33 protein-coding genes, 2 tRNA genes and 1 pseudogene (1 of these 36 only partly in view) are annotated in these 53,879 nt (G+C 65.0%); 24 read left to right on the plus strand and 12 right to left on the minus strand.

Translation table 11 applies throughout. The annotated features are described in order from the left end of the window. Positions 1–39 carry the 5' end (the start) of a UvrD-helicase domain-containing protein gene (locus K8R92_12315; protein MCE9620676.1) on the minus strand. It extends 2,217 nt beyond the left edge of the window, so 39 of the gene's 2,256 nt are visible here — the first part of the coding sequence; its start codon is at positions 37–39; the stop codon falls past the left edge of the window. A gap of 653 nt (positions 40–692) precedes the next feature. Here K8R92_12315 and K8R92_12320 point away from each other — a divergent pair. From K8R92_12320 to K8R92_12335, 4 genes are all read left to right on the plus strand, one after another. Continuing rightward, the gene (locus tag K8R92_12320) at positions 693–4,409 is read left to right on the plus strand and encodes an adenosylcobalamin-dependent ribonucleoside-diphosphate reductase (protein ID MCE9620677.1); all 3,717 of its coding nucleotides are present in this window, start codon (positions 693–695) and stop codon (positions 4,407–4,409) included. A gap of 275 nt (positions 4,410–4,684) precedes the next feature. Continuing rightward, entirely contained in the window at positions 4,685–5,386 is a 702-nt protein-coding gene (locus K8R92_12325) for a hypothetical protein (protein MCE9620678.1), read from the plus strand. A 42-nt stretch (positions 5,387–5,428) separates the two neighbouring features. Next, the gene (locus tag K8R92_12330) at positions 5,429–6,556 is read left to right on the plus strand and encodes a cobalamin-dependent protein (protein MCE9620679.1); all 1,128 of its coding nucleotides are present in this window, start codon (positions 5,429–5,431) and stop codon (positions 6,554–6,556) included. 71 nt (positions 6,557–6,627) lie between these two features. Further along, the gene (locus K8R92_12335) at positions 6,628–8,175 is read left to right on the plus strand and encodes an MmgE/PrpD family protein (protein MCE9620680.1); all 1,548 of its coding nucleotides are present in this window, start codon (positions 6,628–6,630) and stop codon (positions 8,173–8,175) included. Between the two features lie 4 nt (positions 8,176–8,179). Here K8R92_12335 and K8R92_12340 read toward each other — a convergent pair whose 3' ends face one another. Together K8R92_12340 and fbp are read right to left on the minus strand one after the other, a co-directional pair. After that, entirely contained in the window at positions 8,180–11,761 is a 3,582-nt protein-coding gene (locus K8R92_12340) for a PDZ domain-containing protein (protein ID MCE9620681.1), read from the minus strand. 34 nt (positions 11,762–11,795) lie between these two features. After that, on the minus strand, positions 11,796–12,848 hold the full coding sequence (fbp, locus tag K8R92_12345) for a class 1 fructose-bisphosphatase (GenBank protein MCE9620682.1): 1,053 nt from the start codon (positions 12,846–12,848) through the stop codon (positions 11,796–11,798). Between the two features lie 116 nt (positions 12,849–12,964). On the opposite strand from fbp, the gene K8R92_12350 reads away from it, so the two are divergent. Together K8R92_12350 and K8R92_12355 are read left to right on the plus strand one after the other, a co-directional pair. Beyond that, positions 12,965–14,143 carry a thiolase family protein gene (locus K8R92_12350; protein ID MCE9620683.1) on the plus strand — a complete coding sequence of 393 codons (1,179 nt, stop codon included), beginning with the start codon at positions 12,965–12,967 and terminating at the stop codon, positions 14,141–14,143. Next, positions 14,140–14,829 carry a TMEM175 family protein gene (locus tag K8R92_12355; GenBank protein MCE9620684.1) on the plus strand — a complete coding sequence of 230 codons (690 nt, stop codon included), beginning with the start codon at positions 14,140–14,142 and terminating at the stop codon, positions 14,827–14,829. The genes K8R92_12350 and K8R92_12355 overlap by 4 nt, the downstream gene beginning before the upstream one ends. An 11-nt stretch (positions 14,830–14,840) precedes the next feature. Here K8R92_12355 and K8R92_12360 read toward each other — a convergent pair whose 3' ends face one another. Next, on the minus strand, positions 14,841–15,944 hold the full coding sequence (locus tag K8R92_12360) for a glycoside hydrolase family 99-like domain-containing protein (protein MCE9620685.1): 1,104 nt from the start codon (positions 15,942–15,944) through the stop codon (positions 14,841–14,843). A 245-nt stretch (positions 15,945–16,189) separates the two neighbouring features. Here K8R92_12360 and K8R92_12365 point away from each other — a divergent pair, with 245 nt between their 5' ends. Continuing rightward, complete coding sequence (locus K8R92_12365; protein MCE9620686.1) at positions 16,190–16,885, plus strand: TIGR00730 family Rossman fold protein; 696 nt, start codon at positions 16,190–16,192, stop codon at positions 16,883–16,885. A 68-nt stretch (positions 16,886–16,953) separates the two neighbouring features. Here K8R92_12365 and ahcY read toward each other — a convergent pair whose 3' ends face one another. Then, positions 16,954–18,420, minus strand: a complete 1,467-nt coding sequence (ahcY, locus tag K8R92_12370) for an adenosylhomocysteinase (GenBank protein ID MCE9620687.1) — start codon at positions 18,418–18,420, stop codon at positions 16,954–16,956. A gap of 262 nt (positions 18,421–18,682) precedes the next feature. On the opposite strand from ahcY, the gene ptsP reads away from it, so the two are divergent. From ptsP to K8R92_12395, 5 genes are all read left to right on the plus strand, one after another. Next, a complete protein-coding gene (ptsP, locus tag K8R92_12375) occupies positions 18,683–20,440 on the plus strand; it encodes a phosphoenolpyruvate--protein phosphotransferase (GenBank protein MCE9620688.1) in 1,758 nt (585 codons plus the stop codon). Positions 20,441–20,673: 233 nt separating this feature from the next. Next, positions 20,674–23,787: an Rne/Rng family ribonuclease gene (locus K8R92_12380; protein ID MCE9620689.1), complete on the plus strand. Its 3,114-nt coding sequence runs from the start codon at positions 20,674–20,676 to the stop codon at positions 23,785–23,787. Positions 23,788–23,793: 6 nt separating this feature from the next. Beyond that, the gene (gene dxr / locus K8R92_12385) at positions 23,794–25,023 is read left to right on the plus strand and encodes a 1-deoxy-D-xylulose-5-phosphate reductoisomerase (GenBank protein ID MCE9620690.1); all 1,230 of its coding nucleotides are present in this window, start codon (positions 23,794–23,796) and stop codon (positions 25,021–25,023) included. A 34-nt stretch (positions 25,024–25,057) separates the two neighbouring features. Further along, the gene (locus tag K8R92_12390; GenBank protein MCE9620691.1) at positions 25,058–27,181 is read left to right on the plus strand and encodes a site-2 protease family protein; all 2,124 of its coding nucleotides are present in this window, start codon (positions 25,058–25,060) and stop codon (positions 27,179–27,181) included. Between the two features lie 7 nt (positions 27,182–27,188). Beyond that, positions 27,189–27,908 (plus strand): SDR family oxidoreductase, encoded by a 720-nt coding sequence (locus K8R92_12395; GenBank protein MCE9620692.1) that lies wholly within the window; start codon positions 27,189–27,191, stop codon positions 27,906–27,908. A 1-nt stretch (position 27,909) separates the two neighbouring features. Here K8R92_12395 and smpB read toward each other — a convergent pair whose 3' ends face one another. Then, on the minus strand, positions 27,910–28,392 hold the full coding sequence (smpB, locus tag K8R92_12400) for an SsrA-binding protein SmpB (protein MCE9620693.1): 483 nt from the start codon (positions 28,390–28,392) through the stop codon (positions 27,910–27,912). Between the two features lie 206 nt (positions 28,393–28,598). Here smpB and K8R92_12405 point away from each other — a divergent pair, with 206 nt between their 5' ends. The 4 genes from K8R92_12405 to K8R92_12420 all read left to right on the plus strand — a co-directional run bounded on the left by K8R92_12405 (position 28,599) and on the right by K8R92_12420 (position 35,374). Then, complete coding sequence (locus tag K8R92_12405) at positions 28,599–31,436, plus strand: hypothetical protein (GenBank protein ID MCE9620694.1); 2,838 nt, start codon at positions 28,599–28,601, stop codon at positions 31,434–31,436. A 148-nt stretch (positions 31,437–31,584) separates the two neighbouring features. Continuing rightward, positions 31,585–34,413 (plus strand): hypothetical protein, encoded by a 2,829-nt coding sequence (locus K8R92_12410; protein MCE9620695.1) that lies wholly within the window; start codon positions 31,585–31,587, stop codon positions 34,411–34,413. A gap of 125 nt (positions 34,414–34,538) precedes the next feature. Further along, positions 34,539–34,622: transfer RNA gene (locus tag K8R92_12415), tRNA-Leu, on the plus strand. Positions 34,623–34,648: 26 nt separating this feature from the next. Beyond that, the gene (locus K8R92_12420; GenBank protein MCE9620696.1) at positions 34,649–35,374 is read left to right on the plus strand and encodes a radical SAM protein; all 726 of its coding nucleotides are present in this window, start codon (positions 34,649–34,651) and stop codon (positions 35,372–35,374) included. Here the strand turns inward: K8R92_12420 and K8R92_12425 are convergent. Genes K8R92_12425 through K8R92_12435 form a run of 3 tightly spaced genes read right to left on the minus strand, consistent with a single transcriptional unit; the run spans position 35,371 to position 37,363 of the window. Continuing rightward, positions 35,371–36,126, minus strand: coding sequence for a DUF429 domain-containing protein (locus K8R92_12425; protein ID MCE9620697.1), 756 nt, complete (start codon positions 36,124–36,126; stop codon positions 35,371–35,373). The genes K8R92_12420 and K8R92_12425 overlap by 4 nt on opposite strands. Positions 36,127–36,139: 13 nt before the next feature. After that, a complete protein-coding gene (locus K8R92_12430; protein ID MCE9620698.1) occupies positions 36,140–36,370 on the minus strand; it encodes a zinc ribbon domain-containing protein in 231 nt (76 codons plus the stop codon). 9 nt (positions 36,371–36,379) lie between these two features. Next, positions 36,380–37,363, minus strand: a complete 984-nt coding sequence (locus K8R92_12435; protein ID MCE9620699.1) for an rRNA pseudouridine synthase — start codon at positions 37,361–37,363, stop codon at positions 36,380–36,382. A gap of 42 nt (positions 37,364–37,405) precedes the next feature. Here K8R92_12435 and K8R92_12440 point away from each other — a divergent pair, with 42 nt between their 5' ends. Further along, positions 37,406–38,683: a YihY family inner membrane protein gene (locus K8R92_12440; GenBank protein MCE9620700.1), complete on the plus strand. Its 1,278-nt coding sequence runs from the start codon at positions 37,406–37,408 to the stop codon at positions 38,681–38,683. A gap of 20 nt (positions 38,684–38,703) precedes the next feature. Here K8R92_12440 and K8R92_12445 read toward each other — a convergent pair whose 3' ends face one another. Together K8R92_12445 and K8R92_12450 are read right to left on the minus strand one after the other, a co-directional pair. Next, a complete protein-coding gene (locus K8R92_12445) occupies positions 38,704–40,350 on the minus strand; it encodes a methyl-accepting chemotaxis protein (GenBank protein MCE9620701.1) in 1,647 nt (548 codons plus the stop codon). Positions 40,351–40,429: 79 nt separating this feature from the next. Beyond that, a complete protein-coding gene (locus K8R92_12450; GenBank protein ID MCE9620702.1) occupies positions 40,430–41,725 on the minus strand; it encodes a DUF1570 domain-containing protein in 1,296 nt (431 codons plus the stop codon). 270 nt (positions 41,726–41,995) lie between these two features. On the opposite strand from K8R92_12450, the gene K8R92_12455 reads away from it, so the two are divergent. Both K8R92_12455 and K8R92_12460 read left to right on the plus strand, forming a co-directional pair. After that, a complete protein-coding gene (locus tag K8R92_12455) occupies positions 41,996–42,565 on the plus strand; it encodes an NADH-quinone oxidoreductase subunit B (protein ID MCE9620703.1) in 570 nt (189 codons plus the stop codon). Positions 42,566–42,639: 74 nt separating this feature from the next. Beyond that, on the plus strand, positions 42,640–44,334 hold the full coding sequence (locus K8R92_12460) for a M20/M25/M40 family metallo-hydrolase (protein MCE9620704.1): 1,695 nt from the start codon (positions 42,640–42,642) through the stop codon (positions 44,332–44,334). Position 44,335: 1 nt separating this feature from the next. Here K8R92_12460 and K8R92_12465 read toward each other — a convergent pair whose 3' ends face one another. Beyond that, positions 44,336–45,565: a pyridoxal phosphate-dependent aminotransferase gene (locus K8R92_12465; GenBank protein MCE9620705.1), complete on the minus strand. Its 1,230-nt coding sequence runs from the start codon at positions 45,563–45,565 to the stop codon at positions 44,336–44,338. A gap of 49 nt (positions 45,566–45,614) precedes the next feature. Here K8R92_12465 and prfB point away from each other — a divergent pair. The 5 genes and pseudogenes from prfB (at position 45,615) to K8R92_12490 (ending at position 53,819) form a co-directional block, all read left to right on the plus strand. After that, positions 45,615–46,734, plus strand: a pseudogene (gene prfB / locus K8R92_12470) (peptide chain release factor 2). Positions 46,735–46,776: 42 nt separating this feature from the next. After that, positions 46,777–48,753, plus strand: a complete 1,977-nt coding sequence (locus tag K8R92_12475) for an amylo-alpha-1,6-glucosidase (GenBank protein MCE9620706.1) — start codon at positions 46,777–46,779, stop codon at positions 48,751–48,753. A 71-nt stretch (positions 48,754–48,824) separates the two neighbouring features. Next, positions 48,825–52,361 (plus strand): PDZ domain-containing protein, encoded by a 3,537-nt coding sequence (locus K8R92_12480; GenBank protein ID MCE9620707.1) that lies wholly within the window; start codon positions 48,825–48,827, stop codon positions 52,359–52,361. A 91-nt stretch (positions 52,362–52,452) separates the two neighbouring features. Further along, positions 52,453–52,524 (plus strand) — tRNA-Gly (locus K8R92_12485). Between the two features lie 155 nt (positions 52,525–52,679). Beyond that, positions 52,680–53,819 carry a hypothetical protein gene (locus K8R92_12490; protein ID MCE9620708.1) on the plus strand — a complete coding sequence of 380 codons (1,140 nt, stop codon included), beginning with the start codon at positions 52,680–52,682 and terminating at the stop codon, positions 53,817–53,819. Positions 53,820–53,879 lie beyond the last annotated feature (60 nt).

Here is a 53,879-nt window from a genome sequence, read left to right on the forward strand (position 1 = left end):
CGGCTGGGTCAGCCCTTCGAGCAGTGGGTTCGACGACACTTTGAGAGTCTAGTGAGTGAAAAAATGCGCGTTTTCCCGGCAAAATGAAGGTCGATTTCATCGCGAGCCCCTGGCGACAACGACCGACAAGATTTGCACATGAAAAATGATGCCAACCAAAATATTTAACCGATACGCAACTAACGTCGATTTCTAGGCTTGCACTTTTCCTTTGCAAAATCACAATATTATGTGATCCTCCCACTTGCGATCCCTAGGGATAGGGGTAGGATCCTCGAAAATCGTGGTTTTTGGGGTCAATTCCAGCACTGCGACCATAAATTTATGTTTGGCTTTTGTTCGGTGATAGAAATCAGCCTCCTTTTTCGAGAGGCGAGTGAGCGTGCGACGGACATCTTGGAATTTCGAGCTTGAGAAAGAGGTGGCAAAAATGGTTTTCCGCGACAGCACATTCGGGTTCCTCTTCAAGACTTTCGCCCGCATGAATCACTGGTCGTCCATTGCGACCCTCCCGGCACACCAAGCCAACTCCTCCGATTCCTTCGGAGCTTCCCCCAAACATTCGCCGCTTCACTTTCCGCGCGTTCCCTCGTCGCACGACGACCGGACCGCCGCGGCGAGCTGAGCCTGGCGCGTCCGACTTCCCCCGGCCAATTTATTTTCACCTCATTCCGCCTTAGAGAGATTGAACCATGAAGATCACCCCGCGCTTCACCCGTCCCGGACAAGACGTCTTCAGCACCGTCGAATGGAGCCTGCGCACCAGCCGCATCAGCAACAGCGATGGCTCGACCGTCTTCGAGATGAACAACGCCGAGATCCCGGCCGCGTGGAGCCAGCTCGCCACCGACATCGTGGTGAGCAAGTACTTCCGCAAGGCCGGCGTCGAGCAGATCGGCGCCGATGGCAAGCCCGCGATGGACGCCGCGGGCAAGCCCGTGCTCGGGCCGGAGCGCTCGGTGCGCCAGGTGGTGCATCGCCTCGCCGGATGCTGGCGCCACTGGGGCGAGAAGTTCGGATACTTCTCCACGCCGCAGGATGCGCAGGCCTTCTACAACGAAATCTCCTGGATGCTGCTCAACCAGGTTGCCGCCCCCAACAGCCCGCAATGGTTCAACACCGGATTGCAATGGGCCTACGGCATCACCGGCCCGGCCCAGGGGCACTGGATCGCCGACCACAACACCGGCGAAGTCTCGCTGGCTGCCGACGCCTACAGCCATCCGCAGCCGCACGCCTGCTTCATCCAGAGCGTGCGCGATGACCTGGTGGGCGATGGCGGCATCATGGACCTGTGGACCCGCGAGGCCCGCCTCTTCAAGTATGGCTCGGGCACCGGCACTAATTTCAGCCGCCTTCGCGGCGAGAACGAGTCGCTCTCGGGCGGCGGCAAGAGTTCGGGCCTGATGAGCTTCCTCAAGATCGGCGACCGCGCCGCCGGCGCTATCAAGAGCGGCGGCACCACGCGCCGCGCCGCCAAGATGGTCTGCCTGGACGTGGACCATCCCGACATCGAGGCCTTCGTGAACTGGAAGGTCCGCGAGGAGCTCAAGGTCGCCGCCCTCGTCGAAGGCGCCAAACGCTTCACCCCCGAGCAGAAGGAGGTCGCCAGCCGACTCAACCTGAAGCTGGACTTCGATTTCAATGGCGAGTGCTACCAGACCGTCAGCGGCCAGAATTCCAACAACTCGATCCGCCTTTCGGACGAGTTCATGAACGCGGTCGACGCCGACGCCTCGTGGAACCTGACCCAGCGCACCGACGGCAAGGTTGCCAAGACGCTTCCCGCCCGCGACCTCTGGCAGCAGATCTCTTTCGCCGCATGGCAATGCGCCGATCCCGGCCTGCAGTACGACAGCACGATCAACGCCTGGCACACCTGCCCCAAGGGCGGACGCATCAACGCCAGCAATCCCTGCAGCGAATACATGTTCCTGGACAACACCGCGTGCAACCTGGCCAGCATCAACCTGCTCAAGTTCTACGACCCCGAGACCCGCGCCTTCGACCTCGAGGGCTACGAGCACGCCATCACGCTCTGGACCGCGGTGCTGGAGATCAGCGTGCTGATGGCTTCCTTCCCCTCGAAGGAGATCGCCGAGCTCAGCTGGAAGTACCGCACGCTGGGCTTGGGCTACGCCAATCTCGGCGCGCTGCTGATGCAGGCGGGCATTCCCTACGACAGCGAAGAAGGCCGCGCCGTGTGCGGCGCCCTTTCCGCCATCCTCACCGGTCGCAGTTACGCCGCCAGTGCGCTGCTGGCCGCGGAGCATGGGGCCTTCGGCGGCTACAGCGAGAACCGCGACAGCATGCTGCGGGTCATCCGCAACCACCGCCGCGCCGCCTACGGCGTCGACCGCGCCTCCAATGAATGGGAGGATCTGGCGATTCGGCCGGTCTCAATCAATCATGATCTCTTCAAGACCGGGAAGATCTCGCTCTCCAACGCGGGCGACCTGCTTTCACGCTCGCTGGCCTGCTGGGACGATGCCCTGCTCTTCGGCACCAAGTTCGGTTTCCGCAATGCGCAGGTCACCGTGATCGCGCCGACCGGAACCATCGGCTTGCTGATGGACTGCGACACCACCGGCGTCGAACCCGACTTCGCCCTGACCAAGTTCAAGAAACTCGCCGGCGGCGGCTACTTCAAGATCGCCAACCAGAGTCTGCGCCCCGCGATCAAGGCGCTGGGCTACAGCGACGAGATCTCCGATCGGATCATGACCCACGTCATCGGCACGCTCAGCATTGACACGCCGATCCCCGACGTCGAGGGCCAGATGATCGGCGACGGTCCCTCCTTCCGCGAGTTCCTCAGCGAAAAGGGCTACACCGGTGACGACCTGGTCGCGCTGGAGAATCAGCTGCCGATGATGTTCGAGCTGGGCTTCGCCTTCTCCGCCTGGAGCATGCCGGCGCAGGTGCTGGAGAAGATCGGCGTCAGCCCGGCCGCGGCCAAGGCCGATCCGAAGTTCAACGGGCTGCGCAAGCTCGGCCTGCGCAAGAAGCAGATCGACACCCTCAACCGCCTGATCTGCGGAACGCAGACGGTCGAGGGCACGCCGCTGCTCAAGCCGGAGCACCTCGCGGTCTTCGACTGCGCCAACAAATGCGGCGCCACCGGCACGCGATTCATCCGCCCGGATGGCCACATCCACATGATGGCCGCGGCGCAGCCCTTCATCTCGGGGGCCATCTCCAAGACCATCAACCTGCCGGCCGAGGCCAGCGTGGGCGAGGTCGGCGCCTCCTACCGGCTGAGCTGGGAGCTCGGGCTCAAGGCCAACGCGCTCTATCGCGACGGCAGCAAGCTGAGCCAGCCGCTCAACACCAAGGTCGACGTGGAGCAGGAGGAGGAGGACCTTGACGGTCTCGAGACCACGACCACCTCGACCTCCGTCACCACCACCGTCTTCCACGAATCGCTTTCCACAGAGACGCAATCCATCGACCGCATGGTCGAGGTCGCCGAAACCGGATCGATGGTGGTGCCCGTGGCCCAGAGCGGCGGCGAGTTCGTGGAGCGCGTCGTGGAGCGGGTCGTGGAGCGCGTCATCGAGCGGCCGCTGCGCCGCCGCCTGCCCGAGACCCGCGGCAGCATCACCCACAAGTTCAACGTCGCCGGACATGAGGGCTACCTCATCGTCGGCCTCTATGAAGATGGTCGCCCCGGCGAACTCTTCATCACCATGGCGAAGGAAGGCTCGACCATCGGCGGCCTGATGGATTCGCTGGGCACCGCGATCAGCGTGGCCCTGCAGTACGGCGTGCCGGTTGAAAGCCTGGTCACAAAGTTCGCGCATCAGCGCTTCGAGCCCATGGGCATGACCACGAATTCCGAGATTCCCTTCGCCAAGAGCCTGGTGGACTACATCTTCCGATGGATGGGCATGCAGTTCATCCCGGGCTACCGCGAATCGAACGCGCCACGGCGGGGATCCGCCGCGGCTCCCTATGCGACGCCGGATGTTCCCGCGTCTGATTTTCACCACACTGTCAAGGAGGACACTGGATGGCAACAGCGCATGGATGGCGCCGCGAACCCGACAGCGGCCCGTTTTTCGAGCACGGACGGCGATGGTCGTGGACCGACCGGCACGGCCGATCCCATCTCCGCTTCTCTCGAATTGAAAGGCCAGGCGAAGACCGACGCGGGGCCGGGCCGTCTCTCCGTCGCCGAGCTTGGACGCTTGACGGGCGAATCTTTGGCTGGAGCGGCCGCGAGCGCGACGACGAAAGACGCTCTCGCGGCCGAGGCGTATTTTCAGGCCACGGCCTCCGTGCTTGATCAGTCCAACGCCCAGCTGATGGGCGACGCTCCCGCCTGCGATGTCTGCGGAGCGATCACGGTTCGAAACGGTACTTGCTATCGATGTCTCAACTGCGGCAACAGCATGGGCTGCAGCTGAGCCATCTTCACAAACAAACTCCCGGGTCGTTCATCCACTCCGATAACGACCCGGGCGTATGCACGCGATGGGGGCAGGTCCCCAAAGAGGCACTAGTCGGCATGTGGATGGACCTCCTTGCACTGGTCGGACGAGCACGGAGACCGCTCTCCCGACCCCTCGGCTGCGGCTGACACCGGAAGCCGTGAGATTTGGAATGGATTCCGAATCTGCCGAGGTGGCCTGCCTCCCGAAGGCTGCCCCCATCGCCCTTACGCTCGCTACAATTTCGTTTCATGCCCATTCGCACCACCATTCAACCCTTCGTCTTCTGGAGGAACGCGATCTTCGCGTTTTTGTGCCTGGTCTTCGGTGTTTGGGGCTATTACGACTGGGCGGTCAAGATCCCCAACCTCGAGGCGGACTGCATCGCCATCGACTCCGCCAAGGAGGAGATCAAAAAGTTCGAGACCATGGCCGCGACCGCGCCGCTGAACCAGAGCGACACCGCCCGCTATGTCGCCGCCAAGAAGACCGTCGAGGAGATCAATTCCCGCAACGCGGGCCCGCCCGTCAAACCCTCGCCGCTGGACCGCCCGATGCAGATGTGGCTCTACGTGGTCGGCTGCGGCATCCTGGGCACTCCCTTTTTCATCTGGCCGATCGTGAAGATCCTGCGGCGCCAATACCGCCTCGACGAGGATGGCACGCTGCACACCCCGGGCGGCACCTACACCAGGGACCAGATCGTGGAGATCGACATGCGCCGCTGGTGCGCCAAGGATGGCGATCGACGCAGCACCTGGACCGCCACCGCCGTGACCGACGAGGGCAAGCGGATCGTGCTCGACGACCACGACTTCAAGAACATGCACCTGATCATCGGCGGCATCGCCCACCGCCTGATGCCCGCCAAGTGGACGGTCGAGGCGAAGCCCGTCGCCGCGTCTCCGAACGACGCCGGCGCTCCCGCGAACTCCGAAGTCGCAGCCAACTGATCCCGCCATCTGCGGGTCTCCGAAGAAACGAGCTGCGTCCAAGTGAAAGCGACCACCGAACCCACGACCGCGATTGAGAAGAAGGATCGCTGCGGCGGTCTGCCGCACCGGCCGCGCGTGCTGCTGGGAAAGATGGGCCTGGACGGCCACGATCGCGGCGTGAAGCTCATCGCGCGGCTGCTGCGCGACAGCGGCGTGCACGTGATCTACAGCGGACTTTGGCAGACGCCGCGCAGCCTGGCCATCGGCGCCCGCGACGAGGACGCCGACTGCATCGCCTGCTCGATGATGAGCAACAGCCACCTGGTGCTGGTGCCGCGGCTCATCGAGGAGTGCCGCAAGGTCGGCCGGCCCGACATGATCGTCAACGTCGGCGGCATCATTCCGCAGGAGGATGTCCCGGTGCTGGTCGCCGGGGGCGTGAACAAGATTTTCCACACCGGCGCGGGGCTCGAGCCCATCGTGGAGAGCGTCCGCGCTTCGGTCCGCGATTACGCGCCGCTGCCCGCGGCGCCGACACCCAATCCAACCGCGCAGCTGGCACGGATGATCTCATTGGCCCACGCCAAGCAACTGGACGCGAAGGCGCCGCGGCGGCGCCCCAAGCGCGTGGTCGGCATCACCGGCGCGCCCGGCGCCGGCAAGAGCACGCTGGTGGCCTCGATGGCCCGCGAGATGGTGCTGCGATCCAAGAAGCTGGCGGTGATCGCCTTCGACCCGATGAGCCCGATCACCAGCGGGGCCCTGCTGGGCGACCGGCTGCGCGTCGACTTCAACGCCGTCGACGAGGGAGTCTTCTACCGCTCGCTGGCGATCATGGGCGAGGATTACGCGACGCTCGATGACATTCTGGGATTGCTCGGCGCCGCGGGCTACGACGACGTCCTGGTGGAAACCGTCGGCGCCGGCCAGAACGACGTCGCCATCCGCCTCCACGTCGACCGCTGCATCGTGGTCGTGGTTCCCGGCATGGGCGACTCCGTGCAGATGGACAAGGCCGGACTGCTCGAGATCGCCGACCTCTTCGTGGCCAACAAGGCCGACCACGCCGGCGAGGCCAAGCTGGTCCGCGAGCTGCTCGACGTGGCCGCGGGCCGACCGATCCTGGAGACCATCGCCACCCAGGGCAAGGGCGTGGTCGAGCTGCTCAACGCGATTTTCCCGGCGTAAACGCCGCCATCCCCCGGCGAAGGTTCGCGGCCCCCAAGGTGCTACATTCACCGCCCCCTTTGGAGATCTCCATGAGTGACGCATCGTCGCCGCGCGTTCTTTCCCGCAATTCCAACCAGGCCCTGGGCATCGGCCAGTACGCGATCGACTTCCTGCGCGAAGGCCGGCCCGATCCCTCCGTCCTCGAGCGGACCACGCTCTTTCACACCGACGCCGTGCTCTGCGGCGTCAGCGCGCTGGCGCTGGGCACCAACGCGCCGGTGCTGCTGCGCAAGGAGGCCCTGGACTACCGCACCAAGAAGGGCGTCCCGGTCTTCGGCAGCGACAAGCGGGTCTCCCCCGAGAAGGCCGTGGTGGCCAACTGCGCCGCGGTTCGCGAATGGGATTCCAACGGCACCAACTTCGGCTATCGCCCCGAACTCGGGCACACCGCCGGTGAGTTCGGCCACAACGACTTCTATCCCGTGGCCGTTGCCGCGGCACAGCTCGCCCGCGAAGGCGGCGACATCGCGCTGCGCGGCATGGTCTGCCTGGACGAGATCCGCGGGCGCCTGGCCGAGGTCTTCTCGCTCAAGAGCTACAAGATCGACCACGTGGTGCATGGGGCGATCGCCAGCGCCGCGGTCTACGGGGCGATCCTGGGCGCGACCGCCGAGGAGATCGAGGGCGCCATCGGCATGATGGTGGCCCACGCGATTCCCTGGCGCGCCATCCGCGCCGGCAAGCAGCTCAGCGACTCCAAGGGGGCCAGCGCCGCCATCAGCGCCGAGTTCGCCGTGCTCTGCATGCAGCGTTCGATGCGCGGCTTCCTGGGCCCGCGCGACATCTTCCGAAATCCCGAGAGCCTCTTTCGTCAGTTCGAGCCGACCCAGGGGGACAGCCCCTTCGACCTGCACCTTTCCATGGCCGGTTCGGATTTCGCCGTGATGGGTATGCACTTCAAGCTGGGCCTCTACGAGCACCAGAGCGCGGGCGCGCTCCAGGGCGTGATCGACCTGGTGCAGCGCCATCCGGAGCTGGCGGAGAAGCCGGATTCCATCCGCAGCATCACCATCACCGCCTACGAGCCCGCCTTCGGCATCATCGGCGACCCCGCCAAGCGCGACCCCAAGACGCGGCAGAGCGCCGACCACTCCATGCTCTACATCGTCAGCACGCTGCTGCGCAAGGCCATCGAGCGGGTCGCCTCCAAGGGCCGGGCCGGGCTCGGCACCAGCAGCGACGACGCGTGGAAGGCGCTGATGCTGGAGCCGGTGGACTACGGCTCGGAGGCGATCTTCAATGCCAACACGCGGGCGATGATGGCCAAGGTCCACTTCGAGCATGGCGGTCCGGAATTCGACCGCCGCTACCCCGAGGGCATTCCGACCCAGGTGAAGATCACCACCGACCAGGGCACGCACGACAGCGGGCTGGTCATGTTCCCCGCCGGACATGCGCGAAATCACACCGCGAACCTGCAGGACATCCTTGCCGCCAAATTCGCCCTGATGGCCGGGCTCGGCGTGAAGAAGGGCAAGCGGCTGGTGGGCACGCTCGCCGCGCTGGGTACGCTCGACCGCAAGGAGCTGGCCGAGCTCTACGACTTCGAGCTGCTGGACCGCGGTCCCTTCGAATAGCGGATCACTTCATGCCTGGGACATTCGTCGAGGACGCGGCGCCCCCTGCCGCGCCGGAATTCTCCGGTGCGCCGCCCTTGCGGATGCGCACCGGCATCTCGTGCTTGGGCGGCATCTGCTTCAGAAGCACCTCGACCGCCCGCTCAAGCTGGGTGTCGCGCCCCGCCTGCTGGTCCTGCGGCAGCCACACCATCTCGATGTCCGGCGTCACGCCCTCGTTCTCCACCTTGTAGCCGCGCTTGGGAGTCCAGAATCCGTAGCCAGGCTGCGACGAAATGCCGCCATCCATGAATCCCTTGTCCATGTCGATGCCGACCACGCCACCCCAGGTGCGCGTGCCGACCAGAGTGGTTCCGTTCACCAGGCGCATGGACTCGGGGAAGATGTCGCCGTCGCTTCCGGCTCCCTGGTCCATCAGCACCACGATCGGTCCGTCGATCACGCGAGTCGGATAGGGTTCGATGCGTCCCTCGCGCGGCACGGTGTAGGCCCAGGGCTTGCGCGACAATTTCTCCACCAGCGCCTGACTGATATAGCCGCCGCCATTGTCGCGAATGTCCACCAGCAGGCCCTGCTTGTCCGTCTGCGGATAGAAGTTGCGCATGAAGGAGATGAGCCCTTCGGAATCCATGTCAGGCAGATGGATGTAGCCCAGCTTGCCGCCGGAAAGCTCGGCCACTTTTTTGCGGTTGCCCTCCACCCAGCTGGCGTAGCGCAGCGCGTGGTCGCTGGAGGGAAGCGTGACCTCGACCAGCGTGCCCTCCGTGTCCTTCGGGGAATCCCCGATGTAGAGCCGCACGCTCTTGCCGCCCTTGTCCACCAGCAACTCCGCCGGATCCTGCTTGGGATCGAGCTTGACGCCGTCGATCGCCAGCAGGTACTGCCCGGCCTTCACGTTTCGGAAGGGCTTGGCCAGCGGGCTCTCGCCGCCGCCGATCGCCGACTCATCCGGGAAGATCCGCGCGATCTTCCATCCCTCGTCCGTCTGCTGCAGGTCCGCGCCAAGCGAGCCGACCGACACCGGCCGGGTCTGTGCGAAATCGGCGCCGCCCGAGATGTAGGCGTGGCTGTTGCGCAGCTCGGACATCATCTCGCCAATGACGTCGTTCAGTTCGCCGCGCGAGCCGATCCGCTCCACCAGCGGGCGGTAGCGCTCGCGGATGCCGGCCCAGTCCACGCCGTTCATGTCCTCGCGCCAGAAGAAGTCGCGCTGCAGCCGCCAGGCCTCCTCGAAGATCTGCTTCCACTCCGCCTTGGGGTCCACGCGCACCGCGAGGTCCTTGGTCTCGATGGGCTTGGGCTCGCCACCGGTGGTGTCGATGCTGGAAAGCGCCGAACCGTCCCACGAGACGACCTTGGCGCCGGTCGGATCCATGATCCACGCCTCGACCGCGTTGGCCAGCAGCGGCGTGGTCTTCTCCTCGACCAGGTCGAAGCGCTCGACCTTGGTTCCGCCCTGGCCCAGCGGCGGCGCGGGCCACTTCTCGTCGAGCACGCCCTCGAGCGGGCGCCGTCCCAGCAGCACGCCGCCGGCGATCGCTTCGAAGCCGTCGAAGCTGCCCGCCGGGATCGGCAGCAAGGCCACGCGCTCTGAGATTCCCGCGCTGTCGACCTCGGCGGGAATCTCCGCGTCGAGCTCCGCCAGCTCCGAGGCCTTCTTGCCCTTGTCGGCGGCGGATTCCTTGCCCTTCGCCTCGGCCGTCGCATGCGGGATGCCCGCGTTCGTCGCCTCGCCGGCTTGCGCCGCAGATCCATCCATCGGGACCGATGCGGCCTCCCCGGATTCGTCCGCCTCGTGCGCCTCCTTCAACTTTGCTCCCAGGTCGCGCCACGCGCCCAGGTCCATGCCCATCTGCGCCGCGTCCTGCCGCAGCGGCGGCGGAAACTTGGCGTAGAGCGGCACCACGCACACCTGCGTGGTCTGCAGGTTGGCGAAGTTCAGCTCCGCGTGGTCGGGCGTGGGGTTGATGTTGCGGTCGGAGAGGAAATAGAGGTAGAGGCCGGCGGGATCCCAGCGCGGGGCGTAGTCGTTGGTCATGCCCTCGCCGATCGACGTGTTCACGCCCGTCTCGAGATTGCGGATCACGACCTGCTGAAGTCCATTCGAGAGCGGGCGCGACCAGGCGAGCCACTTGGAATCGGGGCTGAAGCGATAGTCGGAGATCGCGCCGTTGACGGAGGCGTCGGCCTCGACGGAAGCCTTGGTTTCCAGATTCAGCACGCGCAGGAATCCGGTCTTGGTGCTCCAGGCGAGGTGCTTTTCGTCCAGGCTCGCCACCGGCGGATGGATCCACGACTCGCTGCTCTCGACCTTCGTCTCGTCCGGGGAGAAGAGGGATCCGGCGGCGGGGTCGGCGGGATTCTCGCGCGGATCAACGGCAATGTGCCGCGTCATGATGTCGGATTGGCCGTTGAGATCGCTCACGTAGGCGACCAGGTCCTCGCCCAGCCAGGTCACGTCGCGCTCGCGGCTGATGCTGCGGCCGGGAAACTGGATCGGCGTGGTGATCTCATGGCCGTTGAGCGGGTCGACCGGTATCACCGTCACCTCGCCGCGCGACTCGATCGCCAGTCGCTTGCCGCCCGGCGAGAGCGCAAAGCCCTCGGCGTGGGCCATCACGGATTCGAAGCGCGGCCGGCTCTGCAGGCGGTCGCCGATCAGGCGGATGTCCAGCGCCTGCATCTGCCCGCTCTTCGTGTCGAAGTTGATGATCTCGCCGCCGCGGGTGAAGACGATCCATCCCCCGTCGGCCGCGGGATCGGCGCTGGCCCAGCGCGGCTCAAGGTCGGAGGACGTGAAGAAGGTGTGCTGCGTCCGGTCGGCGCCCTTGGCGTCCACGCTCCAGAGGTTCATCACGCCGCCCGAGTCGGAGAGGAACCAGATGCGACCCTGCTTCCACATGGGGAACAATTCGTTCTCGGCCGTCTTGGTCAATTGGGCGAAGGACTTCCGGTCGGAGCCGGCGAGCCAGAGGTCCGGCGCGGTGCCGCCGCGATAGCCCTTCCAATGCCAGTTCTCGTTGGACCAGCGCGTGAAGACGATCTGCCCCGTCGCCGGATCGATCGCCGCCAGCGACGCCTCGCCGATGTTGATCGGTTGCGCAGGGCCGCCGGTCACGGGCACCTGCCAGAGTTCCACTCGCCCCATCGGGTTGGTCCGCGAGGAGCGGAAGACCACGAACTTGCCGTCCGGTGTGAAGGTGAGCGGCTGCTCGCTGGAGTCGTGGAAGGTCAGACGCTTGGGCGATCCGCCCGTGATCGGCATGATGTAGATCTCAGGATTGCCGTCGTAGTCGGCGGCGAAGGCGATGTTCCTGCCGTCCGGAGAAATCACCGGCCAGCTTTCCATGCCCGCGCCGCTGGTCAGGCGCGCCGCTTCGTAGGGCGCGCTGCCGTTGATCTTGGTCGTCCACAGATCGCCGTCGGCGACGAAGACCATGCGCTCGCCGCGCACCGCCGGGTGGGAGAAATAGCCGCGGCCCGGCGCGTCGGCAAGCATCGCAGGCGCCTTGGCATCCGCGGCCCGGGCCGATGCATTCACGGTGGCGGCAACAACCAGCATCAACGATAGCAATGAACGTGGCATGGACGATTCTTTCTTGGAATGATTCCGCGGTCGGTTAGCTCTTCGATCCCGAAACATAGCGCATGACATGGTCGACTTCCTCGGGCGAGCCCATCACCAGCGGCGTGCGCTCGTGCAGGTGCTTGGGCACCACGTCGAGCGTGCGCATGGAGCCCGTCGTGCTTTTGCCTCCGGCCTGCTCCATCAGGAAGCTCATCGGGTTGGCCTCGTAAAGCAAGCGCAATTTTCCCGAGGGGTGTTTCTTGGTCGGCGGATAGAGGAAGACGCCGCCGTTGATCAGCGTGCGATGCACGTCCGCCACCATGCTGCCGATGTAGCGGCTGGAATACTGATTGGCGTGGGTCCAGGCGAGGTAGTCGCGGTAGCCGCGCGGGAAACCCTCGGCGTAGGCCTCGTTGACGGAATAGACCTTGTTCGCCTGCGGAATCTGCAGGTCGCGCTTGACCAGCAGGAAGCTGCCCACGCTGGTGTCCAGCTCGAACATGTGGGTGCCGTGGCCGGTGGTCAGCATGAAGACGGTGCTCGAGCCGTAGAGCACGTAGCCCGCGGCGATCTGCTCGGCGCCGCGCTGGCAGACGGTCTCCATGGCGCCGGAGATCCCCGGATCATTTTTCAGCACGGTGAAAATGGTTCCCACGCCCACCGCGGTGTCGAGGTTGCTCGAACCGTCCAGCGGATCAAAGAGAACGCAATACTTGCCGCCCTCGCTGCCCTTGCGCAAAATGGTCGGCTCGTGGTCCTCCTCGCTGCCCAGCACGGCGATCGAGGGGCGCGAGCCAAGCACGCGCATGATGACTTCGTTGGAGATCATGTCCATGCGCAGCTGAACCTCGTCCTGCACATTGATCGTGCCTTCCTGGCCGATGACCCCCTGCAGGCGCACATGTCGAACCTTGAAGGCGATGATCTTGGCGGCCAGTGAAATCGCCGAGATGATCCAGCTGAATTCGCCGGTGGCGCTGGGATACTTCTGTTCTTCCTCGAGAATGAAACTCTGCAGGCTGACCAGATTGTCGGTGACGACATCGGGTCGCTTGGAATCAGCCGCCGTGGCGGCCGTGGTCTTGCTGGGCTTCGCGGAACTCATGAATCGTCTCCAGAATGAGGCCGGAAGCAGCCCCGAACTCAGGCTACCATCCTCCTCCCGAACATCGCGCCCGCGCATGCGGGCACGCACGCCGAGTCACCCGCAAGGAGAAACCCATGCCGCAACCCGTCATCCTCGCCGCACGTCGCACCCCCATCGGCCGCTTCGGCGGATCGCTCGCGAAAGTGCCGGCGCCGCAGCTCGGGGCCTTCGCCATCGAGGCGGTCCTGGCCGATGTGCCCGCGGCGAAGGCGGCGATCGAGGAGTGTGTGATGGGCAATGTGCTGCAGGCGGGCGTCGGGCAGAACCCAGCGCGGCAGGCGGGTCTGCTGGCGGGTTTGCCCCACACGCTCAACGCGGTCACCGTGAACAAGGTCTGCGGATCGGGCCTGCAGGCGGTGATGCAGATGGCCACCAGCATCAAGGCCGGCGACATCCAATGCGGCGTCGCGGGCGGCATGGAGAACATGGATCTCGCTCCGCATTTCGCGCACGTTCGCGCCGGAGTTCGCTTTGGCGACGCCAAGTTCATTGATCACATGTCAGCGGATGGTCTCACCTGCCCCTTTGAAAAATGGGGCATGGGATTCGCCGCCGACTACACGGCGCAGACCGGCGGCGTCACCCGCGAGGCGCAGGACAAGTTCAGCGTGCAGAGCCATCAGCGGGCGGCGCAGGCCACGAAGGATGGGCACTTCAAGGCGGAAATCGTGCCGCTCACCGCCGAGCGGATTTCGCAGAAGCAAGGCCTTGATGCGGACGAAGGATTCCGCGCCGATTCAAATCTGGAGGCGCTGGCCAAGTTGCGGCCTTCGTTCAACAAGGATGGAACCGTCACGGCCGGCAACTCCAGCCAGATTTCCGATGGCGCCGCGGCGCTGATCGTGGCGAGCGAGGAGTTCGCCAAGAAGATCGGCGCCAAACCGATGGCGAAGATCCTCGACTACAACACCGTCGGCGTGGCTCCGAAGGATATTTTCTTCGCCCCCAAGCTCGGCATTGAAACGCTGCTCAAGAAAAACAATCTCGCCGTCAAGGACATTGATCTCTTCGAGGTCAACGAAGCCTTCGCGGCGCAAATCCTCGCGGATGTCACGCCGCTGGGCATCCCGCACGAGAAGCTCAACATCTGCGGCGGCGGCGTGGCCATCGGCCATCCGATCGGTGCCAGCGGAGCCCGCGTGCTGGTGACGCTCATTCATCAGCTCAAGCGCACCGGCGGCAAGCGCGGCGTCTGCTCGCTCTGCCTGGGCGGCGGCAATGCCGTGTCCATGCTGATCGAACTCTGCCCATGATGGACGTCGAGCGCCTGCCCCGGCAGACGAACGGCTTCCGCCTGCGCGGCACCGAGGTGTCGCGGCTGGAGGCCTTCAGCGACGGACTCTTCGCGCTGGCCATGACGCTGCTGATCGTCAACCTGAGTCCGGCGCGAACCTTCGCGGAATTGCGCGAAAGCTTCTTCGCCCTGCCGGTCTTCGCCGTGTGCTTTGTCCTGATCGGCGCCATCTGGTGGGAGCATCACCGCTTCTTCCGCCGCACGGGATTGCAGGATTGGCAGATCATCGTGCTCAACGGCGTGCTGATGTTCCTGGTGATGTTCTACGTTTATCCGCTGAAATTCCTGTTTTCGCTCGCGCTCAACCGCGGACAGTTCGGCGTGGGCATGTCGGGCAACGACGGGCGCTGGCTCTTCACCATGTACGGGGCGGGCATGATTTCGATCTATGGCGTGCTCGGCTTCATGCATCGGCACGCCCTCGCGTGCCGCGACCAGCTCCAATTCGACGAGCGCGAGGCGTGGATGGAGCGCGAAGTGATGCAGAACTGCGCGATCTACGCATTCGTCGGAATAATTTCCATCAGTCTGGCCTGGATCCTTCCCGAAAACAAGCTGGGCTGGGCGGGCATGGCCTATGCGCTGCTGGGGCTGTTCTGCGCCGTGCACGGCTCGTGGATGGGAAACCGCCGTCCCCAAGTCTGAAGGCACGTCCCTCAGTTGGGATTCGGTTGTGCCGCCTTGAATTTCGCCGCCCACTCGGCCGTCATCTTGATGTACTTGTCGCCCAGTTCCTCGGAGGGCTCGATCTCGCTGCCTTCGTGCCACTCGTTGAAGCTGGTGACGAGCACCCAGTCCGGTTTTGCGGCGACCGCCTGGCGCCAGAGTTCCTCGTAAAGTTTTCCACCGTCGCGCTCGACCAAGAGACCCGGCGTGCGGACCTTGGTGTCGTCGTAGCCCGGGAAAACCGTGGCGCATGAGATCTTCCCGGAGGCGCGGGCCTTCTCGCCGCCTTCGCCGCAGTTCGCCCACCAGGGCATCGCGCGCTTCGCCCAGGTGTGAACCGACTCCTTTTTCTTGGCCGCCGCGGCCACGTCGCCGGCGGGACCATAGGCGCATGCACCGTCAAAAGTTGCCACGGCCTTGGCGCTGAAATCATCGCCGATCAGAAGTGGAAGAGGGCCGGCCGCGTGCGCGAGGATTTCCCGCACCTCCTTCCATTTCTCCACGCCGAGCTGCTGAATGGCGCGGCCATAGACGAAGATCACCGGACGTGCGACGCCATCCCTGATGACGCTGAGATAGGCGGCATGCGCACCGAAGCGCTTGGCGATGTCGGTGATTTCCGCCGCGACCGTCTCCGGCGTGCCGCCCTTGGGAATCTGCTCGTAGAAGATGCAGGCCCGTGTGCCCGCTTTCTTGCACGCGTCAAGACACGCTGGAACCGCCTGGTCCTCGAACGAGTCCTTGCCCCACCACGAGATGATGAATCCATCGATGCCGGCGCTCCTGGCCAAGTTGCAGTGACGTTCGATCACCGCGGGATCGTGCGAGTCATACGCGCCGCCCTTGGGATAATGGGTGCTCGAGGTGATCCTCATGCCAATGGCGTCGACGCCTGCCCAGTGGATGAACTTGCTCCCGTGAGCGCGACCACCCGGCCCTTCCGGCGTGCCATACCACGGGTAATAAAAGGCGAGGACCAGCGGCTTCTTCGCGATCACCGGGGCTGCCGGGGCGGGGATCCCCTGATTGGAGCTGCTCGCGCCGAGGATGCCATTCAGCGCGAGAAGTAGCACGGTGATGAGGCGGAATCGCATGAAATCATCGTAGTTCAACGGTGCTGCGCAGTGAGCGAGGTGCTATCACCAAGCGAGTTTAGCGCAGGGGCGAGTCCGCGAGCCCCGGAGCGTTGTCTGAGCGACTGATAGCACCTCGCTCACGGAGCCTCAGTTGCCGGAGCGACTGATGGCTCATCGCTCACGGAGCTCACCATCTCACTATTCTTGACCGCGTGCCCGAGCCCGAAGCCGTGAAGACGCCATCCGATCCTCCCGAGCAATTCATGCTCGGCGGACCGCGGCCGCGACTTGAGGAGTTCTTCCGCATCCTGCGCATCGCGACGGAATTCATCCGCGGATTCCGCAAGCTGCACTTCGTGGGACCCTGCGTGACGGTGTTCGGCAGCGCCCGCTTCGACGAGAAGAACGGCTGGTACCAACTTGCGCGACAGGTCGGTTCCGAACTGGGGCGGCGCGGGTTCACGGTGATGACCGGCGGCGGCCCGGGCATCATGGAGGCCGCCAACCGGGGAGCCCGTGACGTGAACGCCCCCTCCATCGGGTGCAACATCAAGCTGCCCCATGAGCAGATTCAAAATGCCTATTGCGACCGGACGATCTGGTTCCAGTACTTCTTCATTCGCAAGGTGATGCTGGTGAAATACTCCTACGGCTTCGTGGTCATGCCGGGCGGCTTCGGGACGCTCGACGAATTCTTCGAGGCCATCACGCTGGTGCAGACCAAGAAGATCGATGACTTTCCCGTCGTGCTCATGGGCCGCGCCTATTGGGACGAGCTGTTTGACTTCGTCAATACGCGACTTGTGCCGGCGGGCACCATTTCACCGACGGACACCCTGCTCTACAAGATCACCGACGATCCGGTCGAGGCGGCCGATTACATCAGCGAACCCGCGCGACTGCGGTTCGGCCTGAAGCACGGCGAAAAGCCCCGGCGCAAATGGTGGCTCTTCGAGTAGGACTTCGCGCAAGAAAACACCCGGACAAGATCCGGGTGTCTTCCACTTGCGTCATGAATGCGTAAGGATCAATACCGATAGTGATCCGGCTTGTACGGACCTGCCACCGGCACGCCGATGTAATCGGCCTGGTCCTTGCGCAGCTCGGTCAACCTCGCACCAAGCTTGCCAAGATGAAGTCGGGCCACCTTCTCGTCCAGGGTCTTGGAGAGCGTGTAGACCTTCTTCTCGTACTTCTTGTGGTTCTGGAAGAGCTCGACTTGGGCCATCACCTGGTTGGTGAAGCTGGTGCTCATCACGAAACTCGGGTGACCGGTTCCGCAGCCGAGGTTCAGCAGTCGACCTTCTGCAAGCATGATGATGGAGCGGCCGTTGGGCAGCTTCCACTCATCCACCTGCGGCTTGATGTTGACCTGCGTCGCGCCCTTGATCTTCTTCAGGCCCGCCATGTCGATTTCATTGTCGAAGTGGCCGATGTTGCCGACGATGGCCTTGTCCTTCATCTTGAGCATCTGCTCGCCCGTGATGATGTCCTTGTTGCCGGTGGCGGTGATGAAGAGATCGGCGGTCGCCAGCACATCCTCGAGCGTGACCACCTCATAGCCCTCCATGCAGGCCTGCAGCGCGCAGATCGGATCGATCTCGGTGACCTTCACGCGGCAGCCCTGGCCGCGAAGGCTCTGGCAGCAGCCCTTGCCCACGTCGCCGTAGCCGCACACCACCGCGGTCTTGCCGCTGAGCATTACGTCGGTTGCGCGCATGATGCCGTCCACGAGCGAGTGTCGGCAGCCGTAGAGGTTGTCGAACTTGCTCTTGGTGACCGCGTCGTTGACGTTGATCGCCGGGAACAACAGCTCGCCGCTCTTCTGCATTTCGTACAGGCGATGGACGCCCGTGGTGGTCTCCTCGCTCACGCCGAGAATGGCCTGGGCAAAGGGCTTCCAGTAGCCCGCGTTGGTCTTCTGCAGATCGGCAAGCAGTTGAAGCACAACCTTGAACTCCTCATTGTCGGTCGTGTCCGGCGACGGGACCTTGCCTGAGTTGTTGAACTCAAGTCCCTTGTGCACCAGCATCGTTGCATCGCCGCCGTCATCCAGAATCATGTTCGGACCCTTGCCGTTGCCCCAGTCCAGGGCGCGCCAGGTGCACCACCAGTATTCCGGAAGCGACTCGCCCTTCCATGCGAAGACCGGAATGCCCTTGGGATTCTCAACGGTCCCCTTCGGGCCGACCGCCACCGCCGCGGCGGCGTGATCCTGCGTTGAGAAAATGTTGCAGCTCGCCCAGCGCACTTCGGCGCCGAGGTCGACCAAGGTCTCGATGAGGACCGCGGTCTGAATGGTCATGTGCAGGCTGCCGGTGATGCGGGCGCCCTTGAGCGGAAACTTTCCCTTGTACTGCTCGCGCGTCGCCATCAGGCCGGGCATCTCGTGCTCGGCGAGCTCGATCTCCTTGCGGCCGAAGCGCACGGTGTCGGCGCTGAGATCCTTCACCTTGAAGGGCACGTTGCTGGTCAGCGGCAATCCGGTGTTCATGAAGGTGGTGGTGGTCGCGTTCTTGGCGGTCGAAGTCGTGGCGGTGGCGTTCACGGTCGGGCTCCCAATGGGGTGAAAGGTCGACGGAGAAGGCGGACTTCCGCATTCATCCGTTTATCCGGATACACGGACAGTCTAGCTGGAGTCCTTGGCGCTGTCCACCCTGGGAAGGGCGGGATTGCTACCTTTGCGGCGGCTCCGATCCGCTTGATCCGTCTGGCATTTCCCAGGCCATCACGCCGGTCGCATCGCCAGGAACGACATGGAACGAATCAAAGGCATCGCCGCCAGTCCCGGCATCGTGTGGGGCAAAGTCCTCCTCCTTGGCAAGGCGGAGACCCACGTTCCGCGGCGGACGATTTCCGAAAGTGAAGTCGCGGGCGAGCTCGAAAAACTGAACCAGACTCGCGAGGTCGCCGCCCGCGCCCTGATCCAGCTCCGACAGCATGCCGAGCGCGAGCTGGGCACCGAGGCCGCCAAGATCTTCGCCTTCCATGAGGGCATGCTGAATGATCGCTCGCTGATTGATCCCATCGAACAGTCCATTCGGTCCGGCCGGCAAAACGTCGAGGCGGCCGTCAACGATCAATTCCAAAAGCTCTCGCGGCAATTTCGCTCCATGGGAAACGAAATTTTCGCCGCCAAGGCGGATGACATCCTCGACCTGCAGCGCCGCGTGCTGGGCCTGCTCATGGGCGAGGAGGAGGACCGCCTCGAGCGCCTCAACGAGCCCACCATCGTCGTGGCGCACGAGCTCACCCCCAGCCAGGTCGCCGCCGTGCCGCGGAGCAAGGTCATCGCCTTCGTCACCGAGGCGGGCGGACTGACCGGCCACACCTCGATCGTCTTCCGCGCCATGGGCGTTCCCGCCATCGTCGGATGCCAGGACATTGCCAAAAAGCTGCAGGATGGCGATGAAATCATCGTCGACGGCGACGCCGGCGAGATCGTGCTCAAGCCGAACGCCGAGATCAAGCTGGCTTTCGAGAAGCGCGCCGCCGAGATCGCCAAGGTGCGCCTGCTCTTCGAGGAGAACGACGCCCTCGAGGCGGTCACCACCGACGGCACGCGCATCATGCTGCTGGGCAACATCGAGTTCCCCGCCGAAGTGGAGAGCGTGCTCAAGCACGGCGGCGATGGCGTGGGCCTCTACCGCACCGAGTTTCTTTTTCTCACCAGTGACAAGCCCCCCGATGAGGAGGAGCAGTTCCAGGCCTACAAGAACACCGTCGAGATGCTCAAGGGCCGCCCCTGCACGCTGCGCACGCTCGACCTGGGTGCCGACAAGATGACCCAGGGCATGCTGAGCGAGCCGGAGCGCAACCCCTTCCTCGGCCTGCGCAGCATCCGCTACAGCCTGCAGCACCAGCCGATGTTCAAGACGCAGCTTCGCGCCATCCTCCGCGCCAGCGCCTTCGGCCCGGTGCGGATCATGTTCCCGCTGGTCAGCACGCTGATGGAGCTGCGGCAGGCCAAGCTGATCGTGCGCGACGTCATGGAGGAGCTCGAGGAGGAGGGCATCGCCTTCGACCCGCAGCCCAAGATCGGGATCATGATCGAGGTGCCCAGCGCCGCCCTCATGGCCCGCACCTTCGCCACCGAGGCGGACTTCTTCTCGATCGGAACTAACGACCTGGTGCAATACACGTTGGCGGTCGACCGGGGCAACGAGCGGGTGGCGAACCTCTACACCGCGGCCAGCCCGGCAGTGCTGTATCTGGTCAAAAACGTCATTCGGGCGGGCCGATACGCCAACATTGAGACCAGTCTTTGCGGCGAGATCGCCGGAGACCCGGTTTTCACCATGTTGCTCATTGGCATGGGTTTGCGTACACTGTCAGTCGTTCCAGGACAGATTCCCGCGATCAAAAGAGTGATTCGCTCTGTAAACCTTGAACTTTGCGAACGCCTCGCCCGAAAGGTCGGCTCGTTCGACTCCGAACGGCAGATTCACACGAGTCTCCGCGACGAGTTACGAAAATTAGACCCCGCGAACTTCGGCGGCTGGGCCACGGCCTGAGCCACGCGGGACAACAGGAACTCGACTCTGCCTTTGACTGCATGAGGTCGCCCCCGAAAATTTCGGTGAGGTGCGGCCGAGACGGTCAACAGAGTCAATGGCGGAACGCTCATGATGTGCGATCAACCCAATCTCAGTTACCCGGGGAATTCTTCCCGAAGCGGCTGTGAACTGGACATCGTTCGCCACTAGCGCCCGCCACGTACCGCCGCGAATCGCGGCAGGATTGACACGTGGTAGAACCCATCGACCCCAAAGACACGCCGTCCGAGACCCCATCGCAACATTTTTCAGAGGCTGAGAGCGGCCCCGAGGCCGAAGCCGCCGCGGACGAAATGTCCCCCGGCCAGATCTGGACTCCCTTCGAGGAGACCTCATCCCAGCAGCTTCGACAGCCTGTGGTGGATGCCGCGGACGAGGCCGGCGATGCATCGTCGACCGAGGCCGTTGACGCCGAGGCGGAAACCGCCGACGCCGACGAATCCGAGAGCCGCGACATGCTCGAGGCGGGCGAGGAAGCTTCTTCCGAGACCGAAACCCTCGAAGAGGTCGTCGAACTCGAGGAAACCGCCACCGGCGATGCCGCCGAAGGAACCGTCGAGGCGGCTTCCGGAGAAGCGGCCCCTGAAGGCCAGGCTCCCAAGACCATCAAGCGCCTGGTGAAGCGTCGCGAGGCCCCCAAGCTCCGCGACACCATCATGATCGTGAACGAGGCCCCTGGCGACGAGTGCCGCGTGGCCTTCGTGCGCGGTCGCCGTCTCGAGTCCTATTTCGCGGAGCGCGTGGCCTCAGCCACCAATGTGGGCAACATCTACAAGGGCCGCGTCACCAATGTGGAAGCCGCGATCCAGGCCGCCTTCGTCGACTTCGGCGAGGGGCAGAACGGCTTCCTTCACATCAGCGATCTGCATCCAAAATATTTCCCCGGCGGCGACAAGGGCGAGAGCGTCGGGCACAAAATCCCGCGGCGCGACCGCCCGGCAATCCAGGATTGCGTGAAGAAGGGCCAGGAGATCACCGTGCAGGTGATCAAGCAGGGCATCGGCACCAAGGGTCCGACGCTCACGAGTTACCTCAGCGTGCCCGGCCGCCTGCTGGTGATGATGCCGGACATGGACAAGGTCGGCGTCAGCCGCAAGGTGGACGACGAGCAGCAGCGCCGCGAGATGCGCAAGATTCTTGATTCGCTCGATCTGCCCGAAGGCTTCGGGTTCATCCTGCGCACCGCGGGCTTCGACCGCAGCCGCACCGAGCTGCAGCGCGACGCCGCATATCTGCAGCGCCTGTGGCAGGCGATGGCCAAGCGGATCGACTCCGTGGGCGCTCCCGCCGAGCTCTACACCGAAAGCGACATTCTGCTTCGCACTGTCCGCGAAATGGTGGACGAGACCGTCAGCCACATCATCGTGGACAACGAAGCCGCCTGGCAGCGCGTGACCGCGTTCCTGGAGGTGGTCTTCGCCAAGGACGCTCCCAAGGTGCTCTTCTACGACCGGCCGGCGCCGATCTTCTCGGCCTTCGACCTGGACCGCCAGATCGACAGCATCCACAGCCGCGAAGTGCCGCTGCCTTCGGGAGGCGCGCTGGTGATTGATCAAACGGAAGCGCTGGTGGCCATCGACGTCAACAGCGGCAAGAGCCGCTCGGCGCGCGACAGCGAGACCAACGCCTACAACACCAACAAGGAGGCGGTCGACGAGATCTGCCGCCAGCTTCGCCTGCGCGACCTGGGCGGACTCGTGGTGTGCGATCTCATCGACATGCGCATGCCGCGGCACCGCCGCGACATCGAGGCCCGCATCCAGGAGCACCTGAAGAAGGACCGCGCCAAGACCACCGTGGCCCCGATCAGCGCCTTCGGCATGATCGAGCTCACGCGTCAGCGCATGCGGCCGAGCCTGCGCAAGGCCCACTACATGGACTGCCCGCATTGCGCCGGTTCCGGCGAAGTGCGGCTTCCCGATTCGACCGCCGCCGACGGACTGCGGCAGATTCAGCTGCTGCTGAGCTACCCGCAGATCCACCGCGTGGAGATGGTCTGCGGAGTGCGCGTGGCCAGCGTGATTCTCTCGACGCGGCGCCAGCAGCTTGTTGAGATTGAGCGCGACTCCGGCAAGCGCATCGACATCCGCATCAGCGAGGCCATCGCGGGCGACCGCGTGGACCTCTACGCCTACGACGAGCGCAACGCGGACATCGAGATTCCGCGCCTCTCGCATCTCTCGGCCCCGCGCCTGGAGGATCTGCCCACCGAGCCGCCCGAAATGGACGAGAGCGCCCCGACCGATTCCGGCCGGGACGACGACGATGGATCGCGCGGCCGCGGGCGCGGCCGCCGCCGTCGACGAAAAGTCCTGCCGGCCGACGCCACCGCCATGTTGATGAGCGGCGCCTTCGACGACCTTCCTGAGATCGTCGAGGACGAACCCGCGGTCATCGACGAGGTGCGCGCCAAGGAGCTTGAGGAGGGCGAGTCCTCCGACGATTCGTCCGAGGAGTCGCAGGGCTCCGACGGCGGCTCGCGCCAGCGATTTGACGGCCGGCGCGATCAGCGCGGCCGAGGACGCGGACGCGACAACAACCGGCGGCAGGATCGCCCGCGTGGCGACCAGCCTCGCAGCGATCAATCTCGTGGCGATCAATCTCGCGGTGATCAACCCCCGCGTTCACCGCTTCAATCGGCGGGGCGGCCGGAAGGCCTTCCCACGGTCGAAGGCGAACCGAGCGAGGGCGCTGCCCCGCTTGATCCCAATGATGCTTCCGGCCATCGCGAAGGCGCTCCCGGCAATCGCGAGGGCGGTCCCCGTCGTCGTCGAGGCCGTCGCGGCGGACGCGGTCGTCGCATGGGCGGCGAAGCCGTCGCCGGATCCAATCTCAATGGCGATGGCGAGCCGTCAGGCGAGGGTGCAGCGGAAGGATCAACCGATGCCTCCGCCACCGGAGGCGATCACCCGAATGCGCCGCACACGCCGCGCGATCCCAACGCGCCCGAAGGCGACGGTCCGCGCGGCCGCCGTCGACGGCGTGGCCGCGGACGCGGCGGGCGCGACCAAGGCCAGGGCCAGGGTCCCAACGCGGGACCGGTGATCTATCCCAACGCTGCCCAGCGATCCGCTGCACAGCCCGGCTTCAATCCCAGTTCGAATTCCGGTTCTTCCCACGGCGCGCCGGCTCCGGCAAGAGTCCCGTCGGGCAATGTGGCGCCTGCGAACGTTTCGGGCAACACCGCCTCGTCGCAACCCTCCGCCGATGGCCAGAAGAAAACCGGATTCCTGCGCAGCCTCTACGGCGCCGCCCGGCGCGGCCTCGCTCCCGGCGCGGCCAAAGACGCGCAGCGGAAGGAATAGCCGGACATGGCCGCGACTCGACCTGCGCAACGGTTGATCGTGCTCGGCTCGACGGGCTCCATTGGAGCCAGCACGCTCGAGGTCGTCTCTCATTTCGCGTCGATGCCCCCATCCGCGAACGCACCCCAATTTCAGATCGTCGGCCTCGCCGCCGGACGCAACGCACCCAGCCTCGCCAAGCAGGCCCGCGATTTCCAGGTTCCCAACCTCGCCCTGCTGGATGCCGAGGCCGCAAAACAACTCAAGGGCTTCGACTCGGTCCGCAGCGGACCCGACGCCGCGCTGCAATTGATCCGGGACATCGCGCGCCCGGGCGACCTGGTCGTCGCGGCGATGGTGGGATTCGCGGGGCTCGCTCCCACGCTGCTGGCGCTGGAGCGCGGATGCACCGTGGCGCTGGCGAACAAGGAAACTCTCGTGGCCGCCGGCTCATTGATGACGGCTGCCGCCAAGCGCGCCGGAACCCTTCTTCTGCCCGTCGACAGCGAGCACAGCGGTCTGGCCCAGTGTCTGCGCAGCGGCGCCCGCGAGGAGATCACCCGCGTGGTGCTCACCGCCAGCGGCGGGCCCTTCCGGACCTGGTCGCACGAACGGACCGCCGGCGCGACCGTCGAGGAGGCGCTGAACCATCCCACCTGGAAGATGGGGCCCAAGGTCACCATCGACAGCGCGACCCTGATGAACAAGGCGCTGGAGATCATCGAGGCGCACTGGCTCTTCGATCTGCCCGCCGAGCGCATCGACGCGATCGTGCATCCGCAAAGCGTGGTGCACGCCATGATCGAGTACGCCGATGGAAGCGTGATCGCGCAGATGTCGCCGCCTGACATGAAGCTGCCGATCCAGGCCGCGCTCTGCTGGCCGCAGCGCCATCCCGGCGTCGCCAAGAAACTGGACTGGAGCGCCCTCAAGGCGCTCGACTTCCACGCCATCGACCATGAGCGCTTCCCCGCCGTCGAGCTGGCCCGCCAAGTCATCCGCCAGGGCGGCACGGCCGGCGTCACCCTGAACGCCGCCAACGAGGTCGCGGTCGAGGCCTTCCTGAATCACGAGATCCGCTTCGGCGAGATCGGCCGCATCATCCAGAGGACCATGAAAGCCCTGCCGGCGCGCCCGATCCAGCACTTGAGCGACGTCGAGGCCGCCGACCGCGAGGCCCGGCGCCACGCGCGAACCCTGGTCGACGCCGCGGCGAACCTCCAGGCGAAGCGGCCCGAGGCCGCCCGTCCCCGGTAACTTCACGCTCGCCCCGAAAGGCGGAACCTAGCCAGTGGAATTCCTCACCAACACCTCCAACATCGCCCTGATCGTGGTCGGCTTCGGCCTGCTGATCGCCATCCACGAGTTCGGCCACTTCCTGGCGGCGCGCTGGGCCGGCATCCGTGTGGAGTCCTTTGCCGTGGGCATGGGACCGACCGTGCTCGCCTTTCGGCGCGGGCTCGGCGTCCGCTTCGGGAGCACGGCACCGCTGATCAAGACCCGCTTCGGCAGCGAGCCGGAGAAGATTCCCACGGCCCAGTTGCATGCCGAAGGCGTGGGCGAGACTGAATATTCACTGCGCCTGCTCCCGATCGGCGGCTTCGTCCGCATGAAGGGCCAGGAAGACCTCGACCCCAATGCCAGCAGCCACGCGGTGGACGGTTACGGCAGCAAGCCCGTGTGGAAGCGCATGATCGTGGTGAGCGCCGGCGTGGTCTGCAACCTGATCACGGCGGTTGCGCTCTTCGTCATCGCTTTCCTCATCGGCGTGCGCTTCGAGGCGCCGATGATCGGCGCCGTGCGCCCGGCGAGCCCCGCCGCCAGCGCCCGCAGCCTCGACGGCGGCGCCGACGGCCTGCTGCCGGGCGACCGCATCGATTCCATCAACGAGGAACTGACCCACACCTTCGCCGACATTCAGATCGACGCGGCGATGAGCCGACCTGAACACCCGCTGCGGCTCCAGGTCACGCGGGCGGGACAATCCAAGCCGCTCGCCTTCGAGGTGGCGCCCACCAAGGACGGGCCGAGCGGACTGCTGAGCCTGGGCGTGTCGCCGGCACGCGGCGGCATGCTCGCCGACCAGAAGGAAGTGGCGCCGCTGGTCGAGAGCATCCTGACCCGAATCGGATTGAGCGCCGCGGGCGTGACGCCCGGCTCCGTGCTTGCGCAGATCAACGGCGCGCCGATCTCCAATGCCGAATCCCTGGACTTGGCCTTCGAGCAATCCGGCGGCAAGCCGGTCTCCACCACCTGGATCCTGCCCTCCGATCCGAAGCGCACCGTGACCGCGACGATCGCCCCCGAGCCGCAGTTTGAAAGACTTTTCCCCGCGGATCCGGCATCCGCCGAAGGCGTCGACTCCGATCTCGGCCTCATCGGCCTCTCGCCGCTGGTGCGCATCAACACCGTGCAGCCGGAGAGTCCGAACCAGGGACTGCTCAAGTCCGGCGACATCATTCTCTCCGTCGATGATCGCAGCGGGCCGCGCATGGATGAGTTCCGCGCGCGGATCCAGAAGAACGCCGGCCGTTCGGTGAGCCTGAAGGTGCTTCGCGGCGCGGAGACGCTCTCGATCGACGCGCGCGTGGATCGCCAGGGACGGCTCGACGTGCTGGTGGGGCCGGCGTGGAACCTGCTGGTCTCGGCTCGTGCCATCGACCAGGTGCTGGTGAATCCGCTTGATCCCAAGAACGGCCAGAGCGCGGCGACGCCCGTCGCGCCGCTGGAACTTCGCCCCTGCACGCGGATCGTTTCCCTGAACGACATCCCCCTTGATGATTGGGCCTCCTTCCGCGACGCGCTGTGGGTCGCCACCGCCGACGCGCTGGGCAAACATGAAGCTGCCACGCTGAGCCTTGCGTTCCAGAACATCGAGCCCGGTTCACCGGTGAAGAACGCCAGCGTCACGATCGGCGCCGACGCCATCGAGCGGATCCACAAGCTCGGCTGGACCAGCCCGCTTCCCAGCGAACTCTTCGAACCGGAGATGATCACCCGCAGCGCCAACGGCAATCCCCTGCTCGCGGCCTCGATGGGATTCACGGAAACCAAGAAGCTCGCCCTGCTCACCTGGCTCACGCTCGACCGCCTCGCCCGCGGCACCGTGGGCGTGGAGCAGCTGCGCGGCCCGGTCGGCATCGTGCACGTCGGCACCCGGGTCGCGGACCGCGGCATGACCTACTTGCTCTTCTTCCTAGCCATGATCAGCGTCAACTTGGCGGTGCTGAACTTCCTGCCGCTGCCGATCGTGGACGGCGGCCTCTTCCTTTTTCTGGCCTACGAAGGATTCTTCCGCCGGCCGCCGAGCGTGCGCTTCCAGAATGCGGCCACCTTCGTGGGCCTGGCCTTCCTGGGCGGCCTCTTCGTCGTCACGTTCTACAACGACGTGATCCGCCTCTTTTCCGGCAGTTGATTCCTCCATGGAGCCCCGGAACGCAATCGTCACGCTCATCACCGGCGCGGGTTCGGGCATCGGCCGCGCGTGCGCGCTTCAGCTCGCCCGGCGGAAGCACCACCTGGTGCTGGCGGGGCGCACTGAGAGCAAGCTTGCCGACGCGGCCGACGAGATCCTCGCCTTCGGATCCGGTGAGGTCATGATCGCCCGCGCCGACATCTCCGATCCGGCACAGGCCCGCAGCGTGGTCGACCAAACTCTGGAGCGCTTCGGCCGTGTCGACAATCTGGTCAACGCCGCCGGCGTCGCGGCGCTGGCGCCGATCGAGAAGACCACCAAGGAACTTCTGAGCGACACCTTCGCCACCAACACCTTCGGACCGGCCTACCTGATCGCCGCCTGCTGGCCGCGCTTCCGAACCCAGAAGTCGGGCTGCGTGGTGAACGTCAGCTCGCTCGCGTCGCAGGATCCCTTTCCGGGATTCTTCGTCTACGCCGCCAGCAAGGCCGCGCTCGACTCGATGACCCGCAGCGTCGCCCGCGAAGGCGCCGCCCTGGGCGTGCGGACTTTCTGCGTCAATCCCGGCGGCGTTGAGACTCCCATGCTGCGCTCCCTCTTCAACGAGAAGGCGATTCCAAAAAACCAGACCCTGGCGCCGGAGGCGGTGGCCACGGTCATCGTGGATTGCATCGAGGGACGGCGCGAGAGCGACCAGGGCAAGATCATCGTGCTTTCCAACCCCTGACTCAGCGCCGCCGACCGGAGTCGCGCTCGATGTCGCGCTTCATTTCCTTTTCGCGGATCGCCGCACGCTTGTCCGCCTTCTTGCGCCCGACGGCCACGCCCACGAGCAGCTTGGCGACGCCGTTCTTGAAATAAACCTTCAACGGAACCAGCGATGAGCCCTTGGCTTGCATCGCGAAGGCAAGTTTTTTGATCTCGCTTTTGTGGGCCAGCAGCCGTCGCGTTCGCACCGGCGGATGCTGGCGATCCTTCCCCGCGGGCGGATACTCGGCCACATGGACACCATGCAATTCCAGTTGCGGCGGCGCCGCGCGGGCCATCACCCACCCTTCGGAAAGACTTATCTGACCCGTCCGGATGCTCTTGACTTCCGAGCCCTTGAGAACCATGCCGCATTCGAAAGTCTCGCCGATCATGAAATCATGGCGTGCCTTTCGGTTCTCAATCTCGGGTTCGTGGTTGTCTTTGGACACGTGTGGGCTCATCGGAGAATAGGGACAAGCTCAGGGGACAAATTTTTCAAGTTTTGAAATACAGTTTTTTTGGCACAAAATCCAAGATTATGTCAAGTTTTGCTTGCCATAGGGCGTGCATTGTGGCATTAATGAGGCCAGTGTTTGACTGCGCCGTCGCTGTATTCATGGCCATCCGTTCCTGAAGACCCAATAACTCACGAAAGATCAGAAGCACAATGATTCAGAACCGATTTTCGTTCCTCGCGTCCTCCGCTCTCCTCATCGCAACAGCGGCCTTCGCGGTCGCAGGCAACCAGGGCATCAAGGCCAACGTGCCCGGTCCCAAGATCGGCGGCATCGCCGGCGCAGCGATCGACCCGATCGATCCCGAAACCATTCGCGACCGCTTCGCGCGGGAATTCCCGGGCGGCGGACTGCTGGACATCGAGGGCTCGCTGCGGCGCGTCTATGGCGTGACCTTCTCCACCGGCGTTTCCCCCAGCGACAGCGCGGACAAGTTCATGCGCGATTGGTCGATGCTCTGGAAGGTTCCCTACTCGCAGCTCGAGAAGGTCGGACCCTTCGAGGATGGCGCCCACACGCTTCCGCTGGTCGCCTCCGACGACGGCGAGTCTTCGCTCTTCACCGCCGCCTATTTCCGCCAGCAGGCCGGCGGCGTGCCGGTCTTCCGCTCCCTGGTCTGGGGATTGGTCCGCAATGAGGACAGTTTCCCGATGGTGCTCGCCGGCGGAACGCTGCGCGACATCGGCAACATCGAGGACCAGATCGCGGGCCAGGATCTTGACATCGGCCACATCAACATCGGCGCCATCGGCGGCCAGGCCTTCAGCACCTTCCGCGCGGCCCCCTCGCTCATCTCCTCGCCCCGCTACGTGATCTGGGCGGGCCTCGACGAGGACGTCCAAGTGGCGCGACTCGCGGTCGAGTTCTCCGCCACCGGCGGCGGCGACATGGATCCGGACAACTACGAGAAGATGCTCTTCGTGGTCGACGCGTCCACCGGCGACATCCTCTACCAGGAAAGCCTGATCTATCACGGCTCCGTCTCGGGCCAGATCAATGAATTCGTCACCTCCGATCACAAGGCCGACACCTGCAGCGCCGAAACCACACGCGGCATGCCCTACGCCAAGGTGGTCATCGGCGGCACAACCTTCTACGCCGACGTCAACGGCGCCTTCTCCGGCACCTACGCCGGCACCGGCAATGTCACGGTGGCTCCCACCATGGCGGGCAAGTATTTCACCGTCACTCCCTCGACCGGCTCGCTGATCACGGTCAGCTCGCAGTCCGTCGCCAATGGCGGAACTGCGACCTTCACCTTCAACGCGGGCGCCGCCAACGCCGCGACCACGACCGCGCAGACCAACACTTACGAGATGGCCAACAGGGCCCGCGACATCTGCGTGGCTGCGGCGCCGAGCTACCCGACCGTCAGCACCCAGACCGGCTTCATCATCCGGCCCAACAGCAATGCGGGAACCTGCAACGCCTTCTATGACGGCAACATCAACTTCTATCTCGCCGGCGGCGGCTGCAACAACTCCGGCTTCGGCGACGTGGTGGCCCATGAGTATGGCCATCACCTCGTGCAGGTGGCCGGCAGCGGCCAGAGCCAGTACGGCGAAGGCATGGGCGACTGCGTCGGCGTGCTGGTCACCGACATCTCCGCCCTGGGCGTCGGATTCCAGTCCTGCGCCAGCGGCATCCGCAACGCCAGCAACACCTGCCAGTATTCGGCGGCGAGCTGCTCAAGTTGCGGCAGCGAAATCCACTCCTGCGGCCAGCTGATCTCCGGCTGCGTCTGGAATCTCCGCAATTCGTTCGCGGCAAGCTACCCGGCTGACTACCGCACGCGTCTGGCCTACCTGGTGATCAACTCGATGCCGCTGCACGCGGGCTCGTCCACGATTCAGAACGACATCACGATTGACTACCTCACGCTCAACGACACCAACGGCAGCCTTCTGGACGGCACGCCGGATTACTTCGCCATCGCCGCAGCCTTCAACGCCCACGGCCTGACCGCCCCGGCGCTGAGCCTCTTCACCATCACGCTGCCAAGCGGCGCACCGACCACGATCGATCCCGCGGGCGGCACCACGATGAACGTGCTGATGACCCCTGTTTCCGGCTCAGTGCTTGCCGGAAGCGAAAAGTTGTTCTACAAGGACAGCGCCGCCGGCGTGTACAGCTTTGCGCTGCTCACCCCGACTGGAACCAACACCTACCAGGCCACCTTCCCGGCGGCGATCTGCAACTCCACGATGCAGTTCTATGTCCAGGCGACCGCGACCACGGGTGGAACCATCATCACGCTGCCGGCGAGCGGCGGCGCGGGCCCCTTCTCGGCCACGGCCGCGATCTCCGCGAGCACGCTGATCTCCGACGACTTTGAAGGCGCCTCGACGTCCTTCACGATCGGCGCGGCGGGCGACACGGCCACCGCGGGAACCTGGTTCCGCGGGCCGGGCCTGAACGGCTGCGGCGGACCGACCACCTCCTACAGCGGCACCAAGGCCTTCATCACCGCCCAAGGAAGCTGCGTCGATGTCGACAACGGCAAGACCACGCTGCTGAGCCCGATCGTGGATGCCTCGACCGGCGATACGGTGGAGCTCTCGTACGCGATCTACCTGAGCTACAACGGTGCGACCCCATCCGACGATCCGCTGGAGGTCTTCATCTCCAACGACGGCGGCTCCAACTGGGTCCTGGCCGCCTCCTACACCACGGCCACGGCCTGGAGCCTCAAGCACGTGAACGTGCTGAGCTTCCTGCCCGCGACCAACCAGATGCGCGTCAAGTGGGTCGCCCAGGACAACGGTTCCGACAACGTGGTTGAGGCCGGCGTGGACAGCGTCACCTTCAAAAGCGTGCTCTGCTCGGCGGCCGTGTTCGGCGATCTTGACGGTGACGGCATCGTCGATGGCGCGGATCTTGGCCTCATGCTGCTTGATTTCGGCCCCTGCCCGGGCTGCCCGTCCGATCTGGACGGCTCCGGCGAGGTCGACGGCGGCGACATCGGACTTCTGCTGCTGAACTTCACTTGATGCTCGACTTTTCACGCATATTGTTCACTGGAATTCAAGCCGGGCGGCATCCTCAAGGGTCCGCCCGGCTTCATTTCCCGCCCGGAATGAAATAGACTCGTCACTTCACGCATTGTTGATCCACTCCCACACGAAAGACACATTGATCATGAAGCACACGAACACCTCCTCCCGCATCGCCCTTCTCGCCTCCGCGGTTCTGCTCTTCGCCTCGGCGGCCTTCGCGCTGGCCGACAACAACCAAGGCATAAAGGCCAACAAGCCGGGCGGTCCCAATCTCGGCGGCGGCATCGCCGGCGCCGGCATCGATCAGGAGACCATCCGCGACCGCTTCGCGCGGCAATTCCCCGGCGGCGGACTGCTGGACATCGAGGGCTCACTGCGACGCGTCTATGGCGTGACTTTCTCCACCGGCGCCACGCCCAGCGACAGCGCGGACAAGTTCATGCGCGAGTGGTCGATGCTCTGGAAGGTGCCCTACACACAGCTCGAGAAGGTCGGACCCTTCGAGGATGGCGCCCACACCCTGGAGCTCATGGCCGCGGACGACGGTGAGTCCAATCTCTTCACCGCCGCCTACTTCCGCCAGCAGGTCAGCGGCGTTCCGGTCTTCCGCTCCCTGGTCTGGGGACTGGTCCGCAACGAGGACAACTTCCCGATGGTGCTCGCCGGCGCCACGCTGCGCGACATCGGCAACATGGAGGAGCGTCTCGCGGGCGTCGATCTGGACGTCGCGCACATCGATCTCGCCGTCGCCGCCAGCCAGGTCTTCGGCCAATTCGACGCGCCCCCCGAAATGACCACGCCGCGCTTCGTGATCTGGGCGGGCGTGGATGAAGATGTCCAGGCCTCTCGCCTCGCGGTCGAGTTCATCGCCAGCGGCGGCCAGGCCATGAACCGCCAGAAGCTGCTGTGCGTGGTCGATCCCGCCAACGGCAACATCCTTTTCCAGGAGAGCATGATCTACAGCGGCAGCGTGAGCGGCCAGGTCAACGAGTTCGTCACCACCGATTTCCGCGCTGACGCCTGCAGCGCCGAGGTGGTGCGCGGCATGCCCTACGCCAAGGTGGTCATCGGCAGCACGACCTTCTACGCCGACGTGAATGGCGCCTTCTCCGGCACCTACTCCGGCAGCGGCAGCGTGGTGGTGGCCCCGACGCTGGCGGGCAAGTACTTCAGGGTGGTCGAGCAGAGCGGCTCGCTCGGCACTGTCGCCTCGCAGTCACTGCCCAACGGCGGCAGCGGAACCTTCCTGTTCAATCCGGCCCCCAACGCGACCAACACCGCGCAGACCAATGCCTATGAGATGGCCAACCGCGCCCGCGACATCATCGTGGCCGCGGCTCCCAGCTATCCCACCATCGCGGCCCAGGTCAACTTCCCGATCAACACCAACATCGCCGACACCTGCAACGCCTACTACGACGGCGTCAGCATCAACTTCTACAGCGCCGGCGGCGGATGCAACAACACCGCGTTCGGCGATGTGGTGGCCCACGAATACGGCCACCACATGGTGCAGGTCGCGGGCAGCGGACAGAGCCAGTACGGCGAAGGCATGGGCGACTGCCTCGGCGTGTGCGTCACCGACGCCTCCTCGCTGGGCGTCGGATTCCAGACCTGCTCCAGCGGCATCCGCACGGCCAGCAACACCTGCCAGTACTCCTCGTCGAGTTGCTCAAGCTGCGGCAGCGAGATCCACGCCTGCGGACAGCTGATCTCCGGTTGCGTCTGGAGCCTGCGCAATTCCTTCGTCTCGACCTATCCCTCCGACTACCGGACCCGCCTGCAGAAGCTGGTTGTGAATTCCACTCCGCTGCACGCGGGCTCGTCGACGATCCAGAACGACATCACGATCGACTACCTCACGCTCAATGACAACAACGGCAACATTGGCGACGGCACGCCGGACTACAACGCCATCGCGGCGGCCTTCAATGCCCACGGCCTGACGGCGCCGGGGCTGACCCTGCTGGCGATCACGCTGCCCGGCGGCACTCTTTCCACATTGAATCCGAGCGGCGGCGACACGATTGCCGTGGACATCGCCCCGGTCATGAGCGCGGTCCTCGCCGGCAGCCAGAAGATGTTCTACCGCGAAGGCACAACGGGAAGCTTCACCGCTGTTCCGCTGGCCAGCCTGGGTGGAACCAGCTACCTCGCCACCTTCCCGCCGACCGGATGCAACGCCACGGTGCAGTACTACTTCGAGGCGAAGTCGACCGGCGGCACGCCGATCGACATGCCCGCGACGGCGCCGACCTCGAACTACAGCGCGCTTTCGGTGCTCTCGTCGACGCTGCTGTTCACCGATTCCTTCGACGGAGCGAGCACGACCATGACGGTCGGGGCGCCGGGCGACACCGCCAGCGCGGGCATGTGGGTGCGGGCGGCCACGACCAGCGGCTGCGGTGCCAGCGCGATCGCCTACAGCGGCGCCAAGGCGTTCCTCACCGGCACCGGCAGCTGCATCGACGTCGACAACGGCAAGACCTCGCTCATCAGCCCGAGCGTCAGCGGCCTGGGTGCGGACCACCTGGATCTGAAGTTCGCGCTCTACCTGAGCTACAACGGCGCCACGCCGACCGATGATCCAGTTGAGGTGTTCGTCTCCAACGACGGCGGCGCCAACTGGGTGCTGGCCGACTCCATCAACGTCGGACAGGGCTGGGGCGTGAAGACGATCAACGTGCTGGACTTCGTCTCCGCCTCAGGCGACATGAAGGCCAAGTTCGTGGCCCAGGACAACGGCACGGACAATGTGGTCGAAGTCGCCATCGACAGCGTCTCGTTCACCAAGGTCAACTGCTATCCGGCGATCTTCGGCGACCTGGACGGGGACGGCATCGTCGATGGCGGCGATCTGGGCCTGCTGCTGCTTGATTTCGGGCCCTGCTCGGGATGCCCCGGCGATCTCAACGGCGACGGCGAGGTGGACGGCGCGGACATCGGCCTGATGCTCCTGGCATTCACTTGATTCGCTGAAAAGATCAACTTGAATTGACGCGGGCGACGTCCAAACGGGTGTCGCCCGCTTTCTTTTCGGTGTGCAATCGAAAGCCAATTTTTCGCTAAACTCTCCGTCCCGCTGAAACGGGAATGGCCCAGGTGGCGAAATTGGCAGACGCGCCAGCTTGAGGTGCTGGTTGGAGCAATCCATTGGAGGTTCGAGTCCTCTCCTGGGCATTGAATTGTGAAAGATTGAGCACGGCATGAGCGACACGGATGCACGCAACACTTTGGTGGCCGACTCCAAGGCGCCCGCGCTGCGAATCAACGAAACTTTTTTCTCGATCCAGGGGGAGAGCACCTTCGCAGGGCTCCCCTGCTTCTTCATTCGCCTGACCGGCTGCCCGCTGCGCTGCGCCTGGTGCGACACTACCTACGCCTTCCGCGAGGGCGCGCCGCGAACCGTGAGCTCCTTGATCGAGGAAGCCATCGCCTCGCGCTGTCCGCTGGTCGAGGTCACCGGCGGCGAGCCGCTGGCCCAGGCGGCGTGCATTGATCTGGTGCGCGGCTTGTGCGACGCGGGATTGACCACTCTGATCGAGACCTCCGGCGCGCTGGACATTTCCCCGCTCGACCGCCGCTGCCACCGAATCATGGATCTCAAATGCCCGGCCAGCGGCGAGTGCGGGAAGAATCTCTGGTCCAACCTCGAGCACCTGCAGCCGCACGACGAGATCAAGTTCGTCATCGCCGACCGCGGGGACTACGACTGGGCCAAGGGGATCATGGCCAAGCACCGGCTGGAAACGAAAGTGAATTGCGTCTTGATGAGCGCCGCCTGGGCCCAGGCGGCCAACAGCGAAGTCGCCGGATGCGCCGGGCTCGAACCGAAATTACTCGCCCAGTGGATCCTGGCCGATGCCCTGCCCGTGCGCATGCAGACGCAGCTGCACAAGATGATCTGGCATCCCGCCACGCGCGGCGTCTAGTAAATCCAGCCTTCGACGGCGGCCGTCGCGGGCGGAATCCATTGCAGCGGATCGGTCAGCAGCAGCATGGCGTCGAGCAGGTCGCCCTCAGTATCCGCGATGGCTTCCTGGCCGATCCGGTCGGTGACACGCAGATGTTCCTGGTCGAGCTCACGCACCAGCCGCTCGCGCAAGTTTTGGGGTGGAAGCCCCGCGCCCTTGCAGCCATGGTCCGGAAGCCCGAGCAGCTTCAGAATGCTCGCGGGACAGCCTTCGCAGACGGTGACATGGTTTGAGGTCTCGCCGCGAACAACCGGCTCGATGCGGATGCCCGCTTCCGAAAGCGGCTTGAGCACCTCCGCGATCAAGGTCCAGGTCTGCTTGAAGACGCGCAGATTCATCGGCGCCATCGGCGTGCGGAAGACCCGGTCGCACTCGCGCCGGGGCTCCTCGCGCGAAATCTTGCGGATCGCCGTCCGCCAGATGCGAGGATCCTTGAAGTCCCGCAACCACTCCGCCATGGCGCTCCAGGTGGGCGCGACATCGAACTGCCGCAGCGATTCCAGGGCGAGGCCGAAGGGCGCGTCGATGCGGAAGAGATGCGGCTGGCCATCCTTCGCGGATTCAAGGATGTGGCGCACCAGGCCGTTGCGGTCCATGCGTCCCTTGGATCGGATGGGCTCGTGGCGCTTGAGCAGGTCGCGCTCGACCACGCGGATCTTGGCGGCGCCGCCGGAGGCCGCCCCCGAAAAATCGATGCCGTGCAGAATCATGCGTTCGTTCGTTTCAATTTCGCCCGCACATGGACTGCGACTTGCCGCAGGGGCAGCAGCCACCGGACGGCATCGGGGCTTCCGCGGATGCGCCGGCACCCACGACGCCGAACACGCTGTGGCGCCGCATGAACTTGCGATTCCTGCCCGCGGGATCCTCGACCGGCTTGTCCGCATCGGCCATGGGCCGCAGCAGCTCGATCACTTCCTCGTCGGTGTCATTGGCGTACTCGTAGATGGGCATGGCTTGATCCTACGGGCGAGGGCGGCTCGGCTTCGCCGGTCTTTGCGGGGCCCTTGAAGCAGGTCGCGGAGTCGGTTTGGCGAATGGCTTGCCTTTCACGGCGGGCTTGAACATGGGCTTCGCACCGAATTTCAACGCAGGCTTCGCAGCCTGCGCCGATGACTCCTCCGCCTCGCCGCGCTCGTCGGGCCGCGTGCGCGAAGCGGTCGGCTTGAAGGCCGCCTTCTTCAGGCTCGCGAATTCGGCGGCGGACAATTCCCGCCACGCCCCCACCGTGATGCCGCGCAGCTGGAGCGGCCCGATCGCGATCTGGCGGAGGCGCTTCAGCGGATAGCCGATGCGGAGCATGGTGAGGCGGATCTCGGTGTTCTTGCCGTCGCGGATCTCCATGAGCATGGTGGTGCGCCCCGCCTCGCGGCTGAGCACGGTCACGCGCGAACGCTTCTCCGGATCATCGGTCCTGCTGCGCTTGGAGGGAAAGAGCTCCGACTCGATGCGCGAGACCGCCGCGTCGTCGAGCCTGCCCGCCACCACCAGCTCGAAAGTCTTGGAAACCTCGTAGCGCGGATGGGTGAGCCGGTTGGCGAATTCGCCGTCGTTGGTCAGCAGCACCAGCCCGCTGGCGTCGATCTCCAGCCGCCCCACCGGGAAAAGTCGGGTCTGCAGCGGATGCTGCACCAGGTCGATCACGCGCCGCCGCCCCTCGGGATCCACATTGGTGCAGACGATTCCCTTGGGCTTGTAGAGCATGATGTAGACGTGCGGATCGGCGCGGCGGATGGGCCGCCCGTCCACTTCGATCTTGTCCGTGCGGGCGTCCACCCACGCAGGCAGCGCGTCGATGATGATGCCGTTGACGCGCACCCGCGCCTCCGCCACCATCGCCTCGCATTCGCGGCGGCTGGCGACGCCGGCCTGGGCCAGCACCTTCTGGATGCGCTCGCCGCGTCGGTCATCGGTGAAGGGATGGGCGCTGGCGGATCGTCGACGCATGGCCCCGCATAGTAGACGCTTGTTTCGCCGTACACTTTCGCCATGAGCGATCCCATCCCCCTCACACTCGAGAGCTTGAACGCTCGGCTGGCTCGATTCATGAAATTCCTGCGTTTTTGCGTGCGCTGGATCGCCAAGGATCGCGCCACCCAGATGGCCAGCGCCCTCGCCTACCGCACGCTGCTGGGGCTGCTGCCGGTGCTGATCGTGGCCACGCTGATCTTCAAGTCGGTGGCCGGCAATAATTTCGCGCCCATGGTCGCCGATGGCCTGCAGGGGCTGGGCCTGCAGAACATGAAGATCATCGCCCCGGGTTCCGACGGCAAGGAAGTGGGGATGGATGAGTGGCTGCTGGGCATCGTCTCCGACGCCGCCAAGCTCGACCTCTCGGCGCTGGGCATCGTCGGCGCCAGCGTGCTCCTCTTCAGCTCGATCTGGGTGGTGATCACCATCGAGGAGAGCTTCAACATGATCTGCCGCACCGCCCATGGCCGGAGCTGGACGCGGCGCTTCATCACCTACTGGTTCGCGCTGACCGCCGGACCGCTGCTGCTGGGCGCGCTGCCGATCGTCGGCTCCTACGTGACCGCGTCGGCGGACATGCTGCCCAACTGGGGATGGCTGCTTTGGGTGGTCCGATCGCTGTGGGGATTCTTCGTGCTCTGGTTGTTGCTGCTGCTGGCTTACACCGCCGTGCCGAGCTCGCCGCCGCACTTCAAGTTCGCCGCCGCGGGCGCCCTGGTGAGCGCGCTGGGCCTCGAGCTGGGGCGGCATTTCCTGGGCCTCTACGTCAGCAAGACCCTGAGCCTGAGCCTGATCTACGGATCGCTGGGCTTGGTGCCGGTCTTCATGTTCTGGCTCTACGCGATGTGGCTGGTGGTTCTGGGCGGGCTGCAGGCGGCCGTGCTCTGGGATGTCTTTGGCAAGCGCGGCTGGGAGCAGATGGCGATCGACGAGGGTCCGACGCTCGCCGATCCCGGCGTCGCCGTCGCCATCATGCGCCACGTGGTCGCCAGCTACGCCAAGGGAACGCCCGCGACGCTGGCCAGCATTTCGCAATCGGTCGGTTTGTCCAGCGCGATCACGCTGCTGCTGATGGAGCGGCTGCTGGGGCGCGGATTGCTGCTCTACGTCGCCGACGGCGAGCACTACGTGCCCGGCCGGCCCGGCGGGGAGATCCTGATGGCCGACGCGCTGCGGGTGGGCTTCGAGTCCTGCAATGGAACCCTGGGATGCGTGGATCCCTCGCTGCAGGAACTTCGCAATGCCCAGGTGCAGTCGCTCGCCAATCGCACGCTCGCCCTGCCCGAGGGGGGCTGAGGCCTCCGCGGCGAAAACCTTCACACGCGGAAGCGGTTGATGGCGGCGTTGAGGTCGCCCACGGAGTGCTTGAGCTGGTCGGCGGCGCGGGTGAACTCGCCCAGCGACCGCGCCGTGACTTTCACGTTCTCCGAGAGGTTGACCATCGACTCGCTGATCTGGCGGGCGCCGAGGTTCTGGCTGCCCATTCCCTGGCTGACGTGGATGAAGCGCTCCTTCATCACTTCGACGCTCTCGATGATGCTGGAGAGCGTGACGCCGATGCTCTCGACCTGGGCGGCGCTGCGGGCGACCTGCGCGGAGAACTTGTCCATCTCGGTCACGCCCTCAGTCACGGCCCCCTGCATCTGCCGGACGGTGTGCTCGATGTCCTGGGTCGCCGAGGCGGTCTGGTCCGCAAGCCGGCGGATCTCGCGGGCGACGACCAGGAAGCCGCGCCCATGCTCGCCCGCCTTCTCCGCCTCCAGCGCCGCGTTGACGCTCAGCAGATTGGTCTGGTCCGCGACTTTGGCGATGGTGACCACGACGCCGGTGATGTCCCGGGTCCGGGCCTTGATGTCCTCCAGCTTCTCGGAGATCGATCCGCTCTGGCCCAGCAGCTCCTGCATCGCGGACTGCATGTCGGCCAGGCCCGCGCGGCTGGCCGCTGCCAGTCCGGCGGAATGCTTGGCGACCGCCTCCGCCTCGCCCATGGCCCCGGACAGCTCGCCTCCGGTCACGCTGATCTGGCGCACCGCGGCCGCGATCTCGGTGGTCGCGGCGCCGAAGTTGTGGATCGCGGTCTCCTGCTGGCGGCTGGTGGCGTGCATCTGCACGGCGGTGCCGCCCAGTGCGTCGGTCGCACCGCGAACGCCCCCCATCGCCCCGGCGATCTTCTGCACGAAGCGGTCGATGCTGCCGGCCAGCGCGCCGACCTCGTCGCGGGTGCGGATGTCCAGCCGCGCCGTGAGATCCGCGTCGGCCTCCGCCATCGTCTGCATGCGCAGGTTGATGGTGGCCAGGGATTTCAGCGCCGGCTCCACAAGCAATCCGCCGAAGATCACGACCAGCAGCAGCGTCAGCACGCTGGCGCCGACGAGAAACCACTGGCCGCGGGCGACCTCCTCGCGGGCCTCGCGCTCATGGGCTTCGACCAGGGCCTGCGCGGCGGCGACCGCCTTCAGGATCGAGGCGTGGTGGGCTGCGTAGAGCGGATCCAGCCGGTCCGCGGTGATCGCCTGCGCCGCGGCATGGTCGCCGCGTTCGACGGCGCCCTTCCACTCGCCATCCACGATCCGGAAGAACGCGTCGGCGCTTCGATAGGACTCCTCAAGAAGCTCGCGGGCGAGCACGCCGTCGTTGCCGGGAGCGTGCACCGAGAGCCTGCGTGCCCACTGCTCGTGGGTCTGGCGGTAGACCTTCTCGTTTTCCCCCAGCAGCGCCAGCAGATCGCGCGTGACGTCGGTCGATGGCGACGCGTTGACTTGGCAGACGATCAGGTAGGGCTCGACGATCAGCTGGGGCGGCGGCAGGATGTCGCCGATGACGTCCTTGTCCCGCGCCAGCATCTGATAGAGCGGCCCATTGACCTTGACGCGGGAGAGCGTGGTGTTGGCAATCCAGAAGATGGCCGCGAATCCCAGCAGCACCAGGACGCCGAGGGCGATGAATCGTCGACGAAACGACATGGCCGCCCGATGGTAGCGGAGCGCGGTTGACTTCGACGGTGGTGAGCAGACACGCGCCGGCTCGGGGACGCGCGGCGATTCACTTCATCGAAGGCGGATCGGTGCTGGGCGCGTGCGTCGGCGGCGCGGCGCCGGCGGACTCTCCCGTGACTTCCGGGACCGCCGTCGGAGCGCTGGGCGCCTTCGTCGTCTTGGCCGCCTTCGCCATCACCCGCTTGCTGTAGGCGGAGGTGAGGAAGTCCTTCTGCCGGCGCCCCTCGTAGCGGATCCAGTTCCGCTCGACGCGGGCCAAGGGTCCGAAGATGGCCTCGAACTTTTCCTTGCGCGTATCCGCCGAGGCGTAGGAGCCGTCCCGCAGCGATTCCAGGTACTGGCGGAGCTCCGTCGGCCGCTCGCGCAGCATCCAGTTGGTCAGCACATAGGCCTGGGCGTAGAAGAACCCGACCGCTTCGTTGGACTCCGAGCCGTCGGAGAATTGATCCTGGGAAAGCAGCACTTCGAAGGGGACGATGCTGTCCTTGTCCAAGGCCAGCTTGAAGGCATCGCGCCTTCGCCAGTTGTCGTACTGGTAGCCGAAGGGAATGTCGGTGCGCTCGGTCTCGAAATTCGTCGCCAAGCCCTCGGCGAGCCAGAGCGGATAGGAGGCGCCGCGCCGCTGGATGTCGGTGTGGAAGAAGAGCTGATGGGCCGCCTCGTGCACTGCAGTGCTGATGAAACTTCCCGCGACCGCGTCCTTGATCCGGTTGTTCTCCGCGGCCAGCTGCCGCTGAATGTGCGAGGTTTCCTGCCCGTTGTGCAGGGCGTCGCCTTGGGCCTGCTGCCGCTGCTGGGCTTCCTGGACCCTGCGGGACTGCTCGCCCAGCTGCTTCATCGCCTTCTTCACCTCGTCGCTGCTGTCGGCCTTGTAGAAAACCAGCCGGTCCGCGATGGGGCTGTAGTACCCGGCCGCCCAGGGCTTGTTGACCTTGTCGTTGCGGGTGGAGAAGTCGGTGTAGTCGCGCTGGTCGCGGAAGACGATCGCCACCAGCTTGTGCCGCAGCGGATTCGGGCTCCATTCCAGCGCGTCGCAGACATCGGAGTACTTCTGGTAGGTCGACTCCAGCAGCGAGCCGATCATGGTGTTGTCGTCGGGCGAGGTGTCGGAGAGGATGACGTAGTGCCGGGTCTCGCTCTTGCGAAGCTTGGGAACCAGCTTCATCGTCGCCTTGAGCACATCGGAATCGGTCGGAGGCGATGGATTCTTGTCCGCGCCTTTTTCCGTGGCACCCCTGACCGTGGTCGCCGGCGCGCTCTTGGCCGTGGCCTGGGCCGGTGCCTGCGCATCGACGGCGGCCGCGAGCAGGAACAGGGCCGAAATGATTCGAAGATTCTTCATTGGATGTGAGTTTCGGTGCCTCGTTGCCTTCGATCCCGTCCGAACTATCAAGTCCGCCATTCGCATCCGCAAGCCCGCATGGGACATGCGGATCAGAATAAGGTGGAAATTGCCCGATATCAATGATTTACAGCCGACCGAGCGGGCATTTTGCGCCGTAATGAACCCGCCAACTGCGAGATCGGATCGAATCGGGGGCGACTTGAGCCGGCGTCAAAACTTTGCCGTCGGCTGGTCTGATCGCCTCTCCGGACCTAGGATGAGGCCCCCATGGGCATCGAAACCGCATTGCCAAGCGACAGCATCCTGACCACGCAATTGCAGCGCATCGTGAACTGGTCACGGCGCTCGAGCGTCTGGCCCCTGCCCTTTGCCACGGCCTGCTGCGGCATCGAACTCATGGCGACGGCGTGCAGCCGCTTCGATCTCTCGCGCTTCGGCGCCGAGGTCATGCGCTTCAGCCCGCGCCAGGCCGATCTGCTGATCGTGGCCGGACGCGTGAGCGTGAAGTGCCTGCCGGTGCTGCAGCGCATCTATACGCAGATGACCGAGCCCAAGTGGGTGATCTCGATGGGCGCCTGCGCCAGCACGGGCGGTGTCTTCGACACCTACGCCGTGGTGCAGGGCGTCGATCAGTTCATACCCGTCGACGTCTACGTGCCCGGCTGTCCGCCGCGTCCCGAGATGCTGATCGAGGGGATCATGGCGATCCAGCGCATCATCGACGATGACAACATTCCGCGCGACCCCGACGGCAAGCGACTGCCTCTGAACATTGCCCTGGCGCCCAACTACCAGACGCGCGGCATGCCGGTTCCCGTCACCATCGGCTCCACGTGAGCGGGCCTTCGACCGAAGGCCGCTCCCCCACCAATTCGTTCACACCTTCCGCGGTCGCGTGGCCTTCGCGCAGATTGCGCATTAGCGCGGCCGCACTTGTTGTGGCGGCGATCTCCTTCGTCTCCTGGCTCTCGCTGCGTGCGGTCGCGGTCCAGCCCGCAAATGCTCCGGGGTTTTCCGCGCTCCGCGCGCTCTCCGCGGCGCGGGCCGCGCTGGGCGAGGAGCCCCGGCCCGTCAACAGCGCTGCCAACGCCGCAGCAGCCTCTCGCTTGAAGGAGGCCTTCGCCGCGATGGGTCTCGCGCCGATGGAGCAGAGCGCCACCGTGAAGGTGCCCGGCCGCGGCGAGGCGACCATCCGGAACATCTTCGCGCGAATCGAGGGACGCCAGGCGCTGCCCGCCATCCTGCTGGTCTCGCATCTTGATTCGGTCGCGGTCGCCCCCGGCGGCGCGGATAACGGCATGGGCGTCGCGGTCTGCCTGGAGGCGGCGCGGATGCTCGCCGCGGGTCCGAAGCCGCAGCGCCCCGTTGTGATCCTGATCACCGACGGCGAAGAGGCGGGATTGCTGGGCGCGAAACTCTTCGCGCAGAATCATCCGATGGCCAACGACATCGCCGCGGTCATCAACATCGACAACCGCGGAGGCGACGGGCCGGCGCAACTCTTTGAGACCGGTCCCAACGACCTGGCGCTGATCCGGGCGATCGCTCCGCACATCGCGCGCCCGGTCATGGGCTCGCTCTTCGCGGAGGTCTATCGGCGCATGCCCAACGGCACCGACCTCTCGGTGTTTCTGGAACGCGGCATCACCGGCATCAACATCGCCTGCGCCGGCGGCGTGGAGCGTTACCACACCGCCGCCGACACTTTCGACGCCGTCAACCTCGCCTCACTTCAGCACGAGGGGGACATGGCCACCGAGGCGCTGCGGGGATTGCTTGCCCTGCCTGCGGACGCCTTCCCCTCCGATCGCGCCGTCTTTCTGGATCTGTTCGGGAGATTCGTGCTGGTGTGGCCGGCTTCGCTGGGCATGGTGCTTTCGCTGCTCGCGGCCATTGGCGTGATCGCGATCGGCCCCTGGGCCGCGCGCTGTGATCGCCGGGAGAGGGGCGCCGGCCAGGCGCATCCCATCAAGGACATCTTCAAGGGCTCGCTCGCCGCACTGCTGGCATTCGCGGGAACCCTCACAGTGGTCTTTTGCATCTCCTGGATTCTGGAACGAGCGGGTTTCTTCGGTCTGCCCTATGCCGAAGCGCTGCTGTCACAACAGAACCCGGGCGTGACTCCCCCCTGGCCCATGAAATTTGCCGCGGCGTACTGGCCTCCACACGGAATGCTTGTGGCGATCGGCCTGGGGACGCTTTGCGTTCCAGTGTCCTGGTTTTTTTCGAAGGTGCTGCTTCGCTCGAACTTGCCCTGGAGCGGCTGGTCCGGCGTCTGGGGTTTGATGGCACTCTTGAATGTCGTCGTGTCGGTTGTCGCGCCCGGAGCCGGCGCCATCCTGCTGCCGATTGTCCTAAGCGCCGCGATCGCCGCTTGGGCGGGCGCGCTCATACCTGGAATTCAGGGCAAGGCCGCCCCGCTGCTGGCCACGCTGGTTCCGATCGCGGTCGCCGCCGTCATCTACGCGCCGCTTGAAATGCTCTGCTGGCCGGCGGTGGGGCTGACCATGCCGCTCTTTCGCGGATTCCTGAGCGGCCTCTACGCAATCTTCATGCTGTTGATTTTCATGGCGCCTCGCTCGCACGCGGCCTCGGGCGCTTCCTGATTCAGGAGAGCGCTTCGACGAAATTTCGGATCCGCTCCATGCCCTCGCGCAGATCCGCCTCCGAGCAGGCAAAGCTGATGCGGATGTTCCTTCGGGCGCACTCGCCGAAATCCTCGCCGGGCACGATGGCCACGAAGGACTCCTCCAGCAAGGACTCGGCAAAAGCCTGGGCCGAGTCAATCTTCCGCCCCCCTTTGGTCGTCAAGCCGAAGCATGCCTCGATCGAGGGGAAGGCATAGAAGGCGCCGGTCGACTTCACCGTCTTGAAGCGCTTGATCGAGGAGAGCAGACCGTGCACCAGCACCGCCCGCCCCGCGAACGCCTTGCGCATCGTCTCGACCCCCGGCGCGGAGTTGTTCAGCGCCTCGACGATCGCCGGCATGATGAAGCTCGGAATCGAGTTGGTCATCTGCCCCTGCAGCTTGATGATCGCCTTGGCCAGCATGCCGTCGCGGCCCGGCGCCACCAGGTAGCCCGCGCGCCAGCCCGTCATCGCGAAGGCCTTGCTCATGCCATTGATGGTGATCGTGCGCTCGGCCAGGCGCGGGTCGCTGCCCGGGCTGACGTGCTTCAGGCCCGCTTCGATCTCGGGGTAGATGAGCTTTTCGTAGATCTCATCGCTCACCACCGTGATCTCCTGGTGACGCGCCAGCACATCGATCAATCCGGCGTACTCCCGGGTCGTGTAGACCGTGCCGCAGGGATTGCTCGGACTGTTGAGCATGATCGCCCGGGTGCGCGGGGTGATCGCCGCCTCGAGCTGGGCGGGCGTGATCTTGAAATTCGTCTCCACGCTCGAGGGCACTTCCACGCACACGCCGCCGGAGAGCTCGATCAGCGGGCGGTAGCTCACCCACGACGGCGTCGGCAGGATCACCTCGTCGCCGGCGCCGGGCTCCAGGATGGCGGCGAAGGACATGTACACGCCGTGCTTGGCGCCGGCGGTCAGCGTGATGTCCTCGGCGCGGCAGGCGATGCCGTTCTCCTCGCGAAATTTCCTGGCGACCGCCTCGCGCGAGGGCTTGTCGCCGGCGGTCGGGGCATAGCGCGTCACGTTGGCGTCAAGGGCCCGCTTGGCGGCCTCGCGGATGTTGGCGGGCGTGTCGAAGTCCGGCTCGCCGACGCCGAAATTGATCACCGGCTTTCCCGCCGACTTCAGTGCATTCGCCTTCGCCGCCACCGCCAGCGTGGCACTTTCCTTCAGGCGGGCGATGTGCGATGAGACCTGCATCGCCGGAAGATACACGCGTCAATTCGCCGCCGTTCGCTACACTCATCCCATGCATTTTGACGCCCACCAGCCGGTGATCGACGAACTCGAGGCGCGGATCTCAGCCATCCGCGACTCTCTTTGACTACCCCAGAAAATTGCAGGAACGCGCCAATCTGAATACGCAAATGGGCGAGGGGGATTTCTGGAACGACCAGAAGGCCGCCCAGAAGGTGATCAACGAGCTCAAGCTCGTGCGCTCGCAGATCGATCCGCTCGAGCAGGTCATCAAGGATTTCGACGACGCCAAGGTCGGATACGAAATGGCCAAGGAAGCCGGGGACAACGACCTGCTCAAGGAGGCGGACGAGTCGCTCTTCCGCCTGCAGCAGCGCATGGCCGTGGTCGAGACGCAGAGCCTGCTGGGCCGCAAGCATGACCACCGCGCCTGCTTCGTCGACATCAACGCCGGCGCCGGCGGAACCGAGGCCGAGGATTGGGCGGGCATGCTGGAGCGCATGTACCTCTACTACTGGAGCGAGATGGGCTGGAAGGCCGAGGAAATGCACCGCATTCCCGGCGCCGAGGCAGGCGTGAGCGAAGTCGGCTACCGCATCACCGGGCCATTTGCCTATGGCTACATGAGTTGCGAGCGCGGCACGCACCGGCTGGCCCGGGTGAGCCCCTTCAACGCTGAAGGCAAGCGGCAGACCAGCTTCGCCACCGTCGACGTGACCCCCGAGTTCGAGGACAACGACCTTGAGATTCCCGCCAAGGACCTGGAGATCATCGCCTTCGTGCGTGCCTCCGGTCCCGGCGGCCAGAACGTGAACAAAGTCGCCAGCGCCGTGCGCATCAATCACATCCCCACCGGGCTGCAAGTGGTGGCCAGCACCTTCCGCGACCAGTCGCAGAACAAGAAGCAGGCCATGGCGGTGATGCGCGGCAAACTGGAGCAGCTGGAGGAGGAGCGCCGCGCCACCGAGTTGGCCACCGCCACCGGCGGCAAGGTGACCCGCGACTGGGGCAATCAGATCCGCAGCTACGTCTTCTACGACAACCGAGTGAAAGACCACCGCACCGGCTACGAAGTGGGCAATCCGCAGAAGGTGCTGGATGGTTACATGTCCGAGTTCGTCATCGCGGAGCTGCAGCGCCGCCGCGGCGAATCCGAGAAGACCAAGTCCTAGTTTCCTTCCGCCGCGCCTCATCGGCGCCACGAGTCACATCCCATGGCGGAACCCTTGAAACCCTTCATTGAACTCCGCCCCACCGACTGGCCTGACGCCGCGAGCGCGGCCGGGTTGGAGTGGCTCTCGACCAACGGCATCGGCGGCTACTCCTACGGCACGGTCAGCGGCGCGCTGCAGCGTCGCTGGCATGGACTGCTGGTCGCGGCCACGGATCCCCCCGAGGGACGGACGCTGCTGGTGTCAAAAGTGGAAGTCACCGCGACGACCGGCGGAACGCGCACTTCGCTCACCGCAAATCAGTGGACCACCGGCATGGACGCACCGGGCCTCACCTGCTTGAGCCGGGTCTGGCTCGACGGTTCGATCGTGGTGCGCGAATGGAAGATCGGCTCGGCGATTCTGGAGGAGCGCATCGCCATGGCCCGCGGAAGGAACACCGTGGCAATCGTCTTCGCGCTGCGCGACGCGAAGCAACCGGTCGAGCTAGAGCTGAAGTGCCTGGTGAACCACCGGCTGCACAATCAACTGACAAAACCCAAGGCATTCGTTCCTCGAATCGCCGGCTGCGCTCGCGGTCTTCAGGTGTCGTTCGATCACGCTTCGGGGGAAGGCCGGGACCTTCACCTTCAGGCCGATAGAGGCGCGGGCGCCGCCGACGGCTCCTGGTATGAAAATTATTTCCTGCCCGCCGAGCAGGCGCTGGGCTACGACTTCGTGGACGCGCATTGCTGCGCCGGCGTGATCCGGCTCACGATCAAGCCCGGCGAGACCCGCGGCTTCACCGCCGGCACGCGCGATGAACCCGAAGGCGAGGCGGGGCGCATCATCAACGCCGCGGCGGCGCGAAGCCGATCGCTGATCGCACTGGCCAAGGCCGAATCGGATCCCTTTCGCGGGCGGCTGGCCCTGGCCGCCGATCAATTCATCATCGAACGCACGCTTCCCGACGGCTCGCGCGGCAGCGGCGTCATCGCCGGTTACCCGTGGTTCGGTCAGTGGAGCCGCGACACGCTGATCGCGCTGCCGGGACTCTGCCTTGAGACGGGCCGCTTTGAAGAAGCTGCGTCGATGGTTCGCTCGCTCGCCAAATTCGAGAAGGATGGCCTGCTGCCCAACCGATTTCCTTCGCCCGGCGAAGCCTGGATGGACAACAGCGTGGACGCCCCGCTGCTTCTGGCGACCACCGCGCGGCGCATCGTGAACGCCTCGGGGAATTTCGAGCTCGCCCGCGATCTCTTCCCGGCGCTTGAGAGCATCTTCAACGCATTTTCAAAGGGAACGCGCCACGGCATTCGCATCGATCCCACCGACGGACTGCTGATCGCCACGGACCCGGGAACGCAACTCACCTGGATGGACGCCAAGCTCGGCGCGAAAGTCATCACGCCGCGCATGGGCAAGCCGGTCGAGATCAACGCGCTCTGGTGCGGTCTGCTCGCCACGCTCATCGAGTGGGCGCCGCGGCTCAAGAAGGACGCGAGCCCATGGAGCGCCGCCCTGGACAAGTCGCGGCGTAGTTTCACGCGGTTCCTCCATCCCGATCAGGATCGACTCTTCGACACATTGGACGGGCCGGATGGCGCGGATGATTCGCTGCGCCCGAACCAGCTCTTCGCCATTCAAGCCCTCGCACCGCTGGTGCCTGACGCGATTGCGAAACGGATCGTCGCGCGCGTCGAGCGCGAACTGCATACGCCCTTGGGCCTCCGCACCCTGGCCAGTAATTCCCCCGGCTACGTCGGCCGCTTCGGCGGAGCGGTCGAAGATCGGGACCGGGCCTACCACAACGGCACCGTCTGGCCCTGGCTCCTCGGGCCCCTGGCCGGCGCGATGCGGACGCTCGGACAATCCGCTCGCGTTGCTGATCTGCACAGGCCCTTCGAAGCGCAGCTCTCCCGCAACTGCCTCGGGCAAGTCTTCGAAGTCACAGATGGGGACCCGCCCCAGCGAGGCGGAGGCTGCGCGGCGCAGGCCTGGAGCGTGGCCTCCCTGCTGGACCGCGGCGTCGGCGAATAGGCTGCGAAAAAATCTTTCCACACGGCCATTTTCCAGCCCCATTTCAATGATTTTTGGCTACAACTCACCCCATGCTCTCCATCGCCCTCATCGCCGTCTGCGCGCTGTCCGCCGCCCCCTTTCAAAGCGCGCCCGCCGGCGCCGCCACGCAATCGCCCCCGGCCGGAATGCTGCGCTACCCCGATCTCGGGCCCAATGACATCGTCTTCTCCTTCGCCAATGATCTCTGGATCGTCGACAAGAATGGCGGCGTGGCCCGACCGCTGACCAACGCGCCCGGCACCGAGAACATGCCGAAGTTTTCCCAGGATGGCAAGAGCATCGCCTTCGTCGGCGGCTATGAGGGCAACCGCGACATCTACACGATCCCCGCGGGCGGCGGCCAGCCCTACCGAGTCACGCACCATCCCGGCACCGAGGGTCTCTGCGAATGGACTCCGGACGGCAACATCATCATGACCACGACGGACCTCGGCGGCCTCGGTCGCATGATGCGGCTCTTCAAGGTTCCCGCCGGCGGCGGCATGCCCGAGCCTCTGCCGGTTCCCTACGGCGCCAATGGATCGATCTCCTCCGACGGCGAGTGGCTGGCCTACACGCCGCACTCCGTCGATACGCGCACCTGGAAGCGCTACCGCGGCGGCATGGCCACCGACATCTGGCTCTACAACCTGAAGAACGGCACGAGCCGTCGCGTCACCAATTGGGAGGGCGTGGACTCCTTCCCGATGTGGCATGGCGACTCGCTTTATTACATGTCGGATGAGGGCGAAGGCCACCGCATGAACATCTGGAAGTACAACCTTGGCACCCAGAAGCGCGAGCAGGTCACCTTCTTCACCGACGAGGATGTGCGCTGGCCGGCGATCGGTCCCCATGGCCCTGGCCCCGGCGACATGGTCTTCCAGAAGGGCGACCAGTTGATGGTGCTGGATCTGGGCACCGCCAAGGCGCGGCCGATCTCTGTGCAGATCCCCGGCGATCGGCCCAAGATCACCCATCACAATGTCGACGCGTCCAAGACGATCCAGTCCTGGAGCATCGGCCCCACCGGCAAGCGCGTGGTGGTGGCGGCCCGCGGAGATGTCTGGACGCTGCCCACGGAAAATGGATCGCCGCGCAACCTTGTGCACAGCAGCGGCGTCGCCGAGCGATCCCCGGGCTGGAGCCCCGACGGCGAGAGCATCGCTTTCTTCGATGACTCCACCGGCGAGTACGAGCTCTACATCATTCCCGCCAAGGGCAAGGGCGAGAAGAAGGCGCTGACCACCGACGGCGGCCCCTTCAAGGATGGCATCGTCTGGAGCCCCGACTCGAAGAAGGTGCTCTACGGCGACAAGACCGGATCGCTCTGGATGGTCACGATCGCCGACGGCACGCGCGTGCTGGTCGACAAGGATCCGCAGGCGGTCACGCCGAATCCCTCCTTCAGTCACGACGGCGCCTGGATCGCCTACACGCGCCGCGAGCGCGACCGCGACACGCCGCGGATCTGGCTCTACGAGGTCGCCACCGGCGAGAAGACTCCCGTCACCAGCGGCATGTTCTCCGACGCGAATCCGACCTTCGACGGCAAGGGCGACTACCTGGTCTTCGCCAGCGATCGCAATTTCTCGCCGACCTACAGCGAGCTCGACACCACCTGGATCTACGCCGACGCGTCGCAGCTCTACCTGGTGCCGCTGCGCAAGGATGTGAAGCTGCCCTGGCCTCCTGAAAGCGACGAGGAAGAGAAGAAGTCCGACAAGGACAAGAAGGACGCCGACAAGAAGGATGGCGACAAGAAGGACGACGCCAAGCCCGCGGATGGCGCCGACAAGAAGGATGACGCGAAACCCGCGGACAAGAAGGATGATGACGACGACAAGGACGACAGCTCGCCGCCATCCGACAAGCCGCTCGATCCGCCGGCGACTCCTCCGGCCAAGGAATCCAACGGCGCCGCCGACGAATCCAAGGCCGACGGCAGCAAGGACGCCGACCCCAAGAAGGACAAGAAGGACAAGAAAGACGACAAGAAGGCCGAGCCCGCCCCGCCGATCAAGATCGACCTCGACGGATTCGAGTCACGCGCGGTGGTCCTGCCGCCCAAGACCGGCGCCTACGGCTCCATCGCCTTCAACGACAAGAACCAGCTGGTCTACGCGCGGGCCAAGGACGGCATCAAGGTGCTCGACCTGACCGACAAGGAGAAGAAGGAGAAGAACATCGTTGAAGGCGGAGCCTTCGAGATCTCCGCCGACCGCAAGAAGCTGCTGGTGCCCCACGGCAACGGCGCGGGGGTGGTCGACGCCGCGGCCGACGCCAAGCTCAAGCCCGTGATCACGGATCCGATGACGGTCGACGTGGACCCGCGCGCCGAATGGAAGCAGATCGTCATCGACGCCAACCGCATCATGCGCGACTGGTTCTACGACGAGGGCATGCACCAGGTGGACTGGAAGGCCCAGCGCGAGCACGCCCTCAAACTGCTCGAGAGCGCCAACTCGCGCGAAGACGTGAACTGGATCATCGCTGAGATGATCAGCGAACTCAACGTCGGACACGCCTACCTGACGGGTCCCGGCGACATCGAGACGCCGCCGATGTACGCCACCACCGGCATGCTGGGCGTGGATTGGGAACTCGCCGACGGCGCCAACAACACCAAGGTCTACCGCTTCGCGCACCTGGTCGAGGGCGCCCCCTGGGACATCGACGCGCACAATCCGTTGGTCGCCGCGGGCGTGAAGCCGGGCGATTACCTCTTCGAAGTGAACGGCCGGCCGGTCGACGCCGCGCTCGATCCCTGGGCCGCCTTCGACGGCCTCGGCGGCAAGACCATCACACTGACGGTATCGGACAAACCCGAGCGCGACGCCACCGAGCGCGTGGTGACGGTGCGCACCATGAGCGGCGAGGGGCCGCTGCGCTACCGCGAGTGGATCGAGCGCAACCGCGCCTGGGTCGACCACATGAGCGACGGACAAGTCGGCTACATCTATGTGCCCAACACCGGCGTCGAGGGGCAGAATGACCTGGTGCGCCAGTTCCAGGGCAACCGCTCCAAGGCGGCGCTCATCATCGACGAGCGCTGGAACGGCGGCGGGCAGATTCCCAACCGCTTCATCGAGATGATGAACCGCCCCGCCACCAACGCGTGGGCGCGGCGCGACGCGGGCGAGCAGATCTGGCCGCCGGATTCCCACCAGGGGCCCAAGGCCATGCTCATCAACGGGCTCGCGGGCTCGGGCGGCGACATGTTCCCCTGGCTCTTCAAGCAGGAGAAGCTTGGTCCGGTCATCGGCATGCGCACCTGGGGCGGACTGGTCGGCATCAGCGGCAATCCCGGCTTCGTCGACGGCGGCTCCATCAGCGCCCCCACCTTCGGCTTCTTCAAGCTCGATGGCACGTGGGGCGTGGAAGGCCACGGCGTCGATCCCGATATCGAGGTGATCGACGATCCCGCCATCATGAAGGGCGGACTTGCCGCGGGTGGCCGCGATCCACAGCTTGAGAAGGCCGTGGAAGTGATGCAGCAGGCGCTCAAGGATCACCCGTTCAAGATGCCTCCGCGTCCCGCAGCGCCGAACCGCAGCGGCATGGGCGTGCCGGTGCAGGACCACTGATTTCCCGAGGTTTCGCAGGAGTTTCCGTTTTTCACCGCATGGATTGCAGTCGTCAAAGGAGCCTGACTTTTCGCTATACTTCCCCCTCGCTGCGGGCGTAGCTCAGTGGTAGAGCGTCACGTTGCCAACGTGAATGTCGAGGGTTCGAGCCCCTTCGCCCGCTGTTTAAGTCCTTAATTTACAAGGACTTACGATGTACCCAAACACAACCCAAATTCGGCGTACCGGATCTCGTACCTAATACAGGCGAGTTTTCTTAGGTACGCCGTCCCATCTATAATGGCGCTCCGACCGCCCATCGCGGCCCTAGGGAGCGTCATGAAATTCAAACTGACATGGCATGAAGCCCGGCATTGCTGGAAAAAATACGCCGACGGGAAGACGTATTACCTGGCCAAGGGTAAGTGCAAGACAAAATACGATTCGGAAGGTTACAAGGCGGCGATGGACGAATGGCAGAAGATCCACGTCGATCTCCGCGCCGCTGCGAAAGCCACCGAACTCTTTGAATCAGACCCTGAAGTTGCGGAAAAGATCGCCCTCGCCTATCAAAATAAACTCCATTGGGAAAAACAGTATCCCAACAAAACCTACGAAGAGGCCAAGACGATTGAGGCGGCCCTGGAAACGCACCGCCGCGTCAATGTGGAACTGCCCAAGGAAAAGACGGTCGAGTCGCACATCGACTCCTTCGTCAAACTCAAGACCGCGCAGGTGGCTGCCGATCAAAAGTCGGCGGGGAGATTGCGGAACATTCGCACGTACGTGAACCGGTTCGGGGAGTTCGTCGGCAAGCAGAATGCCATCGAGACGATTACCGCGGTGACGCTTTCGGATTTTCATGCGCGGTTGCTCGGCGAAGTCGCGCGCGGCGGGATGAGCGCATCTTCCGCACGTGATGCGATGCAGGTCGCCCGACAATTCATCAAATGGCTGTGGGGGCTGAGCGTCATCGAATTGCCCAACAACATTGACTCGAAAGATCTGGAGATCAATGTGCCGAGTCAGGCTATCGAGGTATGGGATTTCGATATTCTCAAGGGGGTGCTGAAGGCAGCGCCGGAACCGCTTCGACTCTATCTACTCTTGATGGCCAACTGCGGGATGACGCAGAAGGACGTGTCGGATCTGCTGCCTGCGCAGGTGAATTGGAAGGACGGGATCATCACCCGAAAGCGGTCCAAGACGAAGAAGTGGGAGAATGTGCCGACCGTCGCGTATCGCCTGTGGGGCGCCACGTTCGAGTTGCTCAAAAAGCACGGCAAGAAGCAGGGCATCCGAGTGCTTTCCGCTCCCGATGGTTCCGCGCTGGTGTACGATGCGTTGTCCGCCGGCGGTAAGGGAAGCAAGAACGATAAGATCAATAGCATATGGACAGAGTGGGTCAACTCCTCGAAGTTGAAGCATGCCAAAGGACTTGCGGCGATCCGCAAAACCTCCGCCACCGCGCTGAGATGAAGAACTGCCAGTTACCCCCAGCAGGTCCTGTGTGGAGAAATTCTGCTGGTTGATATTATT

Source organism: Planctomycetota bacterium (genome assembly GCA_021414025.1).
GTDB lineage: Bacteria > Planctomycetota > Phycisphaerae > Phycisphaerales > SM1A02 > SYAC01.

Excerpts from the sequence above, each read along its gene's own strand:
- K8R92_12320 (MCE9620677.1), top strand. The coding sequence starts at position 693 with ATGAAGATCACCCCGCGCTTCACCCGTCCCGGACAAGACGTCTTCAGC.
- K8R92_12325 (MCE9620678.1), top strand. The coding sequence starts at position 4,685 with ATGCCCATTCGCACCACCATTCAACCCTTCGTCTTCTGGAGGAACGCG.
- K8R92_12335 (MCE9620680.1), top strand. The coding sequence starts at position 6,628 with ATGAGTGACGCATCGTCGCCGCGCGTTCTTTCCCGCAATTCCAACCAG.
- K8R92_12340 (MCE9620681.1), bottom strand. The coding sequence starts at position 11,761 with ATGCCACGTTCATTGCTATCGTTGATGCTGGTTGTTGCCGCCACCGTG.
- fbp (MCE9620682.1), bottom strand. The coding sequence starts at position 12,848 with ATGAGTTCCGCGAAGCCCAGCAAGACCACGGCCGCCACGGCGGCTGAT.
- K8R92_12350 (MCE9620683.1), top strand. The coding sequence starts at position 12,965 with ATGCCGCAACCCGTCATCCTCGCCGCACGTCGCACCCCCATCGGCCGC.
- K8R92_12355 (MCE9620684.1), top strand. The coding sequence starts at position 14,140 with ATGATGGACGTCGAGCGCCTGCCCCGGCAGACGAACGGCTTCCGCCTG.
- K8R92_12360 (MCE9620685.1), bottom strand. The coding sequence starts at position 15,944 with ATGCGATTCCGCCTCATCACCGTGCTACTTCTCGCGCTGAATGGCATC.
- K8R92_12365 (MCE9620686.1), top strand. The coding sequence starts at position 16,190 with ATGCTCGGCGGACCGCGGCCGCGACTTGAGGAGTTCTTCCGCATCCTG.
- ahcY (MCE9620687.1), bottom strand. The coding sequence starts at position 18,420 with ATGAACACCGGATTGCCGCTGACCAGCAACGTGCCCTTCAAGGTGAAG.
- ptsP (MCE9620688.1), top strand. The coding sequence starts at position 18,683 with ATGGAACGAATCAAAGGCATCGCCGCCAGTCCCGGCATCGTGTGGGGC.
- dxr (MCE9620690.1), top strand. The coding sequence starts at position 23,794 with ATGGCCGCGACTCGACCTGCGCAACGGTTGATCGTGCTCGGCTCGACG.
- K8R92_12395 (MCE9620692.1), top strand. The coding sequence starts at position 27,189 with ATGGAGCCCCGGAACGCAATCGTCACGCTCATCACCGGCGCGGGTTCG.
- smpB (MCE9620693.1), bottom strand. The coding sequence starts at position 28,392 with ATGAGCCCACACGTGTCCAAAGACAACCACGAACCCGAGATTGAGAAC.
- K8R92_12405 (MCE9620694.1), top strand. The coding sequence starts at position 28,599 with ATGATTCAGAACCGATTTTCGTTCCTCGCGTCCTCCGCTCTCCTCATC.
- K8R92_12410 (MCE9620695.1), top strand. The coding sequence starts at position 31,585 with ATGAAGCACACGAACACCTCCTCCCGCATCGCCCTTCTCGCCTCCGCG.
- K8R92_12420 (MCE9620696.1), top strand. The coding sequence starts at position 34,649 with ATGAGCGACACGGATGCACGCAACACTTTGGTGGCCGACTCCAAGGCG.
- K8R92_12425 (MCE9620697.1), bottom strand. The coding sequence starts at position 36,126 with ATGATTCTGCACGGCATCGATTTTTCGGGGGCGGCCTCCGGCGGCGCC.
- K8R92_12430 (MCE9620698.1), bottom strand. The coding sequence starts at position 36,370 with ATGCCCATCTACGAGTACGCCAATGACACCGACGAGGAAGTGATCGAG.
- K8R92_12435 (MCE9620699.1), bottom strand. The coding sequence starts at position 37,363 with ATGCGTCGACGATCCGCCAGCGCCCATCCCTTCACCGATGACCGACGC.
- K8R92_12440 (MCE9620700.1), top strand. The coding sequence starts at position 37,406 with ATGAGCGATCCCATCCCCCTCACACTCGAGAGCTTGAACGCTCGGCTG.
- K8R92_12445 (MCE9620701.1), bottom strand. The coding sequence starts at position 40,350 with ATGTCGTTTCGTCGACGATTCATCGCCCTCGGCGTCCTGGTGCTGCTG.
- K8R92_12450 (MCE9620702.1), bottom strand. The coding sequence starts at position 41,725 with ATGAAGAATCTTCGAATCATTTCGGCCCTGTTCCTGCTCGCGGCCGCC.
- K8R92_12455 (MCE9620703.1), top strand. The coding sequence starts at position 41,996 with ATGGGCATCGAAACCGCATTGCCAAGCGACAGCATCCTGACCACGCAA.
- K8R92_12465 (MCE9620705.1), bottom strand. The coding sequence starts at position 45,565 with ATGCAGGTCTCATCGCACATCGCCCGCCTGAAGGAAAGTGCCACGCTG.
- K8R92_12475 (MCE9620706.1), top strand. The coding sequence starts at position 46,777 with ATGGCGGAACCCTTGAAACCCTTCATTGAACTCCGCCCCACCGACTGG.
- K8R92_12480 (MCE9620707.1), top strand. The coding sequence starts at position 48,825 with ATGCTCTCCATCGCCCTCATCGCCGTCTGCGCGCTGTCCGCCGCCCCC.
- K8R92_12490 (MCE9620708.1), top strand. The coding sequence starts at position 52,680 with ATGAAATTCAAACTGACATGGCATGAAGCCCGGCATTGCTGGAAAAAA.